This window comes from Ruegeria halocynthiae (genome assembly GCF_900106805.1).
In the GTDB taxonomy this organism is placed as follows: Bacteria; Pseudomonadota; Alphaproteobacteria; order Rhodobacterales; family Rhodobacteraceae; genus Ruegeria; species Ruegeria halocynthiae.
Window position 1 is genome coordinate 1 of sequence record NZ_FNNP01000014.1, and the last position, 56,312, is coordinate 56,312.

At 56.4% G+C, this 56,312-nt stretch carries 53 protein-coding genes, 4 tRNA genes and 1 pseudogene; 30 read left to right on the forward strand and 28 right to left on the reverse strand.

Annotated features, from left to right (window positions below):
- The first annotated feature begins 15 nt into the window (after positions 1-15).
- Positions 16-92, forward strand: a tRNA-Met gene (locus BLU89_RS19745).
- A 472-nt stretch (positions 93-564) separates the two neighbouring features.
- Here BLU89_RS19745 and BLU89_RS21415 read toward each other — a convergent pair.
- The 11 genes and pseudogenes from BLU89_RS21415 to BLU89_RS19800 form a co-directional block, all read right to left on the reverse strand.
- A pseudogene (locus tag BLU89_RS21415) lies at positions 565-783 on the reverse strand (IS3 family transposase); the annotation flags it as partial.
- Between the two features lie 276 nt (positions 784-1,059).
- Complete coding sequence (locus tag BLU89_RS19755; protein ID WP_074739251.1) at positions 1,060-1,998, reverse strand: hypothetical protein; 939 nt, start codon at positions 1,996-1,998, stop codon at positions 1,060-1,062.
- A gap of 277 nt (positions 1,999-2,275) precedes the next feature.
- Positions 2,276-5,392: an adenylate/guanylate cyclase domain-containing protein gene (locus BLU89_RS19760; RefSeq protein WP_176797735.1), complete on the reverse strand. Its 3,117-nt coding sequence runs from the start codon at positions 5,390-5,392 to the stop codon at positions 2,276-2,278.
- Positions 5,393-5,694: 302 nt separating this feature from the next.
- Positions 5,695-5,769 (reverse strand) — tRNA-Phe (locus tag BLU89_RS19765).
- Positions 5,770-5,848: 79 nt separating this feature from the next.
- On the reverse strand, positions 5,849-6,031 hold the full coding sequence (locus BLU89_RS19770; RefSeq protein WP_074739255.1) for a DNA gyrase inhibitor YacG: 183 nt from the start codon (positions 6,029-6,031) through the stop codon (positions 5,849-5,851).
- The gene (locus BLU89_RS19775; protein ID WP_074739257.1) at positions 6,028-7,050 is read right to left on the reverse strand and encodes a ribonuclease E/G; all 1,023 of its coding nucleotides are present in this window, start codon (positions 7,048-7,050) and stop codon (positions 6,028-6,030) included. Before BLU89_RS19775 ends, BLU89_RS19770 begins: the two co-directional genes overlap by 4 nt.
- The gene (locus tag BLU89_RS19780) at positions 7,047-7,625 is read right to left on the reverse strand and encodes a Maf family protein (protein ID WP_074739259.1); all 579 of its coding nucleotides are present in this window, start codon (positions 7,623-7,625) and stop codon (positions 7,047-7,049) included. Before BLU89_RS19780 ends, BLU89_RS19775 begins: the two co-directional genes overlap by 4 nt.
- Before the next feature lie 10 nt (positions 7,626-7,635).
- Positions 7,636-7,854 carry a translation initiation factor IF-1 gene (gene infA / locus BLU89_RS19785; protein ID WP_005978431.1) on the reverse strand — a complete coding sequence of 73 codons (219 nt, stop codon included), beginning with the start codon at positions 7,852-7,854 and terminating at the stop codon, positions 7,636-7,638.
- Positions 7,855-7,945: 91 nt separating this feature from the next.
- Positions 7,946-8,821, reverse strand: coding sequence for a carbon-nitrogen hydrolase family protein (locus BLU89_RS19790; protein WP_074739261.1), 876 nt, complete (start codon positions 8,819-8,821; stop codon positions 7,946-7,948).
- 152 nt (positions 8,822-8,973) lie between these two features.
- Positions 8,974-9,672, reverse strand: coding sequence for a hypothetical protein (locus BLU89_RS19795; protein WP_143030636.1), 699 nt, complete (start codon positions 9,670-9,672; stop codon positions 8,974-8,976).
- Between the two features lie 471 nt (positions 9,673-10,143).
- Positions 10,144-10,218 (reverse strand) — tRNA-Thr (locus tag BLU89_RS19800).
- An 83-nt stretch (positions 10,219-10,301) separates the two neighbouring features.
- On the opposite strand from BLU89_RS19800, the gene BLU89_RS21615 reads away from it, so the two are divergent.
- From BLU89_RS21615 to BLU89_RS19835, 8 genes are all read left to right on the forward strand, one after another.
- Positions 10,302-10,457 (forward strand): hypothetical protein, encoded by a 156-nt coding sequence (locus BLU89_RS21615; RefSeq protein ID WP_176797736.1) that lies wholly within the window; start codon positions 10,302-10,304, stop codon positions 10,455-10,457.
- Positions 10,458-10,463: 6 nt separating this feature from the next.
- The gene (gene murA, locus BLU89_RS19805) at positions 10,464-11,732 is read left to right on the forward strand and encodes a UDP-N-acetylglucosamine 1-carboxyvinyltransferase (RefSeq protein ID WP_074739265.1); all 1,269 of its coding nucleotides are present in this window, start codon (positions 10,464-10,466) and stop codon (positions 11,730-11,732) included.
- Positions 11,729-12,205, forward strand: a complete 477-nt coding sequence (locus BLU89_RS19810) for a DUF2948 family protein (RefSeq protein ID WP_074739267.1) — start codon at positions 11,729-11,731, stop codon at positions 12,203-12,205. The genes murA and BLU89_RS19810 overlap by 4 nt, the downstream gene beginning before the upstream one ends.
- Positions 12,202-12,723, forward strand: coding sequence for a GNAT family N-acetyltransferase (locus BLU89_RS19815; RefSeq protein ID WP_074739269.1), 522 nt, complete (start codon positions 12,202-12,204; stop codon positions 12,721-12,723). Before BLU89_RS19810 ends, BLU89_RS19815 begins: the two co-directional genes overlap by 4 nt.
- Positions 12,724-12,783: 60 nt before the next feature.
- The gene (hisD, locus tag BLU89_RS19820; protein ID WP_074739271.1) at positions 12,784-14,085 is read left to right on the forward strand and encodes a histidinol dehydrogenase; all 1,302 of its coding nucleotides are present in this window, start codon (positions 12,784-12,786) and stop codon (positions 14,083-14,085) included.
- Positions 14,086-14,183: 98 nt separating this feature from the next.
- On the forward strand, positions 14,184-14,663 hold the full coding sequence (locus BLU89_RS19825; protein WP_074739273.1) for a UPF0262 family protein: 480 nt from the start codon (positions 14,184-14,186) through the stop codon (positions 14,661-14,663).
- 3 nt (positions 14,664-14,666) lie between these two features.
- The gene (locus BLU89_RS19830; RefSeq protein WP_074739275.1) at positions 14,667-15,125 is read left to right on the forward strand and encodes an arsenate-mycothiol transferase ArsC; all 459 of its coding nucleotides are present in this window, start codon (positions 14,667-14,669) and stop codon (positions 15,123-15,125) included.
- Between the two features lie 374 nt (positions 15,126-15,499).
- Entirely contained in the window at positions 15,500-16,240 is a 741-nt protein-coding gene (locus tag BLU89_RS19835; RefSeq protein ID WP_074739277.1) for a hypothetical protein, read from the forward strand.
- Positions 16,241-16,398: 158 nt separating this feature from the next.
- Here BLU89_RS19835 and BLU89_RS19840 read toward each other — a convergent pair whose 3' ends face one another.
- Positions 16,399-17,172, reverse strand: coding sequence for a FadR/GntR family transcriptional regulator (locus BLU89_RS19840; RefSeq protein ID WP_074739279.1), 774 nt, complete (start codon positions 17,170-17,172; stop codon positions 16,399-16,401).
- Positions 17,173-17,500: 328 nt separating this feature from the next.
- Between BLU89_RS19840 and BLU89_RS19845 the strand changes: the two genes are divergently transcribed.
- From BLU89_RS19845 to dld, 3 genes are all read left to right on the forward strand, one after another.
- Entirely contained in the window at positions 17,501-18,553 is a 1,053-nt protein-coding gene (locus tag BLU89_RS19845; protein WP_074739281.1) for a TRAP transporter substrate-binding protein, read from the forward strand.
- 127 nt (positions 18,554-18,680) lie between these two features.
- The gene (locus BLU89_RS19850; protein ID WP_074739282.1) at positions 18,681-20,747 is read left to right on the forward strand and encodes a TRAP transporter large permease subunit; all 2,067 of its coding nucleotides are present in this window, start codon (positions 18,681-18,683) and stop codon (positions 20,745-20,747) included.
- A gap of 13 nt (positions 20,748-20,760) precedes the next feature.
- Positions 20,761-22,443, forward strand: coding sequence for a D-lactate dehydrogenase (gene dld / locus BLU89_RS19855; RefSeq protein ID WP_074739284.1), 1,683 nt, complete (start codon positions 20,761-20,763; stop codon positions 22,441-22,443).
- Positions 22,444-22,476: 33 nt separating this feature from the next.
- Here dld and BLU89_RS19860 read toward each other — a convergent pair whose 3' ends face one another.
- A complete protein-coding gene (locus BLU89_RS19860; protein ID WP_074739286.1) occupies positions 22,477-23,100 on the reverse strand; it encodes a J domain-containing protein in 624 nt (207 codons plus the stop codon).
- 107 nt (positions 23,101-23,207) lie between these two features.
- Between BLU89_RS19860 and BLU89_RS19865 the strand changes: the two genes are divergently transcribed.
- The 8 genes from BLU89_RS19865 to BLU89_RS19900 all read left to right on the forward strand — a co-directional run bounded on the left by BLU89_RS19865 (position 23,208) and on the right by BLU89_RS19900 (position 33,389).
- Positions 23,208-23,462 (forward strand): BolA family protein, encoded by a 255-nt coding sequence (locus BLU89_RS19865; RefSeq protein ID WP_074739288.1) that lies wholly within the window; start codon positions 23,208-23,210, stop codon positions 23,460-23,462.
- Positions 23,463-23,721: 259 nt separating this feature from the next.
- Positions 23,722-24,825, forward strand: a complete 1,104-nt coding sequence (locus tag BLU89_RS19870; RefSeq protein WP_074739339.1) for a cytochrome-c peroxidase — start codon at positions 23,722-23,724, stop codon at positions 24,823-24,825.
- Positions 24,826-24,836: 11 nt separating this feature from the next.
- Positions 24,837-26,024 carry a cytochrome-c peroxidase gene (locus BLU89_RS19875; RefSeq protein ID WP_083347829.1) on the forward strand — a complete coding sequence of 396 codons (1,188 nt, stop codon included), beginning with the start codon at positions 24,837-24,839 and terminating at the stop codon, positions 26,022-26,024.
- A gap of 5 nt (positions 26,025-26,029) precedes the next feature.
- The gene (locus tag BLU89_RS19880) at positions 26,030-26,599 is read left to right on the forward strand and encodes an arsenate reductase (azurin) small subunit (RefSeq protein ID WP_074739290.1); all 570 of its coding nucleotides are present in this window, start codon (positions 26,030-26,032) and stop codon (positions 26,597-26,599) included.
- Between the two features lie 18 nt (positions 26,600-26,617).
- On the forward strand, positions 26,618-29,299 hold the full coding sequence (locus BLU89_RS19885) for an arsenate reductase (azurin) large subunit (RefSeq protein ID WP_074739292.1): 2,682 nt from the start codon (positions 26,618-26,620) through the stop codon (positions 29,297-29,299).
- A gap of 147 nt (positions 29,300-29,446) precedes the next feature.
- Positions 29,447-31,651: a HEAT repeat domain-containing protein gene (locus tag BLU89_RS19890; RefSeq protein ID WP_074739294.1), complete on the forward strand. Its 2,205-nt coding sequence runs from the start codon at positions 29,447-29,449 to the stop codon at positions 31,649-31,651.
- A 15-nt stretch (positions 31,652-31,666) separates the two neighbouring features.
- Positions 31,667-32,152, forward strand: coding sequence for a plastocyanin/azurin family copper-binding protein (locus tag BLU89_RS19895; RefSeq protein ID WP_074739296.1), 486 nt, complete (start codon positions 31,667-31,669; stop codon positions 32,150-32,152).
- The gene (locus tag BLU89_RS19900) at positions 32,145-33,389 is read left to right on the forward strand and encodes a molybdopterin molybdotransferase MoeA (protein WP_074739298.1); all 1,245 of its coding nucleotides are present in this window, start codon (positions 32,145-32,147) and stop codon (positions 33,387-33,389) included. The genes BLU89_RS19895 and BLU89_RS19900 overlap by 8 nt, the downstream gene beginning before the upstream one ends.
- A 129-nt stretch (positions 33,390-33,518) precedes the next feature.
- Here the strand turns inward: BLU89_RS19900 and BLU89_RS19905 are convergent, their stop codons facing one another.
- The 7 genes from BLU89_RS19905 to BLU89_RS19935 all read right to left on the reverse strand — a co-directional run bounded on the left by BLU89_RS19905 (position 33,519) and on the right by BLU89_RS19935 (position 40,079).
- Positions 33,519-34,043 (reverse strand): GNAT family N-acetyltransferase, encoded by a 525-nt coding sequence (locus BLU89_RS19905; protein WP_074739300.1) that lies wholly within the window; start codon positions 34,041-34,043, stop codon positions 33,519-33,521.
- A complete protein-coding gene (locus BLU89_RS19910) occupies positions 34,040-34,594 on the reverse strand; it encodes a helix-turn-helix domain-containing protein (protein ID WP_074739302.1) in 555 nt (184 codons plus the stop codon). Before BLU89_RS19910 ends, BLU89_RS19905 begins: the two co-directional genes overlap by 4 nt.
- 118 nt (positions 34,595-34,712) lie before the next feature.
- Positions 34,713-35,729 carry a Fe(3+) ABC transporter substrate-binding protein gene (locus BLU89_RS19915; protein WP_074739304.1) on the reverse strand — a complete coding sequence of 339 codons (1,017 nt, stop codon included), beginning with the start codon at positions 35,727-35,729 and terminating at the stop codon, positions 34,713-34,715.
- 122 nt (positions 35,730-35,851) lie between these two features.
- Positions 35,852-36,634, reverse strand: coding sequence for a dimethylarginine dimethylaminohydrolase family protein (locus tag BLU89_RS19920; RefSeq protein WP_074739306.1), 783 nt, complete (start codon positions 36,632-36,634; stop codon positions 35,852-35,854).
- 3 nt (positions 36,635-36,637) lie between these two features.
- Positions 36,638-38,242: a 5-guanidino-2-oxopentanoate decarboxylase gene (locus BLU89_RS19925; RefSeq protein ID WP_074739308.1), complete on the reverse strand. Its 1,605-nt coding sequence runs from the start codon at positions 38,240-38,242 to the stop codon at positions 36,638-36,640.
- Positions 38,239-39,423, reverse strand: a complete 1,185-nt coding sequence (locus BLU89_RS19930; protein ID WP_074739310.1) for a pyridoxal phosphate-dependent aminotransferase — start codon at positions 39,421-39,423, stop codon at positions 38,239-38,241. Before BLU89_RS19930 ends, BLU89_RS19925 begins: the two co-directional genes overlap by 4 nt.
- Positions 39,420-40,079 (reverse strand): TetR family transcriptional regulator C-terminal domain-containing protein, encoded by a 660-nt coding sequence (locus tag BLU89_RS19935; RefSeq protein WP_425441421.1) that lies wholly within the window; start codon positions 40,077-40,079, stop codon positions 39,420-39,422. Before BLU89_RS19935 ends, BLU89_RS19930 begins: the two co-directional genes overlap by 4 nt.
- Before the next feature lie 72 nt (positions 40,080-40,151).
- On the opposite strand from BLU89_RS19935, the gene BLU89_RS19940 reads away from it, so the two are divergent.
- Genes BLU89_RS19940 through BLU89_RS19955 form a run of 4 tightly spaced genes read left to right on the forward strand, consistent with a single transcriptional unit; the run spans position 40,152 to position 43,301 of the window.
- Positions 40,152-40,949, forward strand: a complete 798-nt coding sequence (locus BLU89_RS19940) for an ABC transporter ATP-binding protein (protein WP_074739314.1) — start codon at positions 40,152-40,154, stop codon at positions 40,947-40,949.
- Positions 40,950-40,989: 40 nt separating this feature from the next.
- On the forward strand, positions 40,990-41,754 hold the full coding sequence (locus BLU89_RS19945) for a transporter substrate-binding domain-containing protein (RefSeq protein ID WP_074739316.1): 765 nt from the start codon (positions 40,990-40,992) through the stop codon (positions 41,752-41,754).
- A 9-nt stretch (positions 41,755-41,763) separates the two neighbouring features.
- A complete protein-coding gene (locus BLU89_RS19950; protein WP_074739318.1) occupies positions 41,764-42,516 on the forward strand; it encodes an ABC transporter permease in 753 nt (250 codons plus the stop codon).
- Entirely contained in the window at positions 42,513-43,301 is a 789-nt protein-coding gene (locus tag BLU89_RS19955) for an ABC transporter permease (protein ID WP_074739320.1), read from the forward strand. The genes BLU89_RS19950 and BLU89_RS19955 overlap by 4 nt, the downstream gene beginning before the upstream one ends.
- 81 nt (positions 43,302-43,382) lie before the next feature.
- On the opposite strand, the gene ykgO is transcribed toward BLU89_RS19955, so the two are convergent.
- Positions 43,383-43,508 carry a type B 50S ribosomal protein L36 gene (gene ykgO, locus BLU89_RS19960; RefSeq protein WP_005648635.1) on the reverse strand — a complete coding sequence of 42 codons (126 nt, stop codon included), beginning with the start codon at positions 43,506-43,508 and terminating at the stop codon, positions 43,383-43,385.
- 90 nt (positions 43,509-43,598) lie between these two features.
- Positions 43,599-43,673 (reverse strand) — tRNA-Val (locus BLU89_RS19965).
- A 149-nt stretch (positions 43,674-43,822) separates the two neighbouring features.
- Between BLU89_RS19965 and BLU89_RS19970 the strand changes: the two genes are divergently transcribed.
- On the forward strand, positions 43,823-44,695 hold the full coding sequence (locus BLU89_RS19970) for an N-formylglutamate amidohydrolase (RefSeq protein WP_074739322.1): 873 nt from the start codon (positions 43,823-43,825) through the stop codon (positions 44,693-44,695).
- Between the two features lies 1 nt (position 44,696).
- Here BLU89_RS19970 and BLU89_RS19975 read toward each other — a convergent pair whose 3' ends face one another.
- Positions 44,697-45,950, reverse strand: coding sequence for a DNA polymerase IV (locus BLU89_RS19975; protein ID WP_074739324.1), 1,254 nt, complete (start codon positions 45,948-45,950; stop codon positions 44,697-44,699).
- A gap of 91 nt (positions 45,951-46,041) precedes the next feature.
- Between BLU89_RS19975 and BLU89_RS19980 the strand changes: the two genes are divergently transcribed.
- Entirely contained in the window at positions 46,042-46,440 is a 399-nt protein-coding gene (locus tag BLU89_RS19980) for an NUDIX domain-containing protein (RefSeq protein WP_074739326.1), read from the forward strand.
- A gap of 263 nt (positions 46,441-46,703) precedes the next feature.
- Here BLU89_RS19980 and pyrF read toward each other — a convergent pair whose 3' ends face one another.
- Complete coding sequence (pyrF, locus tag BLU89_RS19985; RefSeq protein ID WP_074739327.1) at positions 46,704-47,408, reverse strand: orotidine-5'-phosphate decarboxylase; 705 nt, start codon at positions 47,406-47,408, stop codon at positions 46,704-46,706.
- A gap of 139 nt (positions 47,409-47,547) precedes the next feature.
- Here pyrF and BLU89_RS19990 point away from each other — a divergent pair, with 139 nt between their 5' ends.
- Positions 47,548-47,871, forward strand: a complete 324-nt coding sequence (locus tag BLU89_RS19990; protein WP_245709806.1) for a hypothetical protein — start codon at positions 47,548-47,550, stop codon at positions 47,869-47,871.
- Here the strand turns inward: BLU89_RS19990 and BLU89_RS19995 are convergent.
- A complete protein-coding gene (locus BLU89_RS19995) occupies positions 47,868-48,425 on the reverse strand; it encodes an isopropylmalate isomerase (protein WP_083347830.1) in 558 nt (185 codons plus the stop codon). The genes BLU89_RS19990 and BLU89_RS19995 overlap by 4 nt on opposite strands.
- A gap of 215 nt (positions 48,426-48,640) precedes the next feature.
- Here BLU89_RS19995 and clpB point away from each other — a divergent pair, with 215 nt between their 5' ends.
- Entirely contained in the window at positions 48,641-51,259 is a 2,619-nt protein-coding gene (clpB, locus tag BLU89_RS20000; protein WP_074739331.1) for an ATP-dependent chaperone ClpB, read from the forward strand.
- A 108-nt stretch (positions 51,260-51,367) separates the two neighbouring features.
- Here the strand turns inward: clpB and BLU89_RS21835 are convergent, their stop codons facing one another.
- Both BLU89_RS21835 and BLU89_RS20010 read right to left on the reverse strand, forming a co-directional pair.
- Positions 51,368-51,841, reverse strand: a complete 474-nt coding sequence (locus BLU89_RS21835; RefSeq protein WP_245709807.1) for a hypothetical protein — start codon at positions 51,839-51,841, stop codon at positions 51,368-51,370.
- A 418-nt stretch (positions 51,842-52,259) separates the two neighbouring features.
- Positions 52,260-53,435 carry a 4Fe-4S double cluster binding domain-containing protein gene (locus BLU89_RS20010; protein ID WP_074739333.1) on the reverse strand — a complete coding sequence of 392 codons (1,176 nt, stop codon included), beginning with the start codon at positions 53,433-53,435 and terminating at the stop codon, positions 52,260-52,262.
- Positions 53,436-53,673: 238 nt separating this feature from the next.
- Between BLU89_RS20010 and msrP the strand changes: the two genes are divergently transcribed.
- Positions 53,674-54,576 (forward strand): protein-methionine-sulfoxide reductase catalytic subunit MsrP, encoded by a 903-nt coding sequence (gene msrP / locus BLU89_RS20015; RefSeq protein ID WP_074739335.1) that lies wholly within the window; start codon positions 53,674-53,676, stop codon positions 54,574-54,576.
- A gap of 72 nt (positions 54,577-54,648) precedes the next feature.
- Here msrP and BLU89_RS20020 read toward each other — a convergent pair whose 3' ends face one another.
- Positions 54,649-55,254, reverse strand: coding sequence for a hypothetical protein (locus tag BLU89_RS20020; RefSeq protein WP_143030638.1), 606 nt, complete (start codon positions 55,252-55,254; stop codon positions 54,649-54,651).
- Positions 55,255-55,400: 146 nt separating this feature from the next.
- Between BLU89_RS20020 and msrQ the strand changes: the two genes are divergently transcribed.
- Complete coding sequence (gene msrQ / locus BLU89_RS20025; RefSeq protein WP_074739345.1) at positions 55,401-56,015, forward strand: protein-methionine-sulfoxide reductase heme-binding subunit MsrQ; 615 nt, start codon at positions 55,401-55,403, stop codon at positions 56,013-56,015.
- Positions 56,016-56,312: the final 297 nt, after the last annotated feature.

Genomic DNA, 56,312 nt, shown 5'->3' on the forward strand with positions numbered 1-56,312 from the left:
GGTCAAATACAGTGTCGCGGGATGGAGCAGCCCGGTAGCTCGTCAGGCTCATAACCTGAAGGTCGTAGGTTCAAATCCTACTCCCGCAACCAAAAAAACTACACAAAACAAATCTTAAACGCCCCATCAGCGCGAGGCTTTGCATTGTCACGATGGCGATGGAAGCACTGTGAAAGCAAGCCCGGCAGCTCTCCATACATCTCAATCGTATAGGCTTCTCCCTCTGGGATCGACCGACCTCTGATAACACTCGCCGAGTGATGGTGGTAGCTCCAGTTTGAGACGATGAATCGCGCAATGTCATGGTCAAGTTGGCGACCTGTTCGCGGTACACGTCGGAAAGGCCGGGATTCAGAAAAGCCGGTGTGTCATCTGAGGCTGAGTTGACGGTGCTTTGGAGCTCCGATCTACGGATCTCAATTACTGTCAGTTTGTCCCTCATGCTAGCGTGGAACATTCCATCACTGATGGCGTCAACAAGATGGTCGATCTTGCGCTCCACCTGCGCCAGTTCACGGGTGGTTTTGAATCGCTCCTTTTGGATGGACCCGGCATGGCGGTTGTATCGCGTCGAAGGCGTTCATTCTCCTGAGCGAGGTTCAAAACTCCTCTTTCGAATTCATATCGGTGTCTCGATGCGCCGTGATCCAATTGTTTAGCGTCAATAGCCCAACGCCTAAATCTGCTGTCACCTGCTTACGCGTCAGCTCACTGGTCAGTGGCGATCCGTACAGTATCTTGATAGCCTCTAGGCGGGAGTTTGTCTGCCCGCTTCAGACCCATAGTTCATCTCCTTTGCCGCAGTAGGTGCTATCAAGGGAGCGGTATCAAACCGCGGCAGGGCCAGACCTTATTCAGGCTTCTACCGGCGCGTTCGTTTTCCATAGCCCACGGTCGCCTGAGTTCTGTGCAACAAACAATTTTTTACGCAAAGTCTGCTTTTTTGTACGCGAACAAAGGATACAGCCGAAACAGAAACTCTCGACTTCATCGCGACCGTGTCAGTGTTTGCTATGCGAAATTTTCATTTCGCACTCTGCTTGACAAAGGACGCGGTTGCTATTGGGTCGCATCCAATCGCGGCGGAACGTCTTTGCAATAGCCGCCCGCACAAAACACGCCGCTGCCCGGCATTGAAACTGGCACCCAGATATCAGGGCCGCTGACTTCGTCTACAAACCAGATGTCGATACAGGCGTCCTGAACAACCAAGTAAGCTAGGTTATCTGGCGGAAGCGGCGTACCGTCGATTACCATCAGTACTAGTTGAATCCCGAGCCCTTCGGCAAGGAAACGCTGTTTGTAGTTCCCATTGTTGGGGGGCGGATCAGAGAAGTTTCCGGTGGTTTCAGATTGAAGGCTTTTACCATTCACATTGAAAGTCCAGCGAACGTTGATCGGAACTCCTTCGTAAGTATTCGTCATTGGATCGCGGCACATAACAAACTTGGTTGTACGGATGTCAAATTCACCGCGCCCAAGCCCTGTTCCTGTATCTACGTGAATTGCGTTTTGTACAGCACGCATGGAACTACTTCCGAGTGTCGGTGCTCCATACAACTCTTTGCCCAACGCCTTACACTTTTCCTTGCCGATGGATGTAACGTTGAGAATCGCAATCGCTGCGGCACTCGACATTCCACCCAAGAACAGACCTTCGGCAAGCGGTGCAGTTGTTTCGTCTGCCAGGAGCCGCTCAATAAATGGAGGAGGAGAATCCCTCAGCGCCTCGAGATCATCAACGGTTTTCGCTGATAAACTATTTACGGATTCGAGGCTGAATTCTTGGCCTGAAAGTGACTTTGACAGCTCTCCAAGATCAAAGAACTGCCGTTCTTCTGAATCCTCGGTAATGTAGCTGTAACTGACTGGAGGCAAATTTGGCGTCTCCTGCTCCTGACTCATTGCCTGGGATGCAGCCAATGTCGAAACAGCTAAGCCTATCGGTGTTGTCAGAAATGCCATTCGGCGGAGAACGAAGCAAATACTTGTGGTCATGAAACCCTCCACAAAGCAATAAATCGTTGAAAAAGGCACCAATAATCAACAATTTAAGATAAATTTAGCGCACCAGCAGAACTTAACCCTGCAATCCGGGTGCTTTGCGCCCACCATCGATAATGAACAGTCAATAGCACAGATAAGCCTAATTTGCACGTGATTTGCTAGAGGATGGCCTTGCGCAAACTCCTACATCGAATGCGATGAGCGAATTCGCACATTATGTCGGCAGTACCAAAAGCCTACCGTGCTGTATTTCCCTTCCGCAGCAATGTTAAACTACTGCACGGATTTTGGCCTCTATTTGGGCAGCAACACCCAAATGATAGGCAACTCCGCCCTCTTTTTGGTCCGCCTTCATCTTTTCAATTGTAGCGAGAGCGCGCTCAGCATCACCACCGCGAAGATAGGTGTCCGCGAGTAGAGTGTATGCATATTGCGTGATCTGTGTCGATCCTGTGGCCAGATAAGCATCGATCCCAGCTAAAAGGCCAGAAATTGCAAGTGTAGACTCTCCAGAACACGCCCAAGCCCATGAACGAATTATTCCACTCCAAGCTTCCCAGTACTTAAAGTTGTGTTCATTGCTGATCTTAGATGCCTCTTCGATTAAATCTAGCAACGCGTCGATATCACCCAAAGGTTGGTAAGCCGTAGCAAGAATATTAAGAGCATAACATCGCGAAAACTCGTGCTGCTCGGAGTTCAATCCTATGACTACGGTCTCAATCCCGACGCGAACATCGTCGGGGTCATCACCACGCAAGGACTGGGCCCAACAGCGCATTGCTGCATCAACTGGCCCTATATCAGCTGCGTGAAATCGCAAGACATCCTCGACCGTGCAGTGTCGGCGTAGTTCGAGCGCACTGTCAAATTGGGCAATCGCAGCTGAAAAATTTCCCAGCATAAACATCGCCATTCCGCGATTGTGGTTGCCAACCGCCTTCATTGTCGGATTGTTGCAGTCCTCCGCAATTCGATCAAAATCATCACACATCTTTAGCGCGTTCGCAGCGTCGCCCAGCATCAACTGCACGCCAAATTGAACGTGAATAGCGAGAAACGCATCCTCAGGTACCGTTGCCGAACTGAGAAGCAACTCATGCAATCGGGCCATGTTCTCAAGGACCGGGCGCGAACCAAACGCACGCGTGTTCAATGCCACATTAAACATCTTTCGGAGTGCGATTTCTGATTCCTGGTTACCCAATTTACTATTTTGATGGAGAGCGTTTTCAAGATGTTGAATAGTCTCTTCTGTCGCGGAGCGACTTGCTGAATGGATCGCTGCGTCACGCCATGAGTCTCTTGCCTCGGCGGGCATACCGGCAAGCGTGTAGTGCTGGGCAAGCAAATCTGGTTGTTGGAGCGCCATATCAGGATAAGAGGCGACAATCACTTTGGCTATCTGTCGGTGTAGAGTTTTGGCGCGGCTCTTTAGCATCAGATCATAAGCGGCATCTTGTATCAAAGCATGCCGGAAGGAGTAACTTCGATCCGGTTGATTTCCACGAGGCACGAGAATGTCAACTTCAGAGAGATAGTCTAATTGACTGCGTGCTTGATCGAAAGATAACCCAGTGACCGCGTGAACCATGGATGGATAAATCGTTCGCCCGATCGCCGCACAAACAGGAACTACCTCCCGAGCGGTCACCAGCCCATCAATCTTCGCGCGCAGCAAGTCTTTCAAAGTCGAAGGCAGCGAGATGATATCACTTTCATTGTGTGCTGAGTCGGCGTCGTTCAAGCGTCGCCGGACCATATGGGCCATTTCTTCGAGAAACAGCGGCACACCATCGGACTTTTGGATGATTTGTGTTTCTATTTCAGGAGCAGCAATTTCGCCCAAAAGCACATTACGCATCATCTGGCGGGCAAAGTGATCATCTAGTCGCGGCACAGTGAGGGACGTCACGCTTGCTAGCCCAGTCCAACGTAGCTTGTATTCGGGTCGCGACGTACACAAGATCATGACACGATGCTGGTCAAGACGCTCAATCAGTAAATCGATCAACTCTTCAGTAGATGGATCCGCCCAATGAAGATCTTCAAATAGCAATAATACAGGGCGCCGATCCGAAAGTCGGACCGCAAGATTTACCAATAGTTGATTCAGTTGAGTTTTAAGTTGTTCGGGCGACAGGTCGTTTACCCGATCACTTACATCTGTCCGGATAGATAGAAGATTTGCAAATAACGCAAATGCGCGTTCATTGTCTGGCCCAGAAAACCAACCATTCAGTAGGCGTCTGAGTTTGCTTGCTTGCTGTTCTTGCGCGTCCGAGCGTCGAATTCTTGCCGCTTGGTTAACTAGCGAGACAAGGGGGAATAGCGCGCTACCTTTGTGGTGAACAGAACACTGAAAGTTCAGTCGGTTCCCGCCGTCTTCGTCAATCCTTGTCCCCAGTTCCTCGACAAGCCTCGACTTACCTATGCCGGCTTCTCCCGAAAGTAGAACAGTCTGTGTTTGGCCATCACAAACTGCCCTCCACCGGCTTTCGAGCAACCGCATTTCGTCTTCGCGGTCGACCATTGGTGAAATCGCATGCTTCTGACGTGAACGAAACCGCAATCCTGTTTCCGTAGTTTCGTTCACAGACCAAACCCCTTGAGGTTTCTGAAAACCCTTCAACTTGTACTCGCCAAGCCACTCACACTCAATCGAAGTGCCCAACAATCTCTTCGTTCGGTCGCTAATCGCAACTTTTCCTGGCTGGGCTGTTGCCATGATTCGGGCCGCCAAATTCGGCGTATCACCGTAAGCCAATCCCTCGCGTATCGATTGTTCTTCAACGACAAGATCACCGGTGGCTATTCCGATTCTTGCTTGAATGGTGCGGCCCGCTACGGAAAGGTGTTTGCTAACTCCACCGCAGATATCCAAACCTGCAAGCACAGCTCTTTCAGCATCATCCTCAGCAGCTGTGGGATATCCGAAATAGGCGGTCACCGCATCTCCGATGAACTGAGCCACGTGCCCGTGATGTTGACCAATCGCTTCAAGTGCAACTCTTTGATACTGATGTATCACGTCGCGATAGTCTTCCAGTTCAAGCTCACTTGAAAGTGTAGTGGATTCTACCAGGTCCACAAACATCATTGTCAGATGCAGTTTCTCCGTGGTGTCTACAATATTACCAGATTGGTCTGTGACACTCTGAACAGGTGTTTTAGTTTTGGTTCGACCCGGAGAACTCGTAGAGGCTTCATCAAAGGTTCTTAGTGCACGCATCATGCGTTTTCGATCACCCATGTTTAGACCCAGTTCAGCGAAGTCGGCCTCTTCAAGATCTGATATGATTTCTAGGTCTACAGAGTTTTTAGCGAACACATCGTAGTGTTTGCTTAAGGAATGACGATCCAGCCAAGCTTTGAGTTGGTCCATTTTCCCCCCTAAACTTAGGAGACTGCCTGAAATTAACATTTTCTGACAATTCTCAACATAGCAGCGCTACATTCAAAAAAGCCTTGAAATAACTATCAAAATAAGCAGCGCGGAATGATTGTGGGGATGGTAGCAGAAAATTCAATTATCTGAAATGGGCGGAAGGAACTTACATTGGTCTGGCACTATCAAACCTAAACCGATTGCTTATAGTCCTCCGCCTTCTGAAGATCGAAGAGTTCCAGCACGTCCAGTCAGCTTCAGTGAAAGCTGAAGAGAAACAGTAGCCTACCTGTTGGAAATGGTGCCCGGGGGCGGAATCGAACCACCGACACGAGGATTTTCAATCCACTGCTCTACCCCTGAGCTACCCGGGCACGGGAATGGCATTTGCCATTGGGTGGAGGCCTTCTATGACTTGCTACTGGCAGTGTCCAGAGGCTATTTGACATTTTTTCAGTGCGGGCGGGGTTGTTGGCTTTCGGCTGCTTCGTCAGGAAACTCGGCGTCTTCTTCGCGTTGCGATGGCACGGAATAAGAGCCATTTAGCCACTTTGCCAGATCGATATCGGAACAACGTTTCGAGCAGAACGGGCGGAAGGCACGGAGTGCCTCAGCTCCGCAGATCGGGCAGCTCATGTCAGGATCTCGGTCAAAGGGATACGGCTACGTTTGCGCTGTAGTTCAAAGTGGCCCAGCGGAGTCCAGCCGGCTAGAATCGTCTCGTCGGGATCAGACTTGAACGCCGCGCGCAGGGCGGATTCAAAACCTCGGCGATCTTTCTTGGGCATCGGTGCAAGGTCCAATGTGATCTGGCCGCCCAAGCCACGCACACGCAGGGCACGGGGCAGAGACTTTGCGCAGGCGAAGTTGGCTTTGGTGCCTGCGGCAAGAGAAGTGTCAGCGCCGGTATTCACATCCACCGCGACCAATGCACGAGTCGGTTGGATATAAAGATGTCCGCCCCCGGGCAGCACCTCAGAAATCCCCTGTGCCTTATCGAGCGCATCCAGCACGCCGTGATCTTCGAAGCCGCCCGGGGTAGTCACGACCTCGGCCTGATCCGTCCAATCGCGCCACGCAAGTACATGTGGACCATCGCCCTCACTCAGGACTTTTGGGTCTGGGCCCGTATCACTCAGCACCTGCTCAGCCAAAGCCAGCATGGATGCGATATCTTCGGCGATCTCATCGGCATCGACCCCATGACAGCAAGAACGCAGGATCAGGCCATGCGCATTGTCGCCCATCTGTTCATGCGCGATTTCCAGCAACTGGTCCCGCACATCGTCATCTCGTATACGGCGCGAGATGTTCAGACCTGGCGCATCTGGTGTCACGATTACATAGCGGCTTTTGAATAGAATGCGGTTCGTGACCGGTATGGCTTTGCCTGGTTCGGCATGTCCCGTCACCTGAACCAGCATCATTGCGCCGGGCGCCAATCCTTTGACTTGCCGCAGGAAAGCGGGGCCATCGGGGGTCGAAAGGAACATCCCTCCCTGACCTTTGACCGGACGATCGGCGCGAGCCCAGTAAATCGTGCCGGGCGCGGGCGCGTCTGCAGCAATCAGGAAATCCTCGAGGAAACCATCCACCATCAGAGCCGCAGCTTCACGGTCTTGGATGTGGTCCAGAATTATGGTTCGGCCTTTCATGATGCCTCGCTATATAAAGGGTAGCCGATACCTTGCAGCAAAGCGGCGGTTTCAGACAAGGGCAGGCCAACGATGCCGGTGAACGAGCCCGATATCCACGGGATAAAGGCGCCTGCGGGCCCTTGAATCGCATAAGCCCCTGCCTTGCCCTGCCAGTCATCCGTGGCAAGGTAGGCATTGATTTCGGTGTCGGACAGGCGTTTCACCTTGACCTGGGTAACCACGTCGCGCTGCACGATCTTTTCGCCGCGCCGTACTGCGACGGAGGTGATCACCTGATGGCGTCGACCGGACAACGCGTGCAGGAACTCGGCTGCTTGCCCGGCATCTTCGGGTTTGCCCAGAATGCGACGCCCCAATGCGACTGTCGTGTCGGCACACAGCGTGACATCACCGCTATCTGCCTGAACGGCTTGCACCTTTGCCCGCGTTATCCGGTTGCAATAAGGGACAGGCAGCTCACCTTTCAGGGGCGTTTCATCGATGTCCGGAGGGCGGATCGCATCGGGCTGTACGCCAAGCTGTGCCAACAGGTCCAGCCGCCTGGGGCTGCCCGATCCGAGGATAAACGCCATGTGTTGGACGTTACTTGAAGCGGTAGTTGATCCGACCCTTGGTCAGATCATAGGGGGTCATTTCGACCTGAACCTTGTCGCCAGCCAGAACACGGATGCGGTTTTTGCGCATCTTGCCTGCCGTATGTGCGATGATCTCATGGCCGTTTTCCAGCTCGACCCGAAACGTCGCATTAGGCAGGAGTTCCTTCACGACACCGGGAAATTCGAGCGTATCTTCCTTGGCCATGTTGTCTCCATAATTACGTTGCACCCGCAGAATCTGCGGGGATGTGCGCCTAAATGAGCTTATTTCGGCCTTATTTCAAGGGCGGAATTACCTAAAAGGGGCAGATTGTGACTGAATCGGCCCGCGGTAACTGTTCTGCCCAATGACTGCGGTTCAACACACGCCCATTGGCTCGGACATTGGTGATAGCCGCCGGTTCAATTTCGGCATAAGTCCAGCCGGGTTGGTTCATCGTTCCTTGAGACAAAACGCCGGTCTCAGGGAACCCAATATCAGGCGGGCCGAAGATGCCGCCCATACCGGTGGTGATGTTGACTGCACCGGACCAGAGGTTGTGGCCGACCAGAGATGCCATCACCGTAACACATTGATTTTCCAGCGCGCGGGACATGGCGCCAATCCTTACCCGCCAATAGCCTGACAGGGCTTCGGTGCAGGATGGAACAAGAATCAGATCCGCGTCCTGCAGGGCGCGCCCGAGCAGCGGGAACTCACTATCATAGCAGATAAGAATGCCAATTTTGCCCAAAGCCGTATCAAACAGTTTCAGCGGGCCGCCAGAGGCAATGTCCCAGGGTTCGCGCTCGAACCTTGTCATGATCTGTTTGTCCTGATGATCGCGACGACCGTCGGGGGCATAGAAGACGGCGCGGTTCACCGGTCGGCCGGCCCCTTCGATTACGGGGGCTGACGCACCCAGAATGAATGTGTTGTACGCGGTCGCGAGACGCGAATGAACTGCTTGCACCTCTTCCATCCGATCAGAAACAGCACGGATCGAGCGCTCAAGATCGCCGGCGATTTCAGGGCCATCGAGCGTCGACAGTTCCATCGCCCCGTATTCGGGAAATACCAGAAGATCAGCGCCTTCGGCTACGGCGCCGGATACCCAGGCCGCAAGCTTGTCTTCGTACTGCGCCCAACTGTCGAGCCAATCAAGGTTGTAGGCGGCGGTTGCGACTTTCATTTCGTGTTTCCCAAATGCGATATCCGCGCGACCTTAATGCAGCACCTCACCGGGTGCTACTGCTATCAGATCGCCTACGATCACCCTGAACCGAATATCATAAGGCCCGAATTTGTTTCGTTATGGCCCCACCTGCATTCCGGCCAACTACGCTATTTGACTGGTCGCGATGCGGATTCATCCAAGGGTTTGCCAGCCGTATGGTCACCGTCTGCTTTGACCTGCCGAAATACCTGTACAAACCCAGCCAGAAAAATTGCTTCGGCCATCAGTTTAGAGACCTCTTCAAGCGCGCGAAGCGGCAGCTTGACGTCCAGCACATAGGTTTCGGGGATGCCAGCCCATAGAAACAGCGCGTTATCGTTTGTCACGGCGTCGAACACGACCGAGGCGGCCAGAAACGCGAAGCCGGGCAACAGGTACTGCAGCAATACTTTGTAGCGCAAAATTTCCGCACGGAAGCGATACAGAATGCCTGCACCGATAAGCCCGTAAATACCGATCAGGATGTCATCGATCCGGTCGGTCAGGCTGGTCTGCGAAATCCCGAAGTAGCGATGAAAAGCCTTGTCCAGACCCTCATGAATCTCAAAACCTTCATCAAATGCAAGAAAGGCAAAGCCAAGCGAAATCAACAGCCAAATGACGTGTTTCTGACGCAGAAAAATCTGAAAATTTACCAAGGCAATCAATGCGAGAAGCAAAATGGAGATATGGGTGCCTATCGTCCCCTCGCGGTAATGCTTGGTGGGGTTGTCATGCCCGATATAGCCAACAACGACCATGATAAAATTCAGGATCGCCACCGTAACTATAATATGCCGAGCGGACACATTCCGCAAACCAAACATTTGAAACTCCTTGGTTATTTGCCGGTTCCGCCGGTCGATTCTCATAGGATTGTGCGTCGTATGAGACGAGCTGATGGTCGGGATCGGACTGTCACAAGCGCGTCATTAACACGCTCTCAGACTACTGGCAAACCCAGACTCAATTGGCCAGTGCGTGGGGCTTTTCAGCCAACAAAAGGCCTGTACTTCTTGTGCGTGTGCGCTCGTTTGAGTCAGCGCGTTTATTGTCGAGACAAACACATATTCAGACAACTGCTGTACTGAACGCCCCAAGCGATCAAGCTTGTAAACAACAAAGGTGTCAAAGCCCTATGAAACATACAAAAAAGACAGTTTGACGGTGCGCGGTTCAGCACTTCAATTGACCTTTGAAAAGGCAATTCGGAATAGCCGGAATGAAGGGGATGGAACTACCAATTTTGTCTTCCCTTTCAAAGTGCCAAAGGAAGTCAAATGCGTAAAAAAGCGAGATGGTGCTGCTGGAGAGAATTGAACTCTCGACCTCTCCCTTACCAAGGGAGTGCTCTACCTCTGAGCTACAGCAGCGCTGTGGGCGGGTGATTAGACCCAAACGAAACGCGGCGCAAGGGTGTCTGGACGGTTTTTTTCCACTGCTGTAGAGAAAGACAATGGCAGATAAAAATTCACCCAAAAAACACGGCAAATCCGGGGACGCGCGCGAAGAGCGGCTGAAAGCGGCGCTCAAGGCGAATATGGCGCGGCGCAAGGCGCAGGCCAAGGCGCGGGCGGTCTCGGATGACAAAGCTGGCAAGGACGAGGGATAAGAGCAGATGGATTCGATTCTGGTGACGGGGAATGGCCCGCTGAACGGGCAAATTCCTATTGCGGGGGCCAAGAACGCGTGTCTGACGCTGATGCCCGCGACACTTCTCAGCGAAGAACCGCTGACGTTGACCAATGCGCCGCGTCTCAGTGACATCAAGACCATGACTGCGCTTTTGCAATCGCTGGGGGCCGAGGTGTCCTCGCTGCAGGAGGGACAAGTGCTGGCAATGTCGAGCCACGATCTGACCAGCCATACGGCGGATTATGAGATCGTGCGCAAGATGCGGGCCTCGAACCTCGTGCTGGGCCCGATGCTTGCGCGGCTGGGACAGGCTGTTGTGTCTCTGCCCGGTGGCTGCGCGATTGGCGCGCGCCCGATGGATCTGCATGTCGAAGGGTTGGAAGCGCTGGGCGCCGAGATTGAACTGAAGGACGGTTATCTGCACGCCAAGGCGCCGGGTGGGCTGAAAGGGGCTGTGCATGAGATGCGCTTTGCCTCGGTGGGGGCGACCGAGAATATCGTCATGGCGGCCACGCTGGCCAAGGGCACTACGGTTCTGAAGAATGCTGCCCGCGAGCCCGAGATTGTCGATCTGGTCGAATGTTTGCGCAAGATGGGTGCGCAGATTTCAGGCGAGGGCAGCCCGACTATCGAAATTCAGGGTGTCGACCGTCTGCACGGTGCAACCCATCAGGTCGTGACTGACCGGATTGAACTGGGCACTTATATGCTGGCTCCGGCCATGTGTGGGGGCGAGGTCGAACTGCTCGGTGGACGTATGTCGCTGGTAGACAGCTTCGCTGCCAAGCTGGACGCGGCGGGGATCAGTGTCACTGAAACCGAAAAGGGCCTGAAGGTGGCGCGTAAGAACGGGCGCGTGACATCAGTTGATGTTGTCACAGAACCTTTTCCCGGATTTCCAACTGATCTGCAGGCGCAGATGATGGCGCTGATGTGTACGGCCGAGGGAGTCTCGGTCCTTGAAGAGCGCATTTTTGAAAACCGTTTCATGCACGCGCCCGAACTGGTGCGCATGGGCGCCAATATCGAGGTCCATGGCGGCACCGCCACTGTCACCGGAGTTGAGCGTCTGAAAGGCGCGCCGGTGATGGCGACGGACCTGCGGGCCTCGGTCTCGCTGATCCTTGCGGGGCTGGCAGCTGAAGGTGAGACGACAGTAAGCCGGGTCTATCATCTGGACCGCGGATATGAGCATGTGGTGCGTAAGCTGGAAGGTGTTGGCGCAAAGATTGAACGGATTAAGGGACAATGACAGACGCAAGTTTCGAAGATGGGCGCGAGGCGCCTCTGAACCTGGGTGCCGAGGATGCAGATGACCTGCAGGTCATCGCGACTTTGACGCAGGATGCAGTCTTTCCGGTCACCGAGATGACATGGCGCCCATCCGAGCGTCGTTTTGCCCTGTTGTTGAATAGATTCCGATGGGAAGACAAGGATGCCGCCACCCGGCGCGGTCGCGCATTTGAACGCGTTCAGTCTGTGTTGGTTTTTGGTTCGGTTCTCTCCGTGGCCAGCCAGGGAATCAATCGAAGCGACAAGGATATGATCTTGTCCTTGTTATCGGTTGAATTCGAACCGGCAAAGGATGGCGCTGGGCAAATCCTTATGACTCTGGCTGGTGATGGGGCGATCCGTTTGTCAGTTGAGGCAATAGATGCCACGCTCAAGGATGTCACGCGACCCTATGTTGCACCGTCGGGTCAGGCCCCGCAGCATCCAGATTGAACAATAAGCGCGGCATAGCGCAGGTGTTTTCACCATCATCGCAGGATGTCGATCTGCGTCGGGCCACCGTGTTCGATGTCTTTGAGATAAGCCGCGTCCTGATCTGCTCGATCCGCGAACTCTGTCAGATCGATCATCAGGATGATCCCGAAAAACTCAACTTGTGGATCGCCAACAAAGATCCCGCCACGATCCAGGACCGGATCGTTTCCGGTGCGGAACTCTGGGTGGCCACAAAGGGTGCTGAGGTTGTTGCTGTCGGAGGTCTGCGTGATGAGGGCGAGGTCACTCTGCTCTATGTAGATCCCGACCAATCCGGTTGCGGGTTTGGGTCTGCCTTGCTGGCCGGGATGGAGGAAGTGCTGCGTGGAAGAGGTTGTGCCGAGGCTCATTTGCGCGCGACCAAAACTGCGCTTGCGTTTTATCATGCGCTGGGCTGGCGCCGGGATGGAGTGCCTACAGAATTGCATGGCATCCCACAATTTCCGATGCGCAAATCGTTGCACCCTTCGGGCTAAGGGTTGAGACCGTCGGGCCCCGACGATAAGACCCGTTGTAACGCACCCGGAGTATCTGACATGCCTGTTTTCCTCGACACGATTTCCGCTGATTTCGAGACCGCGTTTCAGGCACTTTTGTCTGCCAAGCGCGAAGATAGCCCCGATGTGGATGTGGTCGTGGCACAAATCATAGAAGATGTCAGGACCCGAGGCGATGCAGCGGTGATCGAACTGACCGCCAGGTTTGACCGGCTGGACCTGACACCAGAGACCATGGCGTTCAGCGCATCTGAGATTGCAGAGGCAGTCAATCAGGTGACAGAGGTCGAACGCACGGCCTTGGAATTGGCTGCCGAGCGTATCCGTGCCTATCACGAACGTCAGATGCCCACAGATCAAGAATGGACGGATGCGGCAGGCGCAACGTTGGGCTGGCGCTGGTCGGCGGTCTCGGCCGCGGGGCTTTATGTGCCCGGCGGTTTGGCATCTTACCCGTCCTCGGTTTTGATGAACGCCATTCCGGCTAAGGTTGCAGGGGTGGAAAGACTGGCCATTGCGGTGCCCACGCCGGACGGGCAGGTGAACCCTCTGGTTCTTCTGGCGGCGCAACTTTCGGGCGTGGACAAAATCTATCGCATCGGAGGGGCGCAGGCGATTGCAGCGCTGGCCTATGGCACCGATACCATCGCGCCGGTCGACAAGATCACCGGGCCGGGCAATGCCTTTGTTGCCGCGGCCAAGCGCCGGGTTTTCGGCAAGGTTGGCATTGACATGATTGCAGGCCCTTCCGAAATTCTGGTCATTGCCGACAAGGACAACGACCCCGATTGGATCGCGCTGGATCTGCTCAGTCAGGCCGAACATGATGAAAGTGCCCAGTCCATCCTGATCACCAATGATACAGAATTCGGACAGGCCGTGGCGCAGGCGGTCGAGACACGTCTTGAGACCCTGCAACGCCGCGCCATCGCTGGCGCAAGCTGGCGCGACTTCGGTGCGGTAATCACCGTCCGCAACCTGGAAGAGGCCGCCACTCTGTCCAATCGCATTGCGCCAGAACACCTTGAACTTTGCGTGGCTGATCCGGTTGCGCTGAGCAAGCACACCATCCACGCAGGCGCGATCTTCCTTGGGCAATACACGCCCGAGGCCATTGGCGATTATGTCGGCGGACCCAACCACGTGCTGCCGACTGCGCGGTCTGCGCGGTTTTCATCCGGCCTCAGCGTGATGGACTTCCTCAAACGGACCACGCTTAGCCAGATGACACCTGAGGCCCTGCGGGCCATCGGCCCGGCCGCCGAGATATTGGCAAGGTCCGAGAGCCTGGAGGCGCACGGTCTGTCGGTCACGGCGCGTCTTAAGCGCTTGAACGGGTGAAGTGACGCAAAGACTCGGCGCTGGGGGCGCTTCTGTGCGTTGCTCAACGAATTTCGTTGTTATAGGTCTGTGCAGACGCAAGGATTGTGACCGTTAAGATGACCCGTATTTCTCATATCGAACTGGATGACCGAAATCTGCCCCCGCCGACTCCCGAGATCGAGCAGGAGCGCAAGGTTGCCATCTATGATCTGCTCGAAGAGAACTCGTTCACGCTGCCCGTGCGCGACGATCGTGCGATCCCCGACGGACCTTACCATGTGCAACTGTCGATTCGTGACAAACGGCTTGTTTTCGATATCGCCACCGAAGCGGCCGAAAAGGCAGCCGAGTTTCACCTCTCGTTGGGTCCGTTTCGTCAGGTGGTCAAAGATTATTTCCAGATCTGCGAGAGCTATTTCAATGCGGTGAAGAACCTGCCACCCAGCCAGATCGAAACGATCGACATGGCTCGTCGCGGTATCCACAACGAAGGCAGCCGCGTATTGCAGGAAAGGCTGGAGGGCAAAGCTGACATCGATACCGACACTGCCCGCCGCCTGTTCACGCTGATCTGCGTGCTGCATTTCGGAGGCTAACGGGTGACGTCACTGCCGCAGTCGATCCTGTTCTGCTGTGACCACAACTCGGTCCGCTCGCCCATGGCCGAAGGTATCATGAAGAAATTCTATGGTACCGGCACTTATGTGCAATCCGCCGGTGTCCACAATGATCTGGAGATTGACGGTTTCTGCATAGCTGTTTGTCAGGAACTGGATGTGGAACTGTCGCGCCATCGGTCACGGTCCTTCGACGAGATGGAACAATGGGGCGATGACCTCAGTTCCTTCGACCTGATCGTGGCGTTGTCGCCAGCCAGCCAGCGAAAGGCGCTGGAGTTGACGCGGTTTTTTCATCTCGAGGTTGATTATTGGCCCATAATGGATCCCACTGGACTGGGCGAGACGCGCACGGAAAAGCTAGGCCACTACCGCCAGACTCGCGATCAGATCATCAAGCATCTCAAGGATCGTTGGGGCGACCCAACCGAGAGCTTATGAACTTAACTGTCAAAACATAATTCTGCGTTTTCAATACCGGTGAAATAAAAGGCATGTTATCCTGTTTGCATCCTGACAATTGCCGGCCTTTGTGTGCGTTCTGGCGGGCACGAGAGTTACGAACCTTTACCCAACGCAATCGCGCAGTTTTCGTGGAAAGATATCGGCGAAGAGGGTGAAACCCTGAAGCCGTTACAGTTTTGAGTTCGGAACATACAAGGCACCTGCGCGAACTGTTCAGAGGCGCCAGCGCTGACCGCAAAACTGCGATCGGGCAATACCTGAATAACGACATGCGAGCCCAAATTTGCCTGAGGCACCCTGTGATTGTATAGTTTTGTCTATTCTATTGTTTGTTTTCATGGGGGAATTTGATGGAACCCGTATTCAAATGCCTGATGCCGACCTTGGTGTCGATGGCCGTAATGTCTGGTTGTGCCTACGAGAACAGGGCTTTTAACGCAGAGCAGGTGGTCTTGGCCAATACGTCCGGTGACACCATCCAGCATTCTGTATCGGTCGGTGGCGCCTATGAAGCGCTGCCAGACACGTTTCAATCCACCAGTCTGCTGCTCGAACGCGATCCCATTCGTACGGCATATTATGCGCTGCAGCTTTCAGATGCTTACAAACGACTGGGTGACGAAGCCGCGCGTAATCGGGATCTGACCGCAGCGGGGCTGATTGCGGTGGCCGGCGGGGCGGCGCTTGGAAGTGCCGCGTCGATTTCCGGGAAAGACCTCGCCTTGGTTCTGGCGGGTGGGGCGTTGATCAATGAAGGCGCCAAATACGTGAATCCGAACAGCGCGGCACAGGCCTTTTATGTGGCCTCAGAATCGATGGCATGTGCAAGCACAGCGATCGCTGCTCACGTACCTAACAATATGCCTCCAGATATTCGGGTTACCTCTCTGACACTTTGGTACATTCGCAAGATCGAGGTCCTGTTGCGCGCCGCGTTGAAGCGTGATGTGCCGGACTGGAACACTTTGCTGAAAAACCTGAATCTGACCGGGCAATCCGGGGGAAATTCGGTCGAACGGTTTGCCAAACAGGTAGATATCAAGGCGCTGGAAGAAGCTTTGGAAAAGTGTCTGCGGCATGAGCCGGATTGAGATTAAATGAAAAGACTCATCCAATTGGGCAAGCCCTGCGATTGCGAGAGTTCGCAAATCCGTTGGCACCTTCAGATCAATGCCGCAGTTTGGTCAGGCCCAAGATGACCATACTCCGCTCAGCCAGAACATCTTGCTGATCCTTGTTGCTTTTGGCCTCAGGCCAAAAACTGTCGCCGCTTTGCGGCGCGGATTTCACGGGCCTGCTGTTCCTGACCGACACGGAATGAGGATTCAACAAAGTCCATATGGTGCCGGGCGGCTATTTCGGCGCGGTCCGGATCGCCATCGATAATGGCCTGGGCGATTTCCTTATGCTGCTGCAGCAGCGCTTTGCCCGTGCCATCCATCGCGCGCAGGAACCGTCGGTTATAGAATACGCCCTGACGTGTGAGGTCGTAGATCGACGCCATCATGTGGATGAGGGTTGTGTTCTGACTGGCATCGGCAACGGCCGCGTGCAGCCGAAAATCGGCCTCTTCACTGGCATCCTGATCGTCCTCTTCCCATGCTTTCTGCATGTCGTCGATGATTTCCGCGATGCGTTCCTTGTCGGATTGTGTGGCGCGCTGCGCCGCCAGACGGCTGGCAAAGGCCTCTTGTTCGCGCCGGTACTCGAGATAGTCATAGAACGCACTGCCGTGGCGGGCATAAAGCGACAGCAGGGCGGGGGACATAGCCCGCCCGGTGAGCGGGGCAATGAATGTGCCTTCACCATGGCGCACAGCAACAAGGTCACGGTTCTCCAGTGTTTGAAGTGCTTCGCGCAGTTTGGGGCGTGAAACGCCCAGAGCTTCGGCGAGGTCCCTTTCGGATGGGATTTTGCGCCCCTCTTTCAGGATGCCGTCAACAATCATCGTCTCAATTTGCGCGACGACTGCATCGGCGATTGATTCGTGACCTACGGGATCAAAGAGGCTGTTCTTGCTCATGGTTCTTATCCGTCGATTAAAAAGAGAAGCACTCGGGATGTATATTAAGTTTACCACTGAGGCCCTGCAATGCAAGAAAAACTACCCAGAAATACGGATGCTCTCAATGTATGTAAGCTATTGTTTCTGCTAAATTCAGAATTTTTTCCCAGATAAATCTAAGAGATTTTCTCTGCCCGGCTACGAAATCAACCTTTTCGATGTACCTCTAGTGGTAAATAAAATTGTTGACTGAAGTGTATGGTAAAGAATATTTACCAATTAAGCTGTGCACACAGCGAGAGTTGCAGCCAGACCCTTGGCTGATCTGTACCTTGGAGGAGAATTCATGAAGACGACCCTGACCTCGATTGCCGTCGCTGCCTCGTTGCTTGCAGCACCGGTTGCACACGCGGCAGACAAATTGTTGCTTAAGACCCCGATCGCGTTTTCGACCGCGTTGCCGGGTCTTGGTTCGCCGATACCGCGCGTGGCTGAGCAGTTGGACCTGATGTCCGGCGGCACGCTGAAGATGAAGGTTTATGAACCTGGCAAGCTGGTCCCGCCGTTTGAAATTCTTGATGCGGTTTCTTCGGGCAAGATCAACTCGGGCTACACCACTGCGGGCTATTGGGCGGGTAAAATCCCTGCCGCGCCGCTGTTCTCGGCCGTTCCATTTGGACCTGAGGCGGGCGAATACATGGCGTGGCTGTATTACGGCAATGGTATGAGCCTGTATCAGGAGATGTATGATCAGGCGGGTTTCAACGTCCATGTCATCCCCTGTGCGATCATTGCCCCCGAAACCTCGGGCTGGTTCGCGAATGAGATCAACAGCCCCGAGGACCTGAACGGCCTGAAGATGCGCTTCTTTGGTCTGGGTGGTCAGGTGATGCAGAAGCTAGGCGTTGCGACCTCGTTGCTACCCGGTGGCGAAATCTTCCCGGCGCTGGAAAAGGGCGCGATCGACGCGACAGAGTTTTCGATGCCTGCGATCGATGCACGTCTGGGTTTCCACAAGCTGGTCAAGTACAACTATTTTCCCGGCTGGCATCAGCAAGCGACCGTGTTTGAACTGATGATCAACAAGGACGTCTGGAACGAAACCAGCGACCAGCACAAGGCGATCATCGAAAACGCCTGTAAGGCATCGATGGCCGACAGCTTTGCCGAGGGTGAGGCGATCCAACACGCCGCCCTGCTGGATAACGTCGAAAACAACGGCGTTCATATCAAGCAGTGGAACGATGAGATGCTGACCATTTTCCGCACGACTTGGGAAGAGGTTGCAGCAGAGCAGGCAGCCAACGATGAGTTCTTCGCCAGAGTTCTGGCCGACATGACCGAGTTCCGTGATGGCTACGCCGTCTGGAAAGAGAACGCGTTTCTCCCCCGCAAGTAAATTAACCACTTGCGATCGTCTGAGGGCGGCCCCTCCCGCCGCCCTCGGGCACTCTTGATTTTCTTCATTTTCCCGAACTAGCCGGACGCATTCACGTCCCCATCGCCGAACTCTTGAGGAGGAGACCATGGCCGAGACACAGCGTCATCAGGACGACCCAATTGAAGTCTATGAAAGCATCCTTGAGCATGGGGAGCCGGACCGCCAAAAACTGGCCGTTGCTATCGACAATGGCGTCAAAGCGATTGGTCATGTGGTCATGTGGGCCAATCTTCTGCTGGTGGCGGCCATCGTCTCGCAAGTTGCGATGCGCTATCTGCTGAACCAGAACTATCCCAAGCTGGACGAGATTCAGTGGCATTTCTACGGGCTCGTGACGATGGTGGGAATCTCGTATGCCTTGGTCACCGATAGCCATGTGCGTGTCGACCTGTTGCATATGCAGCTCAGCCGGCGCGCACGGCGGATTATCGAGATCATCGGCATCTTCACTCTGATAGTGCCGTTCATCTATCTGATGATCGATCAGGGTTATGACTATTTCTATGAAAGCTGGCGGGTCAACGAATCCTCGGACAGCCCCACCGGATTGCCAGCACGTTGGGCCTTGAAGGGCGTGATCCCGGCCAGCTTTGTCCTGCTGGCTCTGGCAGCGGGCGCACGCCTGATCCATGATATCCACGCGCTGTTCATGAATCTGAGCGAAGAGCGTCAGGGCAAGGGCTTGCGCCTGATCTTTTGGGCCTTGTTGTGCTTTGCTGTGGTGGCAACTGCGCTGACCTTCCTGGTCGAAACGACCGAGGAAAAGCTGGTTATCACCATGTTCCTGACATTCATTGCGCTACTGTTCACCGGCTTCCCCGTTGCGTGGACGCTGGCCGGGGTTGGAGTCGCCTATTGCGGTCTCGCCTATCTGTTCGACAACGGCATGATGAACTGGACGGGCCTTGAGGAAACACTGACTGGGCTCGACTATCTGACGCTGGGCGCGGTGGTGAACCGGGTCTATGCCACGATGTCGAACGCGGTTCTGGTGGCGCTGCCGATGTTCATCTTCATGGGTCTGATGCTGGACGAATCCGGCGTAGCCGAGCGGCTGATGTCTTCGATGCAACGCTTGTTTGGAACGGTGCGTGGCGGTCTGGCGATCACGGTGACGATGATCGGCATCATTCTGGCCGCATCGACCGGGATCATAGGAGCCTCGGTTGTTCTGCTGGGCGTGCTGTCGCTGCCCTCGATGATGGAGCAGAAATATAACCCATCTCTGGCTGCCGGTGTGGTTAGTGCATCGGGTACGCTGGGCATTCTGATCCCGCCGTCAATCATGCTGGTGATTATGGCGGACCAGATGGCGCTGTCGGTGGGTGATCTGTTCATGGCTGCCGTCTTCCCCGGCGTGATCATAGGTGCGCTGTATCTGACCTATATATTCGTGATCGCGTTGATCAAACGCGACGTGGCACCGGCGCCCGCAGGCGCAACCCGTCCCGATTGGGCTGCCGTCAAGGACGTGCTGATCGCCGTTCTGCCAACGCTGGCACTGATCCTTGCCGTTTTGGGGTCGATCTTTGGGGGCCTGACCACACCGACCGAAGCCTCAGGCGTGGGCGCGTTGGGCGCGACACTATTGGCGCTGGGTTATCGCAAACTGACGCTGGCCAAACTGGTGAACGTGCTGAAAGCCACCTTCAACACTACCGCCTATATCTTTGCGATCTTCCTTGGCGCGACAGTGTTCTCATACGTTCTGCGTGAACTGGGCGGCGACGCTTTGATCGAAGAGATGATCCAAGGCACGGGTTTTGGCCCGAATGGTACCGTCTTCATGATCCTGTTTATTGTCTTCTTGCTGGGTTTCGTGCTGGACTGGATCGAGATCACTCTGATCGTCCTGCCCCTAATGCGCCCCATCGTGAACGGGTTAGGTCTGGATATCGACGGCTTTGGCGTCATCGATGAGCCAGTGCTGGTGTGGTTCGTGATTTTGGTTGCGGTGACGTTGCAAACTTCGTTCCTGACACCTCCGGTGGGATTTGCGCTGTTCTATCTGAAAGGGGTCTGCCCGCCCGAGATCAAGTTGACGGATATCTACAAAGGCATCATTCCCTTTGTAATCCTGCAATTGACCGGTCTGTTCTTCGTCTTCCTCTGGCCACAACTGGCTACATGGCTGCCGTCAGTCGCGTATTAAGGGAGGTTTTGGGATGACCGACGCCGATCTGATCAAGCGTCTTCAGACCATTTGCGGGCGGCGGCGTGTTCTAACCTCTGCCCGCAGTACCCGGCGGTTTCGCCGGGGGTTCAGATCGGGCGAAGGGGAGGCGCTGGCGGTGGTTCAGCCCGCTACGCTGCTTGAGCAATGGCAGGTGCTTCAGGCCTGCGTTTGCGCTGACAAGATCGTCATCATGCAGGCCGCCAATACCGGCCTGACCGAAGGTTCAACACCCAAGGGCAGCTATGATCGCGACGTGGTGCTGATCAACACACGACGGATGGATGATCTGCATCTGATCAATGGTGGCAAACAGGTCATCAGCTTTCCGGGCAGCACCCTGTTCGCACTGGAAAAGCTGCTGGCCCCGATCGGACGGCAACCGCATTCGGTGATCGGGTCCTCTTGCATCGGGGCGTCGATCGTCGGCGGGGTGTGCAACAACTCGGGTGGTTCGCTGGTCGAGCGCGGCCCATCTTATACTGAGCTGTCGCTGTACGCCCGCATCACGCAGGATGGTCAACTGGAGTTGGTTAATCATCTGGGTATGCATCTGGGCGAAACGCCAGAAGAGATCCTGACCCGTCTGCAGAAAGGCGAATTCAGCGCAGCTGATATCGAGACCGGCAATCGCAAAGCCTCTGACACCGATTATGTCCGCCGTGTACGTAATGTGGACGCGGACACCCCGGCCCGGTTCAATGCGGACAAGTCGCGCCTGTACGAAGCTGCGGGTTGCGCGGGAAAACTGGCTGTCTTTGCTGTACGCTTGGATACCTATCCCAAAAATGATGCCGAGCGCACGTTCTACGTTGGCGCGCGGGACACCGGCGCCCTGACCGAGCTACGCCGCAGTATTTTGGCAGGGTTCAAAACTCTGCCGGTCAGTGCAGAATACATGCATGAAGAGGTCTTCGATATCTCAGATCGCTATGGCAAAGACACCATGGTGATGATCGACAAGCTGGGTACGGATCGCTTGCCCACCTTCTTCGCTTTGAAAGGCGCGATAGATGCCAGGTTGGAAGGTGTTCCAGGCCTCTCAAATTTCACTGACCGTTTTATGCAATTCGCGATGCGGTTCTGGCCCGATGTCCTGCCGCGCCGGATGCGCGCCTTTCGGCTGCGCTACCCGCATCACCTGATCCTCAAGATGCGTGATGGCGGTATCAACGAAGCGCGCGCATTGCTCGAAAAGATGGCGGTAGATGACAAACTGGATTTCTTTGAATGCGACCCGCGTGAGGCCAAGATTGCCGGGCTGCATCGATTTGCTGCAGCAGGTGCGGCCATCCGTTACATGAAGGTTCACGCAACCCAGGTAGAAGACATCATTGCGCTGGATATTGCACTGCGCCGCAATGACACCGACTGGTTCGAAGACTTGCCAGCTGAGATCTCGGATCAACTGATCAGCAAGCTCTACTATGGTCACTTCATGTGCCATGTGCTGCATCAGGATTACATCGTTAAGAAAGGTGCCGATCCGAAGTTGCTGAAGGCCGCGATGTTGAAGTTGTTGGATAAACGTGGCGCCGAGTATCCAGCCGAACACAATGTTGGGCATCTCTATGCGGCCAAATCCGATTTGGCGGCGTTCTACAAGTCGATCGATCCTACGAACAGCATGAACCCGGGAATCGGAAGAATGTCCCGAAACAAGCGCTATTCGTGAAACGGGGCGCAGTCGATCCGCGCCCGTTCGACCTTACTTGAAGCTACGACTGTCTTTGATTTGATCCCAGGCCCAGACGACCTCTTGCAACTGTTCTTCCTGCGACCTGTCACCGCCGTTCATATCAGGGTGCAGCACCTTGATCAGTTTTTTGTAGGCCTTCCGAACCTCGGCTTTGGACCAGCTATCTTGCGCTTCGAGAATCTCGATCGCACGGCGCTCGGTCGGGGGCAGGCGACGGCCGCCGGTATTGGCGCGCCCGGGATTTTTGGTGGCGTTTTCACCTAGAACCTGATGCGGGTCCTCGATGCCCAGGCGGGCCCATGCGCGGGCTTCAGGATCGCCCATTGGTTTGGTCTCACGCTCCCACACCTTGTCCTTGGAACGTTGCGCGTTCAGCTCAGCCTCGGTAGTGCCGTCGAAGAAATTCCATGTCTGGTTATATTCGCGTACATGTTGCTGGCAGAACCAGAAAAAATCATCCAGCACATCCGGTGCCTTGGGCGCGCGAAACTTGCCAGCCTCTTCACAGCCTTCGTGATCACAGATGCGCACTGACGTTTCGGACGCACCCGACATGCCCCGACGCCCACGCGGTTTTTTCTTCTTCGCGTTGGACACGGACATATCGAATCCGAAGGGATCTGACTTTACCATCTGCTTAACCTCACGAAGACATCTTTTCGACTCGGAGGCAGCAGTTTAATCTAAGTAGCCGAAAGTAGAAGAGGGGGGCGGCAATTAATTTGCCGTTGAGCATAAAAATGAGCGTGACCAAGGAAATCCATGACCGCCTGCAGGCGGCGTTTAACCCGCGCGAGCTGGATGTTGTCGACGACAGCGAGAGCCATCGTGGTCATGCCGGATATCAGGAGGGCGGCGAGAGCCACTATAACGTCCTTATTCGTTCGGTGGCCTTCGAGGGACAATCCCGCATTGCCCGACATCGCGCAGTTCATGCAGCATTGGGGGATATAGTCCCTCGTATACATGCGCTTGCTCTGGATATCGACGTGTGACAGCCACAACGTCAGATGCAGGCGGTTCTGATCGCGCCCAATTTGTGCGGGCCGGACAGGTTCACCGTCAGGGACGCTGAAATGCAGGGCTGGCGCGACATACGCAGCCTTGTTTCAACTAAGCGATCGTTACATCGATATTTGTATGCGGATTTAACCTCGATCAAAGCATCGTAGAAAATCGCTCTTTATAATTCGCCCTGTCGATCTCCGATCAATCGGAGTGATCGATTTTGCGGATAAAGAGGGCTTTCAAATGATGACCAAAGCCAGAGCATGGTTCTCGGCGCTGTCGACAGCTTCATTGCTGACGATCTGTGCCGCGTTACCGGTTCACCAGGCCCAGGCGGACGAGCCGGGCCCGGTAGAAGCCATAGAGTTCGACCCGAACAAGGCGGCCCTTGGTAAACGACTTTTCTTTGATCCACGACTGTCCGGCGACACCGAACTGTCCTGCGCCAGCTGCCACCAGCCGGAAAACGGGTTCAGCGATGGGCAGGCCCTGTCAGATGCCTATGCGGGCAGCTTGCACTTTCGCAATGTACCGACGCTGATCAACAGCGCCAAGCGCGCAGCATGGTTCCATGACGGTCGTATTGGTACCAACCTCAACGACGTGACTCGCGAGAGCATCACCGAGACCTATTTTATGAACATGGACATGCGTCTGATGCAGGAACGTATCAAGCAGGATCCAGTCTATGTCGAGATGTTCGAAGCTGCGGGATTTGGTGAGCCGTCAAACGGTGGCGTCCGCAACGCAATCCCGGAATATCTGAAAACCCTGATCTCTCGCGGGGCTCCGTTCGACACTGGTGAGATGTCGGACGAGGCCAAAGCGGGTTATGAGCTGTTCCTGACAAGTGGCTGCAATTCCTGCCACTCGGGCGATCGGTTCACGGATGATTTGCCGCACAATATCGGTGTTGGCGACAACCCCGATATCTGGGCGACACCGGAACGTCACATCACCTTCGTGACCATGATGAAGTTCCTCGGCGTCGAGAATTACATGAATCTGCGCGCCGACCCGGGCGCTTATATCCGCACTCATACCCCAGATACGTTCGGCAGTTTCATGACCCCCACATTGCGCGAACTGACCTATACCGCGCCGTACATGCACAACGGTTCGATTGCGACGCTTGAGGATGTGGTGGCCTTCTACAACACCGGTGGTGGCGATGATGACAACAAGGATCCGCGCATCAAGCCGCTTGATCTAACACAGACTGAGCAAGCTCAACTGGTGGCCTTCCTCAAGGCGCTATCCGGCGAGCCGCTGACCGGCCCCGATTTCGTCGCCGAGAATATCGATACGGAATACGCGCCGATCGAAAACTGGCAAGACGCGACAAACTGAGGAGTGGACCCATGAAAGACCTAAAGTCTTACCTGTCAGGCACAATCGCCACCGCTGCCCTGTTTGCCGTTCTTGGTTCGCAGGCGATTGCGGAAACCAGTATGGAGATCGAGGCCGGTATTGGCGGTGCAGATCCCGACCCGGACGCACCGCTCGTGGCGCTGGGCGCGCCGCCCATACCGCTGGATAATCCGCAGACAGATGCCAAGATCGAGCTCGGCAAGATGCTGTTTTTTGATCCACGTCTGGGCGGGAACGAGTCGACCCCCTGTTCGGCCTGTCACAATCCCTATGTCGGGTGGGATGTCGAAGCTCAAATCTCTTTCGGCTATCCAGGCACGACCCACTGGCGCAACAGTCAGACCATCGTGAACTCGGCCTATTACGGCAAACTATTCTGGGCGGGCTCTTCCAAGAGCCTTGAAAGTCAGGCTAAATCCGCGGCGGGTGGTGCGGTCGCCGGTAACGGCGAGGCCGACATGATGGAAGCGCGTCTGGCCTTCGTTCCCGAATATGTCGAGCAATTCAATGACGTGTTCGGCGATCAATGGCCGCGTATCTCGAATGCATGGCGTGCTATTGCAGCGTTTGAACGCACCATCGTTCAGACTGACACGCCCTTCGACAACTACCTGCGTGGGGATGATGCGGCGCTGACCGAGGAACAAAAACGCGGGCTGGAGCTGTTCACCGGCAAGGCACAATGTTCCGAGTGCCACAACGGTGCGCTGCTGTCGGATGAGAAATACTACAACACTGGCGTACCCGCCTATGCCGGTTGGCAGGATGACGGTCTGGCACAGGTCACTTTCCGGTATGAGCTTTACGCCAAGGGCTCGACTGAAGAAATGTATCGCCACACCAAAGACGATCCCGGCTTCTATTTCCGCACCAAGGAAAAGGCTGACAAGGGCAAATTCCGCACGCCAAGCCTGCGCTACACCCTCTACACCGAACCGTACATGCATAACGGCATGTTGGAGACGCTTGAGGATGTAGTCGAATTCTACAACCAGGGCGGCGGTGAGAATGAGTTCGCTGAAAACAAATCCCCGCTGATCCAATCCCTTGGCCTGAACGATCAGGAAAAGGCGGATCTGGTGGCCTTCCTGAAATCCCTGTCCGGCGAGGAAATCCTGATCGAGGAACCTGACCTGCCGGATTACCAGCCGCTTCCCGCGGTTGCAGCAGAGGAGTAAGCGTCATGACGGAACATAACGCAACCGGATGCAGCTGTTCGGGCGAGGCCAAAAAGGCCTGCACCGTGAACCGTCGCCAGTTCTTGTTCGCGTCGGGGGCTACGACTTTTACCGTGATGGTGGCCATGCCCACCCGCCACGGTCAGGCCGAACAAGTGCCTGCGCTGGTCTCGACCTATCCGCGCAAGTTGATCGCTAAACTGTCCGAGTTGGAGCAGGATGTCCCGGTCGAGTTCTACTACCCGGATGAGGGCGACTATTCGGACTCGATCCTGGTCAAGACCGGTGTGGAAAGCGGTGGTGGCATCGGCCCGCAAAAAGACGTCGTGGCCTTCAACCTGACCTGTACGCATCAGGGCGGATCGCTATACGACACCTACAAGACGGATCACAAGGTGCTGGGTCCATGCCCGCTGCACCTATCGACCTATGATGTGACCCGGCACGGCATCCTCGTTTCGGGGCAGGCCTACCAGTCGCTGCCGCAGGTCCTTTTGGAACTGGATGGCGATGACATCTACGCCGTCGGCATGTTCGGTCTGATTTACGGCCGTTACGACAATCTCATTGCATAAGGGGAGGGGAGACTGACAATGGCAACCCCGTATTACGTACCCGAAACCAACGTCCCGCTGCCACCCAAAGGCGCCGAGGTCATCTCGACCGCTTGCGACTATTGCATCGTGGCCTGTGGTTACAAAGTCTACCGCTGGCCTGTGACGGCTAAATCCGGTGGGCCCGGCGCGGATGAAAACGCGTTTGGCGAGGATTTTCCCGTTGCTCCGCTGGGTGCATGGGTGGCGCCGAACCAGCACAATATCGTTCTGCACAAGGGTCAACCACACCATGTGGTGATCATCCCGGACAAGGATAACCAGACCGTCAATACGGACGGAGACAGCTCTTTGCGCGGCGGATGTATCGCACAGAAATGCTATAACCCGCAGACACCGACACGCGACCGGTTGAAGACGCCATTGATGCGGATTTATGGCACCTTGATGCCGGTTCCGTGGGATCTGGCGCTGGATGTGGCGGCCGAGGTGGGTAACCACGTCATCGCCAAGCACGGTACCAATGCCTATGGCGTGAAGACCTTCAGTTATCAGTATATCGAGAACACCTATGCGATCTCAAAATACGCGCTGCGCCATATCAATACTGCCAACTTCACCTTCCACGACACACCATCCGACGTGACCTCGACCCCGGGGTTCCGGGATGCGGGTTTCGACAATTTCGGCCCGTCATATGAGGACTGGCGCGATGCAGAGACTCTGCTGGTCTGCGGCACCGACCCGTATGAGACCAAGACCATCCTCTATACCCAGTGGATGATGAAGGGGATGCAGAACGGTCAGCGTGAGATTTATCTGATTCCGCGGCGTTCGGCCGGTGTGGCCCATGCGGAAAAGATGGGCGGTCTGCATATCGACGTTCTACCCGGTACTGACCTGTTGGTCGTCAACGCCATCGCCCGCGTCATCGTGGAAAATGGCTGGGAAGACAGCGACTGGATCAAGAATTGGGTCAACAACAAATGGGAAAGCTCATCCGGCTTCGGCCAGGGCACCAGGAACACGCCATGGCAATGGCGCACGACCTGGGGCAAGTTCCAGACCAAGGGTTTCGAGAACTGGAAAGAATGGCTGCTTTCGCAGGACGAATTCGCGCCTGAAACTGCTGCGGCCATGGCCGAGATCGACGTGCAGAAGATCTATACCGCCGCCGAATGGCTCGCCAAACCCAAGGCAGATGGCACACGGCCTAAGACCTCGGTTATGATCGAGAAAGGGTTCTATTGGTCCAACAACACCGGCAACACGCAGGCGATTTCCGCGCTGGGCATCATCTGTGGCTGTGGCGGTCGTCCGGGTCAGGTCATTGGGCGGGCCGGTGGTCACCAGCGGGGCGGTGTGAAGGGCGGGAAATACCCGCGCAACAAATCGCCCGAAAAACTGCCGGGCCGCCGTCGCCGCGCCATGGATACCGACCGGTATTTGATCGCGGGTCATACCCGTATGGCCCATGTGATCGGCACCACCTGGATTCAGTCCATGTGTGGTTCGCAGCAATTGGCCGACAAGTTCGAGGAACTGACCGTCCGCAACCCGCACCAGATCGCCAGCTTCGACAAGCAAGAGATGATCGATACGCTGAAGGCCCGCGCCGACAGTGGCGGTATGGTGGTGATCAACCAGGACATCTATCTGCAAGACCCGATCGGCAACCGCTATGCCGACATCGTGTTCCCGGCAGCCACATGGGGCGAAGAGGACTTCTTGCGTGCCAACGGCGAACGACGCTTGCGTCTGTATCAAAAGTTCTATGATGCCCCCGGTGCGGCAAAACCCGACTGGTGGATCATCTCGCAACTGGCACAGCGGATGGGCTTTGATGGTTTCGATTGGCAGAACTCGAACGAGGTCGCGGAGGAGGCCGTGCGCTTTACCCGCGGGTCGCGCAAGGATTTCCACGCGGTCTTCCGTTTGGCCAAGAAAGAAGGCAAAGGCCTGCACCAGAAGGTCCGCGAGTTCGGCACCGACGGCGTGCAATGTCCGGTTATGCTGGGTGCCGACGGGGTTACGCTGATCGAAACCAAGCGTCTGCACGACACAACCCGCAAGCTTCCCGATACCGGTGCAGCTGGGAAGGATGTGTTTAATAAAAAGCTGACGCATTTCAACAGCCAGACCGGCAAGTGCAACATCCAGAAATCGCCCTGGGGCCTGTTCTCAGACTATTGGGAATGGCTGAAACCCAACAAGGAAGAAGGCGAGCTCTGGGCGACCTCAGGTCGAATCAACGAACGCTGGCAATCCGGCTTCGACGACCGTCGCCGCCCGTATATCGTGCAGCGCTGGCCGGAAAACTGGGTCGAAATTCATCCCGACGACGCGGCCGAGCGTGGTATCGAAAGCGGCGATTATGTGATGGTGTATTCGGAACGTGTTCCGGGCAACAAGACGACGCTGCTGGGTGTGGAAGACGATGACTTCCAGTTCTCGAAACTGATGGAGAACGGGCATATCGAACTGACCAAAGCGGCGATCACCGCTGTGGCCATGGTCACGCCCGCCATCAAGAAAAGCGTTGTTTACATGGACTTTCTGCACATGCAGCAGCCTGCCAATGCACTTGAGGGTCGGATTGTTGACTGGATCAGCGGCAACTACAACTACAAGATGGGCGTTGCAAAACTGCGCAAACTGGGGCCGAGCCCCTACAAGACCTCGTTCCGTACGATGTCCTTTGCGCCTCGCGACATCGCCTGATCACGCAATTCCGGGGCGCGGTCGCCATGCCGCCCCCCGGGTCTGGTCCCACTGCGGACGCGACCACCTGGAAGGCGGGCTTCGGTTGGGAACCCTGTCTTCGACTTTCACCCAACTTCTCCCAACCACAAACATGGCAGACTTGATATGAACATGCACTCCGATGCCGCCCTGCGTGATGAGGCCATCAGCCTGTTTTCCGAACTGGCAAAGTCCGATTATGACGTGATCCGTCTGCGCGCCGTTCAGGCTCTGACCGCGATTGGCGCAAACAACAGTCCGGCTTTGGTTGAGGCGTTGCAGGATGACGATGAAGATGTGCGCCAAGACGCCGCCCAAGCGCTTGGTGCGCTGGGCGTGCAAGAAGCTGCGCCGCGGCTGCTGGAGAACCTGATCCATGATCCCTGCGGCGAGGTCAAACTGGCCTGCGTGATCGCGCTGGCCGCGTTGAAATTCGAGGATGCCGTGCCCTATTTACGTACGCTCGTGACTGGACGCGGGGAAGGGATCACTTGGGACGAAGACGAGCTGCATCAGGACGAATGGGACGACTGGCTCGACACTCAAATTGCGGCAATCAAGGCGCTGGGTCGGATGGGCGACGCTGCCGCCATTGAACCCATCGTGTTGGCGTTGTTGGATGAAGATGGGCAGGAACTGGGTGACGTTGCCTGTCAAGCGCTGGGTCAGATTGGTGAGCCCTCGGTTCCGACATTGGGCGTTCTTACCCAATCCTCGAACCGCCGCTTGCGTCACCGTGCCTTGCGCGCGCTTGCCGAGATTGGCGGGGTCGAAGCCGAGGCGATACTGCGTAAGGCCGTGGCGGACAAAGACGGAGCCGCTCGCTTGATCGCCTACGAGGCTTTAATGCCGAACGAGCCTGCGCTGGTTGAACAGGGGCTCACTGATGCACTCGAAGATATTCGCATCGCGGCACTGAAACACTCGGGCTTCTCGGAACCTGAACTACTGGACCGCATGATGCGCGACCCCGGTGCCAAAGTGCAGCTGGCTCTGATCGAGCGACTCGACCGTGGAATGCCGATCACCGATCAGGAAGACCTGCGCTGGAAGGTTCTGGATTTTCTCGCCACCGGTCAACAACCCGAGGTCTCGGCGCAGGCGCTGGGCCTGCTGGCTGGGTTGGCTCCGGAACTTATGAAGGATCGTCTGAACGCGATTTTCTCGGTTGCCAGCGATGACCTCAAGGCCGAGCGTCTGCAATGGGCCATCGTCGATGCTTTGGCGACCTCGCCCCTGCGCGAAGCAGCAGAATGGTTGCAGCGCGCCTGCAGGTCGCCGTTCCGGTCGGCTCGGCTCAAGGCCGTGGCGTCGCTGGCGATGATCGCAACCGATTCCAACCGGCCGCATGTGAACCAGCAGCAGTGTCGCGAGCTATTGCTGTTCTTGGCGATGGCACCGATACCCGCGGTCGCAGAAGAGGTGCCAGAACAGGTTCCGCAAACCGACGTGGCCGCGCTGGAAGAGGCCGGACTGGATGTCACGGAAGGTGGCGACAACGGCCCGACCTCCAGTCTGGGTGCGATACTCGGCCATGATGCCGTTGCGGCGGAAGTAACGCAGGAAGCGCAAGAGGATGAGATTCAGCCCCTTACCCCCCGCGAGCAGGCGTTGCTGGCCAGGGCAACCCGTCATCCCAGGCGCCGCCACGTAGCGCTTGATGACAATGCCGAGGCGCTGGAGCGTGAGACCAGGATGGCCGCCATCCGCCTTCTGGGCGAGGTGAAGGGGATGCAGATCATGCTGGCGCAGATCGCCAAAGATTCTGACCCCGAGCAAGCGCAACAATCCTACGCAGCGTTGGCAGTGTCGGTAGCACGCCATGGTGCGGAACTGGACGAGGGCCAGCTGCTTGATCTGATCACGAAAGGCTTGTCGCACACGGATTCGGGTTTGTCCCTGCAGGCGCTCAAACTGTTGCAACTATCTGACCTGCCACCCCAGGACGCGTTGCGCGGCAAGCTGCGCGTAATGCAGAAAACCGGAGATACCCCGTTTCGCATCGACGCCATGCATATCCTCACCAAATGGGACGGCACGCCGGATGTGGCGCGCAGCCTGCTGGACGACATCTCGGCCCCCGTGCGTCAGGCGGCCATGCGGCTTCTCTCTGAGACGGCGCCCGATCAGGCAAGTGCTGCCATCGTGCCGTTTATTTTGGCCAATCCCGAGCAACGCATCGTGACCTATGTCAATGACAGTGCGCCCGCTTTGATGTCCATTGGCCTCCAATTGCTGACCGAACTGCGCGACCAGAACCGGCTTGCGCAATGGCCGGTGATAATCAGCGCGTTGGCTGACCTGTTGGGGGACCCCTATCGGGCGGCTTGAACTCCGGAGGGACAGATGGGTATTTCGCTGAAACTAGGTGCTGCAGCTATTGCGGGGGCATTGGTCTTTGTCTCTGCCGCGCAGGCCGAAGATATTCCCGAGGTCGCCGTTGTTCATCAAATCATAGATCTGAACGCAGACACTCCGGCACATGCGTTCCGGTTCGAGCCCAAGATTCTGCAAGTCCCTGCCGGAGCCACCGTACGCTTCAAGGGTTCGACCGGTCGGCATACGGTGACATCCATCATCCGCATGATCCCCGTCGGCGCACGGGCATTCGAAATTCGGGGTAAACCCGAACTGGACCTGACATTCGAGAAAGAGGGGGTTTATGGCATTCGCTGCCGTGTGCATGGCCGCCATGGCATGGTTATGTTGCTGGTGGTCGGTGATCCCAGTTCCAACCTGAAAGAAGCCAAGGCCTATCTGCCCAAACTCGGCGAGGCGGAACGGGCCGGTTTTGAAGAACTCTTTGCACAGCTGGAGGCCAAAAATGGCTGATGGATGCGCTTGCGACCGGCATGTAAACATGTATCTGACCGTCTCTGAGGCAGTGCAGCGCGGTCTGTCGGTGGCCCATCCGGTTGCGGAAACTGAAACTCTGCCACTGCAGCAGGCGATTGGCCGCGTGCTGGCCGAGGACTGCAGCAGCAGGGTTGATATGCCCGCTTTCGACAATTCAGCCATGGATGGATACGCTATCCGAACACGTGATCTGGGTGATGGACCAGTTTTTGATCTACCCATCGGTGGGCGTGTGGCCGCCGGAGATAGCGGGGCGCACACTGCGCCAGTTGGCAGCGTCCTGCGCATTTTTACAGGTGCGCCGATCCCTCCAGAATTTGATGCCGTAGTGATGCAGGAGGATTGCGAAGGATCCGCAGACCACATCCGTTTTACCCGCCGTCCTGAACCCGGTCAGCACATACGCCGTGCCGGCGAAGACCTGAAAGCCGGAGCGCCAATCTTGCGCCGGGGGTGTGAGATCGGCGCACGCGAGGCCGCCGTCTTGGCCTCATCCGGTCACGGACATGTAAGTGTGTATCGCAAGCTGAAGGTGACGATCTTTTCAACCGGCAGCGAACTGCGGCAGCCGGATGAAGCGCTGGGCCCCGGGCAGATCTACAACTCCAACCGCTACATGCTGCTGGCCTTGTTGGATAGGCCGTGGATCAAGTTAACCGACCGTGGCCCTATCGCGGATGACCCCGCGCTGCTGAAAAATGTGCTGCGCGAGGCGTGTGAAACTTCGGATATGATCATCACGACGGGCGGCGTATCGGTCGGCGATGAAGACCATATGCCACGACTGTTCAGCGAAATCGGCGGTGAGACCGATGTTATGAAGGTGGCGATGAAACCTGGCAAGCCGGTCATGTTCGGTCGCTACGGCGATGCGCTGTATATCGGGCTGCCGGGCAATCCGGTTTCTGCCTTTGTTACCTGGCGGGTCATCGGATCAAAGATGATGAACCGTCGTGCCGGGCTGCGCGACACGCCGCTGGTATCCGAGCAGGCCGTTCTGGCCGAACCATTGCATCGCCGCGCGGGGCGGCAGGAATTCCGCCCGGTGCGCATCGAGGGGTCGACTTCGGGCGGGTTTCCCCTTTTGCGGTTGCTGGCGGCCTCTTACAGTGGGCGCGTGGCATTGCTGGCGCAGGCTGACGGGCTGGCGATAATCCCGGCCGAGACAGAATACCTGCCCGAAGGTCACGTGTTGGAATTTCACAGGTTCTAGCTGATTGCCCCCGGATTTGGGTGCGCGTCCTTCACTGGGTTGGCGCATATCACGATCGGAATATGAGTGCCCACACTGGTCAACGCAGCGCTTGGTCAAGATCATCTTCCTGCCGCAATATCAGTACGCTTATGGCTGGCCCAGAGGTTTGTACATATAGGTTGTGGGTTCCAGCCGGTCCTCGAACGGGTTGCGGCAATAGCCCGGGATTTCGCCTGCGATCCGGAACCCCAGAGACTGGTATAGGATGCGCGAAGGATCGGAACTGCGCGTATCCAGAACCAGAAGGGTTCTTTCCAACTCCACTGCCCGGGCCTCAAGCGTGGCCATCAATGCGCGCGCCAGCCCGCGACGACGCGCATTGGGGTGAACCAGCAGCTTGGCGACGTCGGCTCGATGTGGTTGGTTCGCCATCGCAGCGGGGATCAATTGCACTGTGCCCTGAATCCGCCCCTCACCATAGGCAACGAACAGATCGAGCGCTTCCGCGTGCACCGCGGGGCGTACCCGATCCCGCCAATAGGTGCGGGCGTCATCACGAGAATAGGGCAGGATGAAACCGATACTGGCTCCGGTATGTACGCAGCTGTGGAGGATATCCGTCAAATCCTCAAGCGCGTCATCAAAGGATATCTTGGACAGCCGCGTGATCATATCAGCACCAGAAGATAGCGCGCACCGCGATGCGGCCCGGTTTCAAATCGTGTGGGGCCGGACAGGTGGTAGCGAAGGCAATCACCGCCGCTTAACGCGTGGGCGACCCCATCCACAGTCAGCGTCAGCCCGCCATCCAATACAATCAGATGATGTTCCTGGCCGGGTTTTGGTGGTGTTTCATAGGTGATGGTGGTGCCAGGAGGCAGATGGCCTTCCATCACTTCACCGCTGAGCCCTGCAGCGGGGGGCGAGACCGACCGGCGGGTAAATCCGCTTTCGGGATCATGCCATTCGGGCTGTTTTTCAAAGGGAACTTTGGGGTCGAAACTGTCCTCGACCATCATCAACAGGCGTGACATCGGCAAACCATATGCCGCGCACAGACGGCCCAATGTTTCAGCGGTCGGACTGACTTCGCTGTTTTCCATCCGCGACAGCGTGGCGCGGCTGATGCCACTTTGCTCGGCCAATTGTTCCAGAGACCAGCCACGCCCCTGACGTAACTCGTTCAGGCGTCTGGCAAGGCGATTTGAAAGATTGTCGAGCATGGATCACATATGGGAATCATTTTCGTATTTGAGATTATTGGCTAAAAACAAGCTATGCACAACAAAAAAAGGACACGGAAAAATCCGCGCCCTTTCACTGCTCGGGTATTTGGTTGAATTACTTCCAACCTACCTCGTTAAAGATCTTCTGTGCCTCGGGAATATTCTTGGCAACCTCGGACAGGTTCACATCATCGGCCTTGAATTCACCAAGTTCCTTGACCGATGCTGCCACCTCGACACTCGGGACTGCAGGGAACTCATCGTTGCCAGAGGAGAAGTAGACCTGCGCCTGATCGCTTGCCAGATACTCAAGAAATTTGATCGCATTGTCCTTGTTCGGTGCATTTGCGGCAACGCCAGCACCCGAGAGGTTCATGTGCGCGCCATAGCTGTCCTGATTGGGGAAGACCCATCCGATGACATCCCGCTCGGCCGACACGCCTTTGACGTCTTTGCGAATGGCGCGGGCAAAGTAATAGGTGTTTGAAACTGCAATTCCGCATTCACCCGAGACGATGCCGCGCAGTTGATCCGTATCGCCCCCTTGAGGATCGCGCGCCATATTCGCGACGATGCCCTCGGCCCATTCCTTCGCAGCTTCGGTGCCCTCATGTGTGATGATCGAGGCCAGCAGGGTTTGGTTGTAGGTGTTATTCGATGACCGAATGCACACCATACCCTTGTATTCCGGCTTGGCCAGATCGGCATAGGTTTGCGGAGGGTTTGCAACCTCATCCTTGTTATAGAAGATGATCCGCCCACGTTGCGAGAAACCATACCACTGGTTGTCCAGATCCTGCAGGTTGGCCGGAATACGCTCTTCCAGAACGGCGCTGTCAACAGATTGCAAGATGCCTGCATTCTTGGCCCGTGACAGGCGCGAGGTGTCGACCGTCAGCAGAATATCTGCGGGTGAGTTCGCGCCTTCCGCTTTCATCCGTGCGATCAGCTCATCCGCCTTGCCTTCGATGCGGTTGATGGTGATTCCAGTCGCCTCTTCAAAGTCACCATAAAGGCGATCATCCGTGTCATAGTGGCGCGACGAATACAGATTCAGCTCACCTTCGGCCGCAACCGAGGTGGCAATCAGAGCCGACAGTGCGGCTGCAATGCAGGTGGAGGATTTCAGCATGATGTGTCCCAACGCTAGAATTCGCTGCGGGTGCTTCCCGACATGAAGTAGTCAATTAGATGATTTCGATCGGGATGCAAGGAAATCCGACAAATTTAGTAGGACAAATGGTCGCCCTGGCGCTAGAACCGCAATGACAGGCAGGACATGCCTCCATCCAGCTTGGCGCAATCGGTATTGTCGATCTCGACGACCTCGTAACCTTCGTGATCCAGCATTTCGGCAGTGCGCGGGAATCCTGCGGCCATCAGCACAAGGGTGTTGAACCGGATGGCGTTGGCAGCGGCCTCTTCGCCGTCGGCAACATGCAGCACACGGTAGCCGTCAAAACACCCTGACGCATCCAACCGCCGGGTTGAAAGGATGGTCTCGGCATCCATCAGCGAACAATCCGTCTTAAAGTGCAAAACACCTTCGGGTGTGAACACTTCGCGCAGTTTGTAACCCCAGTCGGAGGTGATCTTTGTAAGCTCGGCAACGCCCGCAGCATCAGTACGATCCGACCGGCCCACCAATATTTCCCGCCCTGTCACCAGTATATCGCCACCTTCGATATGGCCCGGGCCCTCGATCCCGCAAACCGTATCGTAGTAGCTGTGAAGCGCAGGCGCCATTTCATTCACTTCGCCCATCCGCGATGGTGCCCCCGGCCGCATCAGCACCGCACCTTGGGGCAGGCAAAGCGCCGTATCCTCGACAAACTGCGCGTCGGGGTATGCATCCAGCGGATCAAGCTCGATCACTTCGGCGCCGGTGCTTTTCAATGCGGCGACGTAAGCCTTGTGTGCCGTCAGCATCCCTTCGAAATCCGGGTTGCCGATATCCTCGGCGCGCAATCCGCCTGCAATTGTGAGAGCCGGACGGCGGGTGATGGCGCGTGAAAAATCAAAGGTCGGGTCTGTCATGGCTCAATCTTTCTGCGGTTCGAATTTCGGGGCGATTATTTCGATCATAGATGGCCCGGCACAGCGGTCGGCTTTGCGCACGGCCTGCGCGATAGCGTCCGATTCGGGCAGGGCTTTCGAGTAAGGAATGCCAAATGACTTTGCAGTCGCTGCAAAATCGGGGGGCGAAGGATCACAGCCGATGACGGTCACGCCGACATCCTGCATTGATGTGGCAATCTCCTGATACCCATGATTGTTCCAGATCACGAAGGTGACGGGCAAATTTTCGTCCACGGCCGCCATGATCTCGGGTAGTGAGAATTGGGCTCCACCATCCCCGACAATGCAGATCACACGGGCCGACGGCTCGGCGATTGCAGCGCCGATGGCTGCAGGTATGCCATAGCCCAGCGCGCCATATCCGGTAGCTGCATTGAACCAGCCTCCGGCGCGGTCATGGTCATAGTAGAGGTTTCCGGCATAGATCGGCTGGGCGGAATCCCCGATCATCAGCGTGTCTGGCAAGGCGTCACGCATCGCATTCAGAATCTCAACCTGATGGCGATAATCGGGGCCAACCTCAGCCCAAGCCGCTATTCGCGTGCGCTCTGCCCGACATGCGCCATCACTTTGATTTCTTTCGGCAGGAAGAGAGGCCAGCAACAAGGGAATGACGGCGGCAACACTTTCATGAATTGCGATCTCGGCTTTGTGACGTTCTAACTGATCGCTGCACCGATCCACCCGGATCAGGTCAGACATTTTTGCAATTTGACCGGTTGCATACATGTCATAATCAGTTGGCCCTAACTCGGTTCCCAAAGCCAGAATGCAATCGGCATCTTCGATAAGGGCACGCACTGCGTTCAGACTGGGGCTGGCAGGGACGGTGAGGAGATGACCATGCATAAGGCCGCGCGCGTTGACGGTTTGTACAACCGGTGCGTCCAGCACTTCAGCCAGTGTGCGCAAATCGGCCTCGACCCGTTTCGCGCCACCGCCAGCGAGAATGACAACGCGCTGCGCCTCAGCCAGTCGAGCCGCAGCTTGCTTTATCAAGCCCGTGTCTGCCGGTTTTTGGGCTTCAAGCGTAGCGCTTTGTGCTGGCGCATATTCGGCCGCCGCAATGTCCAGCGGTACTTCTATGTGCACCGGGCCGGGCCGCCCGTTGGCCAGTCGGTGAAAGAGGTGTTCTACAGTTGGGTCAAGCTCGGTTGGGGTAGTGATTTGTTCGGATATCAGCGCCACCGTTTGAGCAAGCCCCAGTTGATTGGGCAACTCGTGCAAATGCCCCATCCCCTTGCCAAGAGACGCGGTTGGGTTGACGCCGGACACGACGAGCATTGGCACCGAATCCGCCCTTGCCTGCGCCATGGGCGTCAGCGTGTTTGTCAGACCCGGGCCAGTGATGACAAAGGCCACGCCCGGTTTTCCCGATACCCGAGCATAGCCATCGGCCATGAATCCTGCGCCCTGCTCATGCCTTGGGGTCACATGACGAATGCCCGAAGCCGCCAGCCCGCGATATAGTTCAATCGTGTGCACCCCCGGAATTCCGAACACGCAATCCACGTCCCGGCGCCGAAGCTCTGCAACCAGAGCTTCACCTACTGTCTGTCTACTCATGCGACCTCGCGCGGTTTTCTGTTGGCGTGATCAATGATGCGGGTGATGGCCGTGGTGAAATCAGCGTCGCTGATCGTCAGAGCCACGCGCACCCAGTGTTTCAGACTGTCACCAAAGGCCGAGCCAGGCATGACGGCAACCCCTGCCTGCAGCAGGTCCCAGGCGTAGGCCTCGCCATCAAGACCGGTGGAGGAAACATTGATGAGTGCAAACATACCTGCCTCGGGTTGGTGCACGGTAAGTTTGGTTTCCGCCTGCAAGCGGTCCGCCAGCAAACTGGCCCTGTTCAAAAAACGCGCCGCCATGCCCCGGGCCACCTCCGACCCGTCGCGGATCGCCTTTTCGGTCATGTCCGCGATAAAGGGTTGGTTACCAAAAAGCATGGTTTCGGAATAGGGCAGCAGCGCTTCGCAAAAGGCGGTCGGGCCGACACACCAGCCACTGCGGAACCCGGGCGCCGCATGAGATTTTGAGATCGACGACACTCCGATGACGCGATTTGCAAGTTCGGGATTGGCCAGGGGTGAAACAAATTCGAACCCTTCGAAGACAAGATCTTCGTACACCTCGTCCGAAATGATCCACAAATCATGCTTGATCGCCAGACGCCCGATCTCGGCAATTTCTGAGGCGGTGAGGATCGCCCCGGTGGGGTTGTGCGGTGTCGTCAGCAGAATGGCGCGGCTGCGCGGCGTGATCCGCGCGGCGATATCTTTGGCCTGCATACGAAACCCGTGTTCGGAGCGCAGCGGCACCGGCACCATATCTGCGCCCGAAGCACGTATTACCCCTTCGTAGGTTGCGTACATAGGATCGCCGACCAGAACTTCGTCACCGACCTCTGCGATACCCGCCATGACCGAGAACAGGGCGGTCTGTGTTCCGGGAAAGCACAGAAAGTTCTCGGGCCCGAACGCACGTCCGCGTGACGCCGAGTACCGCTTGGCAAGTGCATCCAGCAATCCCGCCTCGCCGCGCCCGTTTGAATACCCTGTCCGTGCTGCCCGCAGCGCGCTGACTGTTGTTTCAATAAGGGTGTCAGGCACCGGAACGTCCGGCTCTCCGATTGTCATTTCGACAATATCCGCCCCAGCTTTGATAAGCTCACGTGCTTTCAGATGAACGCCCCATTTGGCGCCACCCAGCCCGGCTAAACGTTGAGTCACGGCAGCAGTTTTCATGGCTGCTCTACCTCTTTCTTCAATGGGATTCCTATTATTGCGCTGACCGATCCCAGACCGATCTGCGCCAGTTGACCTTCGGCAAAGAACTCAGGAAGTGCACCGCCTTCCAGCCAGAGGCCATCGATCACAGCGTTGCAGGCAATGGCAAGCTGCGTCGCTTCGGATGCTTCTACAGAACGGCCGCATTCCTGCAGCGCGGCCACGATCAGCGTTTCAAGGTGATCCCGGAAATAGTTGTAGGTCCGCTGGTGGATGCGCTGCATCTTCGGGTCGTGTTGCACCTTGTTCAGAAATCCTGCCCACAAGGCGACGGCGCTGGAATCAACAATTGGCGGCCGCAGCGATGCGTCGACAAAGTTCGACAGTCGGGACAGCGCATTACCCTTGCCCGAGTAGGATGCCGTCTGATCCGTCAGCGTGTTCATGTGGTGCTCATAAGCTGCCTGAACCAGGTCCTCTTTCGATGAGAAATAGTGCCTGATCAGACCCTGGGTCACGTTTGCCCGAGCGGCGATTCCACGCACGGTGGCACCCCGAACGCCCATCTCGGCGATCAGGTCCAGAGTCGCCAGTATCAACGCTTCGCGCCGATATTCAGCAGACTCTCGGGTAAACTTGCGGCTGTCGTCCTGCACGTCGGCCATCCATGACATGAAATTATTATACACTTGCATAATTGCGAGTTTCGGGGCTTACTGCAAGCTGAAATCAGAAGATACTTGGATATGGACACAGCCAAAGCCGTTGCAAACTCAGATGAGGCGAGCCTGAATCAAGAAGCGATAAAGGTTGAAGACCTGCACAAATCCTTCGGTCAGCTGGAGGTTCTGAAAGGCGTCTCTCTCACCGCGTGCAAAGGTGATGTCGTTGCGATCATCGGGGGGTCGGGTTCGGGCAAATCCACGATGCTGCGCTGCATTAACTTTCTGGAAACGCCGAGTTCGGGGAAGATCACGATTGGCGGAGAACTGGTTGAAATGCACGCCGATGGCAGCCCCTCCAATCGTCGCCAGATTGAACGCATTCGCACTCGGCTGGCCATGGTTTTCCAGCAGTTCAACCTGTGGACTCACCGCTCGCTTTTAGAGAACGTGATTGAGGTGCCGGTGCATGTTCTTAAAGTCCCGAAATCGCAGGCCATCGTGCGGGCACATGAATTGCTGGAGCGTGTCGGACTGGGCGACAAAGCTGACACGTATCCGGCCTATCTTTCGGGCGGTCAACAACAGCGTGCGGCGATTGCGCGGGCGCTGGCCGTGGATCCTTCGGTGATGCTGTTTGATGAGCCGACCTCGGCGCTTGATCCCGAACTGGTTGGCGAGGTTCTGACCGTGATCCGTGACCTTGCCGCCGAGGGGCGTACCATGCTGCTTGTCACTCACGAGATGAAGTTTGCGCGCGAGGTCGCAAATCATGTTGTCTATCTCTACGAGGGCCGAATTGAAGAGCAGGGACCACCTGCCGAGGTCTTTGGAAACCCGAAATCGGATCGGTTGAAGCAATTCCTCAGTTCCGTCGCGTAGTTTGACAATACGAATAATGAAACCAAAAGGGAGTAACAAAATGAACGTCAAAAAGCTGCTTGCATCCAGCCTTGCCGCTGCAGTTCTTTCCGCGGGCATTGCCAGCGCAGAAGAGGTGAAAATAGGCATCGCCGCCGAGCCATATCCGCCATTTGCCTCGCTGGACAGTTCCGGCAACTGGGTAGGTTGGGAAGTCGACGTCATCAATGCTGTCTGTGCGGCAGCTGAACTGGACTGCGTGATCACGCCCGTCGCATGGGATGGGATTATCCCGTCGCTGACCGGCCAGCAAATCGACGCCATCATGGCATCGATGTCGATCACTGAAGAGCGCCTGAAAACCATCGATTTCAGCGATCCATACTATAATACGCCCGCCGTCATTGTTGCCGATAAATCGATGGATATCGAAGCCACACCCGAGTCGCTGGCGGGCAAGGTGGTCGGCATTCAGGCCTCGACCATCCATCAGGCCTATGCGCAGGAGTATTTCAAGGATTCTGAGTTACGCGTCTATCAAACCCAGGACGAGGCCAATCAGGATCTGTTCGCTGGCCGCATTGATGCCACTCAGGCCGACAGCATCGCGATGGCTGATTTTGTGAACTCGGACGCGGGTGCGTGCTGTGAAATCAAAGGTGCCGTCAAGGATGATCCTGCTATTCTGGGCCGAGGTGTCGGGGCAGGTGTTCGCAAAGGTCAGGATGACCTGCGCGAGGCGCTGAACAAAGGCATCGCGGCTATTCTGGCAGATGGCACGCACGAGAAGATCACCTCGAACTATTTCTCGGCCAGCATCTACTAAGCCGCTGTTGTGACCGGACTTTTGGATTCGCTGGGACTGGCGCAGAGCGCAGAGCTTCTGTCGCTCTCACCGCCGGGCTGGGGCCGCAACCTGTTACGCGGGCTGTCCCATTCGCTGCAGATCGCCTTTGGCGCATATGCGCTTGGCTTGGTGATCGGACTGTTCGGAGCTTATGGCAAACTCTATGGCGGGAAGGTCACACGCGATCTTCTCGCCATTTATACGACCGTGATCCGCGCTGTGCCGGAATTGGTCCTGATCCTGATCCTGTATTATGTGGGATCGGATATCATTAACAAGATCTCCGCCGCTATGGGTGGTGGACGTGTTGAGATCAACGGCGTCGCTGCGGGTATCTGGGTGTTGGGTATCGTTCAGGGTGCATACGCAACCGAGATCCTGCGTGGTGCCATTCAAGCCGTGCCCCTCGGACAGATCGAAGCGGCGAAATCCTACGGAATGCCTGCCATCATGACCATGCGCCGGGTCACGATCCCAGCGATGATGAGTTTCGCCGTGCCCGGTTTGGCCAACCTGTGGCTGATCGCGACCAAGGACACAGCGTTGCTTGCGGTTGTTGGTTTCAACGAATTGACGTTAGAAACCCGACAAGCGGCCAGTAGTACACGCGCCTATTTCACCTTCTTTCTGGCAGCGGGCTTTCTATATCTTATGGTCACGCTGTTCTCGGGGGTCATCTTTGCGCGTATCGAGAAATGGGCACGTCGCGGTCAACCCTCTCTGACGGGGGCGGGCAGATGATCGATCTGAAATCTCTGATGCAGCCGCATCGCATCGTGATGATGCTGGTCTTTGTTGGGTTCGCTGTCTGGTGCGCCTATGCGTTGCGGTGGGACTGGCTGCCAAAATACGCACCGCTTGCCTTGTACGGCATCTGGACGACACTCTGGTTGCTGGTCGTCACCGTTGTTCTCGGCTTTCTTCTGGCTGTGCCGCTAGGGTTGATGCAGGCGGTTGGACCCTGGTATCTGGCTACACCGGCCAAGGTGTTTTGTACCATCATTCGAGGCACGCCGCTATTGTTGCAGCTTTGGCTGCTGTATTATGGTCTTGGGTCGCTTTTCCCGCAGTTTCCGTGGATACGTTCGTCAGAATTATGGCCATATCTGCGCCAGGCCTGGCCTTATGCGGTGCTGGCATTGATGCTGTCTTACGCAGGATACGAGGGCGAGGTCATGCGCGGTGCCTTCAAGGGTGTCGCCAAAGGTCAGCTAGAGGCGGCCAGGTCCTTCGGTATGCCAAGGTTCACCATGTTCCGCCGAATCTGGCTGCCGCAGGCGCTCCGCAATGTTTTGCCCACTCTGGGCGGTGAAACCATATTGCAGATGAAGGCGACCCCTCTGGTTGCGACGATCACCGTGGTTGATATCTACGCTGTGTCGTCCCGGGTGCGTTCCGACACCTTCATTATCTACGAGCCGCTTATTCTGCTGGCAGTGTTCTACATTCTGGTCGCAGGCCTGATCGCGTTGGGCTTCCACTGGCTCGAGGTGCAGGTTCTGGGAACGGGCAGGCGCACCCAGTAAATGCTGCTGTGACCACGCGACTATGCCAACAAAAAAACCGCGCCCTGAGGCGCGGTTTTTCCAATTTGGTATGTGCAATTCTTAGCCCTGGCGAGCTTTGAACTTGCGCTGCGTCTTGTTGATCACGTAGACGCGGCCTTTGCGACGCACAACCCGGCAATCACGGTGCCGGTTCTTGAGCGAGCGGAGCGAGTTTTTGACCTTCATGGGTCTGTCTCCAATCTGCGGCGCCTTCATCAAAGACGTGGCCAGCGCCTGGGTTAGTCGGGTGTCCCGGAAGCCCGGAACAGTGAAACATGGTGGGCGGTACAAGGATCGAACTTGTGACCCCTTCGATGTCAACGAAGTGCTCTACCGCTGAGCTAACCGCCCATGAAACCGTCGCGTGGCCTACCCCATAACGAAATGGGGCGCGGAACCCCGCGCCGGTAGCGGGGTCTATAAAAGGAGTCGTTGGGGGGATCAAGGGGTTTGGCAGAACTATTTTCCAGTCTATGTTCAATGCGAATAACGGAGAGCCCATGCCCGACGCCGCACCAAATACAGCCTATGTTCTGGATATGCCCGCCAGGCGTACATCCTGCGTGGTATTTGCCTCGCCCCATAGCGGTCGTATCTACCCTGACACGCTGTTGCAGCGTTCTGTGCTGAACCGCAACATGATTCGGTCTTCTGAGGATGCCTATGTGGATCAGCTCTATGCCTCGGTGGCTGAATTTGGCGCGCCCTTGCTTGCTGCGGCTATGCCAAGGGCCTATCTGGACCTCAATCGCAGTTCGGATGAGTTGGATCCGGCGCTGATACAGGGCGCGCGTCGTCACGGCCACAATCCGCGCGTCTCCTCGGGTCTTGGCGTGATTCCCCGCGTGGTGGCCAATGGGCGGGCGATCTATAGCGGTAAGCTGACGATGGACGAGGCGCGTCTGCGAATCGACAGATACTGGCGCCCGTATCATGGGCGTCTGAAATCTCTGCTGACAGAATCGCGCGATATGTTCGGACAGGCGATTCTGATCGATTGCCATTCGATGCCGCATGAGGCGGTAGCGATGGCCGGAGGGCCTCACAGCGCGCGCCCCGAGATTGTTCTGGGCGACCGGTTTGGCGCTGCCGCGTCTGGCGTGATTGTCGACCAGATCGAGGCCGCCTTTGCCGACGCAGGCCTGCATGTGGCGCGCAATACGCCCTTTGCCGGGGCTTATGTCACCCAGACCTACGGTCGGCCAACTCGTCACCAGCACGCGATCCAGATCGAGATCGATCGTTCACTCTATATGGACGAGGACACGATCCAACCGAATGGTAATTTTGAAACGTTGCGAGACCTACTGCGGCAAGTCACTGCGCAGATCGCAAGTATCGGATCCGACCCGATGTCGCTGGCCGCCGAGTGATCTAGCGCAGAGCGCGTCCCTTGACGATTGCATCACTGCCAAATCGGCGGCGGATTTCATCCGTCGCACGCTCGGCCTGAGATCGGCGCGCGGCACCGGGGTCCAGAAGATCGCCCGAGATATCGGCCTGATCTTCCGCGCACAGATCGGAGAGGCCACAACCCAACAGCCGATAAGGTCCCTGATCGCCCACCTGGTCAAACAACCCGCGCGCAGTGCGGTAGATACGGTCGGCGATCTGGGTTGCGTCGCGCAGAGACACCCGTCGTGTGATGGTCTTGTGATTGGCTCGTTTTAGTTTCAGCGTCACGACACGTCCGGCCAGCCCCTTGGCCTTGGCCCTGTCTGCCACCTTCTCGGACATGCGCCACAAGTGCCCGTCGAGGATATCAATACTGGCGGTATCCTCAAAGAACGTGGTCTCGTTGCTGATCGACTTCATTGGCTCATGGGCCAACACACGCCGCTTGTCCTGGCCCCGGGCCAGATGCCAAAGCCGATAACCCATTGATCCGAATCGCGCGGTCAGTGCCTCTTGTTCCCAACGCAAAAGATCGGCGAAGGTGCGAATACCGGCGCGGTCCAGAGATTCTTGTGCCGCTGGCCCGATCCCCCAAATCAGCCGTACGGGTTGATCATGCAGAAAATCAGCTGTCTCGGCCTTGCCGATTACGGAAAACCCACGCGGCTTGTCCAGGTCCGATGCGACCTTGGCCAGGAACTTGTTATGGCTCAACCCGATCGAGCCTGTCAGGCCCAGCTCATCCTTCATCCGCTTGACCAGCCGCGCAAGCATCACAGCAGGCGGAGCACCATGCAGGCGTTCCGTACCTGACAGGTCCATGAATGCCTCATCCAGCGACAGGGGTTCCACATCGGGCGTCAGCTCATCCATCAATGCACGGATTTCGCGGGATACGCTGGCATAGACTGACATGCGCGGTTTGATCACCACCGCGTCGGGGCACAGTTGAAGTGCCTTGAACATTGGCATTGCCGATCGCACCCCACGAATGCGTGCAACATAACAGGCGGTAGAAACCACACCGCGCTTTCCGCCACCGATAATCACCGGCTTGTCCGCCAATTCGGGATTGTCGCGCTTTTCCACCGAGGCGTAAAAAGCGTCACAATCCATATGCGCGATGGTAAGGTCGAACAACTCGGGGTGCGATTTCACGCGCGGGCTACCGCAGGACGGGCAACGCGAGCCATGCTCGACCTGTTTCAGGCAGTCGCGACAGATGGCGGGCATGTTGAGGTTTCTTTCCGGCCAGATATGGCTTGGATCAGCTTTTCCATGCGTTAGAATCTATCCCGAATGGGCTGAATTAAAAAGGGGACCTATGGACTTCACCGGAGCAAAAACCGCGTTGTTTCTGCGGGACGCGCTGGTGGTGATCCAAAGAGACGAAAACACAGATATCCCATTTCCGAGGCATCTCGATTTTCCCGGAGGAGGGAAGAACCCCGGCGAAACGCCAATCGAATGCGCATTGCGGGAAGCGCTCGAAGAGGTTGGATTGTGCTTGTGCGCAACCGATCTCATCTGGTCGCGTCAATATGGTCAAAGCTGGTTTTTTGTTGCCATGCGCCCGTCTGAAGATGTCGGCTTGATCCGCTTCGGCGATGAAGGACAGGGCTGGAGGTTGATGCACCCTCAGGATTACCTGACGAATTCGCTGGCAATTCCCAGCTTTGTGAACCGGCTAAGGGACTATCTTTCCGAAATGGGAAGGCTCTGAACCGACATTGATGCTCGGGAGAAAACCCCCCGCACCTGCGGGGGGAGGTAACGGACCTCAGGAAGATATGGTCCGTTGGGGAGTGTCTTGAGATCAGAATCGCCCAAATCAGTCTCATCCGATAGCGATAAGCCGGGCGCGCCCAAACTCACGTTTTTCATGTGTGTTTTCGGGCACAGGGGCGATTTGGCGCGGATTCGGTAGAAATTGACGTTAGGTCAATCACTTGCGGATTGCTTTTGCCCGGAATTCCGCGTGGTCGACTAGTGGTGTGCCAAAGAATTTATTTCGTTCAGAATCGCTTCGGCAGCGGCCTTGGGATCATCGGCCTGATAAATCGGGCGGCCCACGACGATATGATCTGCGCCGTCGCCGATCGCACCAGAAGGGGTTGCAACTCGTTTCTGATCACCCAATGCCGCACCCGCCGGGCGCACCCCGGGCGTGACTATCAGACGACCCGCTGATTGAGGTAGGGCGCGGATCAGTGCGGCTTCCTGAGGGCTGGCGATGACGCCATCGGCCCCCGCTTCGAAAGCCTTGGCCGCGCGTTCGATAACAAGGTCCTGCACGTCACCCGCCTTCATGAGGCTCGCGTCCAGATCTTCCCGGTTCAGCGATGTTAGGACGGTGACTGCCAGAATCTTCAGATCCTTGCCCGAGGCGCCTTCTTTTGCTGCGCGTACCACATGCGGATCACCATGAACCGTCAGGAAATCCAGATCGAACTGCGCCAGCCCACGCACGGCGTTTTCCACTGTATTGCCGATATCGAACAGCTTCATGTCCAGAAAGATGCGCTTGCCGTGTTCCTGTTTAAGTTCGTTAGCTAATGTCAGCCCGCCGCCGGTCAGCATCCCCAATCCAATCTTGTAAAACGATACCGCATCGCCAAGCCGCTCGGCCAGGGCCAGCCCCTGCAGGGCGTTTGGAACATCAAGGGCTACGATCAGGCGGTCGTCGGACATGGGGGGCTCCTTTTTGGCAAACGTCTGCGTCCTAACGGGTTCGGGGCGCTCTGTCCATGCTGGAAGCGGGAGTGACACAGATCACCCAGTATTTGGCGCAATATGCTAAGGTGCTGCGAAATCAGTACAGGGGACAGACATGATGAAGAAAATACTTGTGCTTGGCGCAGCGCTGATGCTGGCCGCATGTGAGGACGCGCCGCAGAGCGATCCGCCAGAAACCGGCGCCGCGCCGGCCCCGACCAATGACAACCTTCCCCTGGTGCGCGGCTACCGGTCCGAGGATGACTGGTGTCAGCTCACGGGTGAAAGCAGCTTTACCGGCGAATTCCTGGATCATGCCGCAGATCTGGTTTCTTGCCCCACCGGTAGCGATGCTGAACAATCGCTGGTCGAGTCACACAATGCACAACTGATGGGACAGACCGGGGGCTACACCGTCTATTCAATTCCTCTCGGCTAAGACTGTCTTGCGACCCAGGCTGCATTGAGTGCGATCAAGGCGATGCCCGAAAGCTCCATAAGCCAATTGATACGGATGAACAGGAAATCGGTGCTCAGCAGGGCGTCGAGATTATGAAAACCAGCGGCGCGGATCAATACGAAACATATGAGGAAGACGAAGCCCAGCAGTGCCAAACCAATCCGGCTGAGATGCCTTCGGAGCAACCAAAGGCTGACAAGCGCGACCCAGATGCCGCTGAACATCACCACAAGGATAAACCCGATCTGCAAAGACCGGCGATCTTCATACCAACCCTGCATCTGTGATAGGCAACGGGCGGCTGCGGTCAGCCCCGATTGAAGATCAAGCTGTTTGTTGATCATCAGTGCAAACAGCAGCACCGTTAGTGCCAGCCAGAACAGCCGCATCCCTTGGCTTACGGTTGTCCGGGCTGCCCTGAAACAAAGAATGGTGGTGATCCCGTATGCGGCGACCGTCACCCAGCCCATGGGTGTTGGGTCGCCAATGACGGGCGACCACCGGTCGGAGATACATCTGAAAAGTTCTTGCACTACTGTCTTCCTATGACATTCGTAAAATATGATTTGGTATCATCTGTTTGTGTCAAGGCTCTATTACATTGAAAGGGCAGGGTACTGCCTGTGATATTGTGGCGGGACAGACTTGAATACACGTCAATATTACCCAAATTGAATGTGAGGCCCAGATCGACGTGTGCCGCCAAGCGGGCGCGTCACAATAGGGCGCTTGAGAAAAGGAGAATGCAATGGACTTGAACAAGTTCACCGAGCGGGCACGGGGATTCGTGCAGGCCGCGCAAACGATCGCGCTACGTGAGGGGCACCAGAGGCTGGAGCCCACGCATATTCTGAAAGCATTGATGGATGACGATCAGGGGCTGGCCAGCAACCTGATCACGCGTGCCGGTGGTGCGCCCAACTGCGTGGTCGAGGCGCTGGACGCCGCGATGGGCAAGATTCCGAAGGTCAGCGGTGACGCCAGCCAGATTTACATGGACGGCCAGACCGCCAAGGTTCTGGACGAAGCCGGGAAAATCGCCACCAAGGCAGGCGACAGCTTTGTGCCGGTCGAGCGGGTTTTGATGGCGCTGTGCATGGTGAAATCCAAGGCCAAGGAGGCGTTGGAGGCCGGTGCTGTATCCGCGCAAAAGCTGAACGAGGCGATCAACGATATCCGCAAGGGCCGTACGGCAGATACTGCCTCGGCGGAAGAAGGCTATGACGCGCTGAAGAAATACGCGCGCGATCTGACCGAAGCGGCCGCCGAGGGTAAGATCGACCCGATCATCGGGCGGGATGAAGAAATCCGCCGTTCGATGCAGGTTCTGTCACGGCGCACCAAGAACAACCCGGTTTTGATCGGGGAGCCCGGTGTTGGTAAAACCGCGATTGCCGAGGGCATGGCCCTGCGCATCATCAACGGCGACGTGCCGGAATCGCTGAAGGATAAAAAGCTGCTTGCGCTCGACATGGGCGCACTGATTGCTGGTGCGAAGTACCGCGGTGAGTTCGAAGAACGCCTGAAGGCGGTTCTGACCGAGGTGACCGAGGCCGCCGGTGAGATCATCCTGTTCATCGATGAAATGCACACGCTTGTCGGTGCTGGTAAATCCGACGGCGCAATGGACGCGGCCAACCTGATCAAGCCTGCGCTTGCCCGGGGTGAGCTGCATTGTATCGGCGCAACCACCCTGGATGAATATCGCAAATACGTCGAAAAAGACGCGGCCCTCGCGCGTCGTTTCCAGCCAGTTTTGGTGGCCGAACCGACCGTAGAGGACACGATCAGCATTCTGCGCGGCATCAAGGAAAAGTATGAGCTGCACCACGGTGTGCGCATCTCGGACTCGGCGCTGGTGTCGGCGGCGACCCTGTCGCATCGTTATATCACCGACCGGTTCCTGCCCGACAAAGCCATCGACCTTGTTGATGAGGCCGCGTCGCGGTTGCGGATGGAGGTGGACTCCAAGCCTGAGGAACTTGACCAGCTTGATCGTCAGATCCTGCAAATGCAGATCGAAGAAGAAGCGCTGAAGCTTGAGGACGACGCGGCCTCTAAGGATCGTCTGGAAACCTTGCAAAAGGATCTGGCCGATCTGCAGGAGCAGTCCGCCGAAATGACAGCCCAGTGGCAGGCCGAACGCGACAAGCTGGCTGGCGCGCGTGATTTGAAAGAACAGCTCGATAAGGCGCGCGCTGATCTTGAGATTGCCAAACGCGAAGGCAATCTGGCCAAGGCGGGTGAGCTGTCCTATGGCGTCATCCCTGAGCTTGAGAAAAAGCTGACCGAGGCCGAAAATGCCGAAAGCAGCCAGATGATGGCCGAGGAAACGGTGCGTCCGGAACAGATTGCCAGCGTGGTTGAACGCTGGACCGGTATCCCGACCTCGAAAATGCTGGAAGGTGAGCGCGAGAAACTGCTGCGGATGGAAGACGATCTGCATTCCCGCGTGATCGGTCAGGATGCGGCGGTCACGGCTGTCTCAAACGCAGTGCGCCGTGCCCGTGCGGGCCTGAATGACGAGGGCCGCCCGTTGGGCTCGTTCCTGTTCCTCGGCCCGACCGGCGTGGGTAAGACCGAGCTGACCAAGGCCGTGGCGAACTTCCTGTTTGATGACGACAACGCGATGGTGCGCATCGACATGTCCGAGTTCATGGAGAAGCACGCGGTCGCCCGTCTGATCGGTGCCCCTCCGGGCTATGTCGGCTATGACGAAGGCGGTGTGCTGACCGAAGCCGTACGGCGCAGGCCCTATCAGGTCGTGCTGTTTGATGAGGTCGAAAAGGCGCACCCGGATGTGTTCAACGTGCTGTTACAGGTTCTCGATGATGGTGTGCTGACCGATGGTCAGGGCCGCACCGTGGACTTCAAGCAGACGCTGATCATTCTGACGTCGAACCTTGGGTCTCAGGCGCTCAGCCAGTTGCCCGAAGGTGCCGACAGCGCGCAGGCGCGACACGACGTGATGGATGCGGTCCGGGCACATTTCCGGCCGGAATTCCTGAACCGTCTGGATGAAACGATCATCTTCGACCGGCTCAAGCGCGAGGACATGGATGGCATCGTCGATATCCAGATGGCGCGTTTGCAGAAACGTCTGGCCGCCCGCAAGATCGAGTTGGTCTTGGATGATGGTGCCAAGGAATGGCTCGCGAACGAAGGCTATGACCCGGTCTTCGGTGCCCGCCCGCTGAAACGTGTGATCCAACGCGCGCTTCAGAACCCGCTGGCCGAGGCTCTGCTGGCCGGTGAGATCAAGGATGGTGAGACCATTCCGGTATCAGCCGGGGCCGAAGGTCTGATCATCGGGGATCGGCTGGGCACATCCGAGCGACCCCGCCCGGACGACGCCGTGGTGCATTAACGCCCATCACAAGCTCTGAAAGACCCGCCCTGTTGCGGGTCTTTTCATTACCGGTTGGGCGGGACATGGACTAACCAAATGAAAACCGCCTCGCGGCAATGCCATTGATCACATCTGAAAGTGAATGTGGTCGTCGTGACGCGCAGCTCGGCAGCCTTGGAAACGGACTTTGTTATGTGCCACGCCAAGGCGACTGACCAAATGTGGTTCAATGAAAATCTTACCGACACGTGCATCTGCCGATAAGACCTGCATCACTGTTCGGGTGCGTTCTGTATCAAGCTCATAGCTGCGCCAGACCGGTTGGACAAAACCAAAATCCCAACGAAGGCTGGGCCACGATTTTGAGCATTCCGTTGGTCCGTCCTCAAATGCGAAATACCCGATTGGAGAGCGGGTTGCCCCGGGCAGGTAGCCGTTTTCATCACGATAGTAGAATGCCAGATCTGCCTTTTCACCGTCATCATGTGAAAGATGCGGGAGGAGAGGAAACCCGTTGAAGAACGGGAAGTTTGCATCGAGAAGCAGAGTCTTTGTACCGGGAAAGCGCTTTGCCACCTCCTCAGCGGTGTCTTCCAACACGTCAGCCAATTCTGGCGAAACATAGTTTCTGTTTAAGGCGCAGTATGTCCAGTTTTGGACTTGAAGCGGCCCGGAACCAAAACAGCTGATGGCAACACGCCCAAAATGAGGTGCAACCCAAAGGGCGGAAAAAGAAAGGGCAACGTAAGCCAGAACAAAAGCGACAAGTCGCCGCCTGAAAAACAGGGCTATGATCCAAGCAAGACCCCCATTTGAGTAAGAACGCTCAAAATCAAAAAGACAAAAGTACAAAATACCGCGCGCAACACAAAAATGGTTTGGCCTCTCGATTGATCGTCAGCCACAGGTTCTCTTTGAGGGGCGTGATGTCAATGCTACTTGTGCGATCTGCGCCCAAGCAGCACGTGCAGATCAACATTTAGAAACCGCACCCGCTTACAGAGTTTGCCTCCGCTGATCACGGCGCTTTCTTCCACCAGTCGCCGGGTTTTTGCCTGTTGCCGTGCGCGCGGGCCAGCCAAAGCGCCAGTTTCCGCAACGGGCTGAGCGCCAGCTTCAGCCACAGCCGGTCTTGCAGGGTTTGATAATCCCGGTTGAACGGGCAAACCCGCATGCAGATAGCGCAGTCCGAGGCGATCTTGGCCCAGAAAGAAAAACACTTCTCTGCGTCCGAGGTCCACTTTCGCACGCCCTTAATGGCCGAGACATTGGTGGTTTCGGTCGAGGGTGGCCCATACGGCAGCGCCTTCACGGGGCAGGCATCCGCGCATTTCGTGCAAATATCGCAAAACGCCCGCACACCTGATGGTTTGGGCGTGTCATGTGCCAGCGGCAGGTTGGTGAATATTTTCGAAAACCGCAGCCGGGGGCCGAATTCCGGCGTGATCACCATCTGATTTCGGGCATACTCGCCCAGACCGGCCTTGATCGCGTAAGGGATCACAAGGGCCGTGTCGTTCATCGAGGGAACCGCCTCATATCCCAGGTTTCGGATATAGGCGGCCAGTTGCATGACGATCGACGCTTCGTGGCTGTATTCGCGCCCGGTCGCCGCACCGGCAAGGGCTGACGGGTAGGTGGCAACCAATTCCCGGTCCATTTCATGGCCCAGAACAATGATCGAGTTCAGCCCCTCGGGCAGGTCGTGCGGCGCATCAGACATATCTCTGGTGTCGATGCGGGCGGTATAGATCCAGCGCTCATCCAGATCGGTAATCCCACATAGATCCGCGCCAAAGAATTTTGCGATGCGCTTGACCTCGGATGCCATCTTTGCCGGGTCATCGACCTCAACCGCGTCAGGCGCGACCGGGGTGTCCGGCTGGATCGGTGCCTGAAACCCTTCGCGCTTGCCGTCTTCAGCGCGGCGGTTTGAGATGACATCCGAGATCAGCCACGCCGCATTGCGCAAGGCAAAGTCGCGCTGGGCGAACCCTTCGCCCCGTCGCGGCGCGGCCTCCATCCTGTAGGAGGCAAAAAACCTGTCGGTCATCTTCGATTTGATCCGGTCGTCCCAGAACGCGCGCGTGAAAATGTCATTTCGCTGCGTGAACCGCTCGAAATCATCGGTGATCTCGATTCCGGCTTCAGCGTCTTGTTCAAGTCGAGGAGGGGTGTTCTTGGGCCAGACCATTCCGGGACCATAGCGAGGCGCATGGGGCTGCGCAATCAGCCGAAGTCTCGCCCCAAAGGGTCGAAATCGGGTCTTTAAAACGTGTACAAGACGGAAGATCGGGCTTTGTGGGCATGTACAACACGGAAGATGCGCCGGTTACGTTACAATCCGGTCTCCCAATCGTGACGATCGTTTTCTTGGCTCTGTGTTATCACGCATTACCTTGGACCCGAGGAAACGAAAGACGGAGACCCAAATGGCGCATCGCTGGACCAACAAACTGACGCATAATGACGTCACCCCAAGGACGGCGTTCCTGAACCGGCGGCAGGTAATGGCCGGTCTGGCAGGTGTCGGGCTTGCAGGAATTGTCAAACCAGCAGATGCGAAGGAAGGTCTTGGGCCGAATACCTGGGAAGAGATCACCTCGTATAACAACTATTACGAATTCGGCACCCGCAAGGACGATCCCGCAAAATATGCCCATACCTTGGTAACCGAGCCTTGGAGCGTCAAGATCGACGGCCTGGTAGATCGGCCGGGTGAATATGACTTCAAGGATATCCTCTCGGAAATGACCATCGAGGAACGCATCTATCGGTTTCGGTGTGTCGAAGCCTGGTCGATGGTGATTCCGTGGAACGGGTTTGAACTGGCCGATCTGCTCAATATGGCCGGGGTACAGGATGGCGCAAAATTTGTGGCATTTGAAACAGCCTATCGCCCGGATGAAATGCCTGGTTTGCAATACCCGGTGCTTGAATGGCCCTATCGCGAAGGCTTGCGGTTGGATGAGGCGATGCATCCGCTGACGCTGATCGCAACGGGCATTTACGGCAAGACGATCCCAAACCAGAACGGGGCGCCTCTGCGTCTGGTGGTGCCGTGGAAATACGGGTTCAAGTCGATCAAGTCGATTGTGCGCATCACCTTGACGGATACGCAGCCTCCGACCAGCTGGAACATGGCGGGTCCGCGGGAGTATGGTTTTTACAGCAACGTGAACCCCAACGTCGATCATCCACGCTGGTCGCAGGCTTCCGAGCGACCGATCGGAGGCGGTCTGTTTGCCAAACGTGAACCTACGCTGATGTTAAACGGCTACGAGGAAGAGGTCGCCAGCTTATACGAAGGTATGGATCTGGCTGCGAACTACTGAAACTGAGAAAGTTCGGGTCTCTAGAACCCGAGCCTGTTAGCTAGTGTCGGCGCAGGCGCTACAAGACCATCGCTACGGTTCTGCTGCGCGATGGCTTCCATACGGGTGATGAAGCCCGCCCGCTGGGAGAGGGATTTTGTGATATAGAGAGGTTTTTTGTTGAGCAAACGTAAGAACCAATGCCGGGCGCTTGTCGTGGACCCGGATGTCGACAAGATCAGATAGTTTCCTTTCCTGTTTGGTCGCATCGACACCATAGCATTCGATGAATGACCCGTCGTAGACAACCTTTTGGACAAAGAGCAATATGAACCATGAGTATCCGAAAATCAGGCAGAGCGCGATCAAAGCTGCCTTGTGGATCACCGGATCATGGATGCCGACGCTCTCCCAGAGCGGAGACAATTCGGTCGTCAGCAGCAACACTAGCGCAATAACGGGTGCAAGATCGCGCAACCCCCAGGGCGGGCGCAATTCTGTTATCCCATCCACCCGATTAGGTGAAAATGAATTGAACAGAGAAGAGATGAAAGACAGACCAACATCTTCCAGGCTTTGGTCATTGGCGAATATCGATGTACGACCTTTACTGTTTCGCCAACGGGTCAGCCCCCAGCTGATGAATATTCTGACACCAAGGCTCAGCAGAGCGGGGGTCATTAGGTCATCGTGGGACACGAAAGTCGCTCCTCGCAATTTGTTATATGGCCGGGATTGCCGCTTTTCGAACATCGCAAGTGGTATTGTGTTTCTGAATTCAGACATAAATTCGGCAAGCGGGTTTTCGGGCGGGAGTTAGATTGGAATTGGGCGCGGGCACTTTCATAAGTCGATTGAATTCTGCCTTGCGGCGAATTCCAATCTGGTCACTCTATGCCTTGGGTGCCCTCTATCCCGCGTGGTTGCTGTATCTGGGTGCGACCGGTGGGCTTGGAGTCGAGCCGATCGAAGCCCTGGAGCACAGGCTTGGCAAACGTGCTTTGCAGCTATTGATCTTCGGTTTGGCTATATCCCCGATGCGGCGGCATCTGGGTTTGAACCTTTTGAAGTTTCGCCGCGCCATCGGAGTTCTGGCGTTTGCCTACGTCTGTCTTCATTTGCTGGTCTGGCTGGTGCTTGATGTCCAAATTCCCAGTCAGATATGGGCCGATATCGTCAAGCGCCCTTACATTACTGTTGGCATGGCGGCGTTTTTACTGATGCTGCCGCTCGCGGTGACCTCAAATAACTGGTCGGTGCGCAGTCTTGGCCCTCGGTGGCGCAAGCTGCACCGGCTGGTCTATCCGGCTGCAGTTCTCGCTGCGCTACACTATGTGATGCTGGTCAAGGGATTTCAGATTGAACCATTGATCTATCTGCTGATCATGTCTGGCTTGCTGGTGTTGCGTTTGCCGATCCCGATCCTGTTGACCCGGTTGCGACGGGCCGATTCCGCCTGAATCGCGACCGAGTCTGAGGGTAACCGTGTGAATAAGCCCTCTGCGCTGTAAAAGCATGGGTGTCGATACATTCGCTGTATTCGAAATGGCGGTGCATGTTTCACGTAACATCTTGATAATATTGGATTAACAAAGAAACATCGATTTTTCTCCAGTTTCTTGGATTTTCCGCTTGCAGGTTTTTGGTCTAATCCGTAAATACCCCTTCACCGGCGCTGCTGAGGCGCTTGTGACGCACCGGAGAGGCGGTGGAGACGGGCCGGAGAGACGGTTGGACGCATCGGAGAGACGGTGGGC

Bases quoted from the DNA above. Each gene is read 5' to 3' on its own strand.
- BLU89_RS19755 (WP_074739251.1), bottom strand. From the start codon at position 1,998: ATGACCACAAGTATTTGCTTCGTTCTCCGCCGAATGGCATTTCTGACA.
- BLU89_RS19760 (WP_176797735.1), bottom strand. From the start codon at position 5,392: ATGGACCAACTCAAAGCTTGGCTGGATCGTCATTCCTTAAGCAAACAC.
- BLU89_RS19770 (WP_074739255.1), bottom strand. From the start codon at position 6,031: ATGAGCTGCCCGATCTGCGGAGCTGAGGCACTCCGTGCCTTCCGCCCG.
- BLU89_RS19775 (WP_074739257.1), bottom strand. From the start codon at position 7,050: ATGAAAGGCCGAACCATAATTCTGGACCACATCCAAGACCGTGAAGCT.
- BLU89_RS19780 (WP_074739259.1), bottom strand. From the start codon at position 7,625: ATGGCGTTTATCCTCGGATCGGGCAGCCCCAGGCGGCTGGACCTGTTG.
- infA (WP_005978431.1), bottom strand. From the start codon at position 7,854: ATGGCCAAGGAAGATACGCTCGAATTTCCCGGTGTCGTGAAGGAACTC.
- BLU89_RS19790 (WP_074739261.1), bottom strand. From the start codon at position 8,821: ATGAAAGTCGCAACCGCCGCCTACAACCTTGATTGGCTCGACAGTTGG.
- BLU89_RS19795 (WP_143030636.1), bottom strand. From the start codon at position 9,672: ATGTTTGGTTTGCGGAATGTGTCCGCTCGGCATATTATAGTTACGGTG.
- BLU89_RS21615 (WP_176797736.1), top strand. From the start codon at position 10,302: ATGGCAGATAAAAATTCACCCAAAAAACACGGCAAATCCGGGGACGCG.
- murA (WP_074739265.1), top strand. From the start codon at position 10,464: ATGGATTCGATTCTGGTGACGGGGAATGGCCCGCTGAACGGGCAAATT.
- BLU89_RS19810 (WP_074739267.1), top strand. From the start codon at position 11,729: ATGACAGACGCAAGTTTCGAAGATGGGCGCGAGGCGCCTCTGAACCTG.
- hisD (WP_074739271.1), top strand. From the start codon at position 12,784: ATGCCTGTTTTCCTCGACACGATTTCCGCTGATTTCGAGACCGCGTTT.
- BLU89_RS19825 (WP_074739273.1), top strand. From the start codon at position 14,184: ATGACCCGTATTTCTCATATCGAACTGGATGACCGAAATCTGCCCCCG.
- BLU89_RS19835 (WP_074739277.1), top strand. From the start codon at position 15,500: ATGGAACCCGTATTCAAATGCCTGATGCCGACCTTGGTGTCGATGGCC.
- BLU89_RS19840 (WP_074739279.1), bottom strand. From the start codon at position 17,172: ATGAGCAAGAACAGCCTCTTTGATCCCGTAGGTCACGAATCAATCGCC.
- BLU89_RS19845 (WP_074739281.1), top strand. From the start codon at position 17,501: ATGAAGACGACCCTGACCTCGATTGCCGTCGCTGCCTCGTTGCTTGCA.
- BLU89_RS19850 (WP_074739282.1), top strand. From the start codon at position 18,681: ATGGCCGAGACACAGCGTCATCAGGACGACCCAATTGAAGTCTATGAA.
- dld (WP_074739284.1), top strand. From the start codon at position 20,761: ATGACCGACGCCGATCTGATCAAGCGTCTTCAGACCATTTGCGGGCGG.
- BLU89_RS19860 (WP_074739286.1), bottom strand. From the start codon at position 23,100: ATGGTAAAGTCAGATCCCTTCGGATTCGATATGTCCGTGTCCAACGCG.
- BLU89_RS19865 (WP_074739288.1), top strand. From the start codon at position 23,208: ATGAGCGTGACCAAGGAAATCCATGACCGCCTGCAGGCGGCGTTTAAC.
- BLU89_RS19870 (WP_074739339.1), top strand. From the start codon at position 23,722: ATGACCAAAGCCAGAGCATGGTTCTCGGCGCTGTCGACAGCTTCATTG.
- BLU89_RS19875 (WP_083347829.1), top strand. From the start codon at position 24,837: ATGAAAGACCTAAAGTCTTACCTGTCAGGCACAATCGCCACCGCTGCC.
- BLU89_RS19880 (WP_074739290.1), top strand. From the start codon at position 26,030: ATGACGGAACATAACGCAACCGGATGCAGCTGTTCGGGCGAGGCCAAA.
- BLU89_RS19885 (WP_074739292.1), top strand. From the start codon at position 26,618: ATGGCAACCCCGTATTACGTACCCGAAACCAACGTCCCGCTGCCACCC.
- BLU89_RS19890 (WP_074739294.1), top strand. From the start codon at position 29,447: ATGAACATGCACTCCGATGCCGCCCTGCGTGATGAGGCCATCAGCCTG.
- BLU89_RS19895 (WP_074739296.1), top strand. From the start codon at position 31,667: ATGGGTATTTCGCTGAAACTAGGTGCTGCAGCTATTGCGGGGGCATTG.
- BLU89_RS19900 (WP_074739298.1), top strand. From the start codon at position 32,145: ATGGCTGATGGATGCGCTTGCGACCGGCATGTAAACATGTATCTGACC.
- BLU89_RS19905 (WP_074739300.1), bottom strand. From the start codon at position 34,043: ATGATCACGCGGCTGTCCAAGATATCCTTTGATGACGCGCTTGAGGAT.
- BLU89_RS19910 (WP_074739302.1), bottom strand. From the start codon at position 34,594: ATGCTCGACAATCTTTCAAATCGCCTTGCCAGACGCCTGAACGAGTTA.
- BLU89_RS19915 (WP_074739304.1), bottom strand. From the start codon at position 35,729: ATGCTGAAATCCTCCACCTGCATTGCAGCCGCACTGTCGGCTCTGATT.
- BLU89_RS19920 (WP_074739306.1), bottom strand. From the start codon at position 36,634: ATGACAGACCCGACCTTTGATTTTTCACGCGCCATCACCCGCCGTCCG.
- BLU89_RS19925 (WP_074739308.1), bottom strand. From the start codon at position 38,242: ATGAGTAGACAGACAGTAGGTGAAGCTCTGGTTGCAGAGCTTCGGCGC.
- BLU89_RS19930 (WP_074739310.1), bottom strand. From the start codon at position 39,423: ATGAAAACTGCTGCCGTGACTCAACGTTTAGCCGGGCTGGGTGGCGCC.
- BLU89_RS19935 (WP_425441421.1), bottom strand. From the start codon at position 40,079: ATGTCATGGATGGCCGACGTGCAGGACGACAGCCGCAAGTTTACCCGA.
- BLU89_RS19940 (WP_074739314.1), top strand. From the start codon at position 40,152: ATGGACACAGCCAAAGCCGTTGCAAACTCAGATGAGGCGAGCCTGAAT.
- BLU89_RS19945 (WP_074739316.1), top strand. From the start codon at position 40,990: ATGAACGTCAAAAAGCTGCTTGCATCCAGCCTTGCCGCTGCAGTTCTT.
- BLU89_RS19955 (WP_074739320.1), top strand. From the start codon at position 42,513: ATGATCGATCTGAAATCTCTGATGCAGCCGCATCGCATCGTGATGATG.
- ykgO (WP_005648635.1), bottom strand. From the start codon at position 43,508: ATGAAGGTCAAAAACTCGCTCCGCTCGCTCAAGAACCGGCACCGTGAT.
- BLU89_RS19970 (WP_074739322.1), top strand. From the start codon at position 43,823: ATGCCCGACGCCGCACCAAATACAGCCTATGTTCTGGATATGCCCGCC.
- BLU89_RS19975 (WP_074739324.1), bottom strand. From the start codon at position 45,950: ATGCCCGCCATCTGTCGCGACTGCCTGAAACAGGTCGAGCATGGCTCG.
- BLU89_RS19980 (WP_074739326.1), top strand. From the start codon at position 46,042: ATGGACTTCACCGGAGCAAAAACCGCGTTGTTTCTGCGGGACGCGCTG.
- pyrF (WP_074739327.1), bottom strand. From the start codon at position 47,408: ATGTCCGACGACCGCCTGATCGTAGCCCTTGATGTTCCAAACGCCCTG.
- BLU89_RS19990 (WP_245709806.1), top strand. From the start codon at position 47,548: ATGATGAAGAAAATACTTGTGCTTGGCGCAGCGCTGATGCTGGCCGCA.
- clpB (WP_074739331.1), top strand. From the start codon at position 48,641: ATGGACTTGAACAAGTTCACCGAGCGGGCACGGGGATTCGTGCAGGCC.
- BLU89_RS20010 (WP_074739333.1), bottom strand. From the start codon at position 53,435: ATGGTCTGGCCCAAGAACACCCCTCCTCGACTTGAACAAGACGCTGAA.
- msrP (WP_074739335.1), top strand. From the start codon at position 53,674: ATGGCGCATCGCTGGACCAACAAACTGACGCATAATGACGTCACCCCA.